The organism is Bacillus glycinifermentans (assembly GCF_001042475.2).
GTDB classification, from domain to species: Bacteria; Bacillota; Bacilli; order Bacillales; family Bacillaceae; genus Bacillus; species Bacillus glycinifermentans.
The window spans coordinates 1-45,134 of the sequence record NZ_LECW02000023.1; the positions used below are offsets into that span (position 1 = coordinate 1).

Genomic DNA, 45,134 nt, shown 5'->3' on the forward strand with positions numbered 1-45,134 from the left:
AAAATTAGGGGGTTAACCCGCATTAAAGGCGGCCGGGTTAAGTATAAACAGAGTCGGCACAAGAACAAAACCATATACAAAAGAAGAGTTGATAGAGATTTTATGTCAAAAAGCAAACGAGCTCGGTCGCTCTCCTAAATTCTATGAAGTTATACAAAGGCATACTGTAATAAAATACTTTGGCAGTTTTAATGAAGGATTAATAGCGGCTGGGTTATCACCAAATAAAAAAACGAAGAGGTTAAAAGGCTAGAACCTGATCAGAGAGAGGGAGGAGAACAAAACATGAGAAATTAAAAGATCACCCTAATTCAATCTCATATGTTGGAGCGGGTAAAGGATATTTGTTAGGGTATCCTTATGTTTTAGACCGTTTTATAGAAAAGGAATTTAAGGTATTGCTGGAGCGTGTTTCTTATGAATAAGCAAATTTTCTTGGATTTTCGAAAGAGAGAGCTCACCAAAGAGGAAGTGGAAACACTAAATGATGAATTAAGTGACTATTTTCAACAAAGAGAAAAGCGTATCTATGCTTCCAAGAGAAAGAAGCTTTTAGAACAAGCGTCAAAAATCAGCTTTGTTCCGGGACATGAACCTAATCTTGACCAGATGGATAACGAACGTCTTGAAAACCTTATTAAACTCACAGAAACAACAAGTAAATAAGATGAGAAGAGGCGTACAAGCCACTGTAAACACCTAAAATTAACGAGGAGGTAAAGAAGAATGTTGAAGGTAGAGTATTGGAAGTCTTAGATAAATGTATAGAAAGATCTGAACGTTATTACAAAGATGCTATACAAACCTATTATGGACAGAGAAGACAAATCCTAACTAGATGCAGAGACTTATTCGTTGTGGCTGAACATCTTTTACAGAGATATTCAGCCTTTTACAGATTTTCCGAATGAGAAAGCCCATGCAGGGCGTAGCCCGTCTTTAGACATGGGATGATAGTGAGGGCAAATGCAGTGTACAGATAAATACCGAAGGTATGTTCTGTACATCAAGCATTTGAATGAGAACGCTTAGTCATTCAAGAATCCCACTGGCGTTAGCCAGCTTGCCTATTTATGGGTGGGAGTGTCAATATCTCATGTCCTTATCCTCATACTCGCCGCTTCAAGAGCTTTATCTATTGAACCGAAGCGGTTTATAATCGTCTGCCATTGACTAAATTCACGTTTTTTTGGTGTTCGGCCATGTTCTTTAACAAATGTTTGAAGAAGATCCAAAAGTTCATCATCAGTATAACCCCTTTTATGTACAACCTCTATTCCTGCGGCCTTTAAAGCGTTATTGAAGTTACCAAATCGTTTTATGATGGTTCCGGTTTGCTTTATCTCATCTTGTTTAGGCGGCCTACCTAATTCTTTTGCTGAAGCTTGTAGTATCTCCAATAAATCATCATTCGAATACATCGTTTTTTTCGAACAGCCGTTAATACCAGCTAATTTAAGAGCACCCTTAAAACTGCCAAAGCGTTTAACAATTAATCGTGACTTGGGAACTTCATTTTTTTTCGGCGGTCTGCCTAGTTCTCGATACTTGTCTTTAATAAGATCCAGCAAATCATCATCGGCATATTTTTCAGTAACACCAGCCGCTTCAAGAGCTTTTTTATAACTGCCAAACCTATAAATGAGGGTAGGTGCCAATTTCATTTCTTTTGCAGTTGGTGGTCTGCCTAGCTTTTTTGCTTCCTCTTGGATTATTGATACCAATTCACTGTCTGTATATCTTTGTTTTTTGATATTCATCACTTCCTAACAAAAAAAGATTAGTTTCCCCCTGCAATTGTTTTATATAATCATTATAATCGTATATCCTTCAATCCTTAAATGGATTCAGATCACGGACTCAAAAATTGAAAAAAGTGATATTTCTCTCTATATAGCTAAATGGAACGGATTTTTAATAACTGCAAAGGTCGATAAAAATGATAACTTGATATTGCCATATGGCATTATGACTCCTCAATCTGGTAAATTGAACGAAATTTCTTTGGGGCAATATCAACAGTTGATAAAAGTTTTGAGCGGCATTGCAGACTCAAATCTTTCGGAAGATGAACGAGAACATTTAGTTTTAAATGATTTGAATTTCAATAATGCTATGATAAATGGTGGAGATAATTCAACATCAAAAAATGGACTAGAATATGTTTTAACTGGCGAAGGCGAACCACAGCTTATATCAACTTTTCTGGTGAAAGAAAAAAATAAATAAACCTTTTAGGAGTATTGAAATGAAGAAAATTTTAACTGTTGCGGCTATATCTTTTTGCTTCTTATCAGCTTGTCAAGGGCAGTCTACAGATACAATAAAGACAGAGTCAGATAAACAAGGTCTTGTACAGGTAATGACTGATGTTGAAAAGGACAAATTAAATAGCGTTCTTCAAGATTTACATCAGAAAGGTGCAAAAATCATTGATATTAAATTATCAGACGCAAAAGATACAACAGGTTATGTTCGAACAGTTTATACAGTGATTTATGAGAAAAGATCTTAGGGTGATTTGATTTGGGAAAAGTTAATAAAAAAAGCGTAGCAATTTGGAACCTAGAAACGTTGTCAATTGTTTTGATTTTTGAATTAGTGGCTTCTTTTTGTTTTTATTTTTTTAATGAGTATGATTTTATTAAAAAGCTCTGCCTCCTTGTTATCATTGGCGGCCTCTTATATTTTTTATGGGATTGTGTTCAGAACTCCCTTCTTTACCGTTGGTACAAGTACACTCTCAATGATGATTCTTTGTTCATTAGAAAAGGTGGATTTTCTGTAAGTGAAACAATGATCCCTTTGAAACGAATCCAACATGTTCATGTTGAACAGACTTTTTTTTCAAGGTTGTTTAACCTTTATCAAGTCGGGATTTTTACAGCCGGTGACTCTCACTCAATAGGTTTTTTAGATAAAAAAGAAGCTTCTGAATTAAAAGAGGCTTTATTAGATTATTTAGTAAGCATAGGTGTAGATATAGATGAATAAGCGGCGGGATAATTTAATTGAATTTCTTTATCACACATACACTACGGTGAAAAATTTCTTTCTTCCCTTATTAGCATTTGCTGTCTCGATGATTGGAGAAAGAAATCAATACACTCCGTATGTGAAGACGGGCTTTTACATTCTTGTTGGTTTCATTATCATATTTTCATTTTTAAAATGGTACAACAAAACCTACGAAATCAATCAAGATGTCATAAAAATCTCGGAAGGTGTGTTTTCAAAAAGGTTTAGGGACGTTCCACTTAACCGGGTTAAATCCATTACCACTTCTGACTCGTTGTTAAAAAGAATCTTCTATATATCCAATCTTTCGCTTGAGCTAATAGGTGGTGGAGAGATCCGTTTTGTTTTAACCGATAAAGACATTTCGAATATTAAGAGGAACATCTTCAAGGATATAAAAGTTTCAACAATGACCAAACCTGCAAGACAATTTGGACTAAAAGAATATTTCTTGATGTCTTTCACCAATAGAGGGGCTTTTTTAGGGGCTTGCTCATTAGCACTTACTTTTTTTAGCTTCGCATTTCATCAGTACGGAAAATTCACTGGAGAGGAAACAGAACAGAGTGGCCTTGAATCAATTAATAGCTTATCAAAGCTGATAAGCGATCCCTCTGTAATAGGAACGTTACTCTTAATTCAAATCCTGTTTGTACTAACGGTTGCAATCATCGCCTATATATTGATGTATCCGTTGTTGTTCTTGACATACGGAAATTTTCATCTGAGTAGCAACGATAAAGGCATTCATGTTGAATATGGATTGCTCAATAAAAAGAAATTTCATATTCCTAAACAACAGATCAGATCTTTAAGAATTATTGAACCGATTGTTTTAAAATGGTTTGGTTATGCTCAAATAAAAGTCGATAATATAGGATTTGGAGGAAATCGATCTGCGGCCATAATGGTCAGTCCTATCATTCGTAAAGATAGGGTAGATACTCTGTTGAAAGAACATTTGCAACAGTTCCAGATACAGCCCCTTTGCTACAAGCCTGTTAAATCATCAGCAATCAATTATATGCTTTCTCGGACTTTAAAATTAAAGTATATTCTTGTTGTCATAGTACTGTCTCTTTTGTCGATGTATGCATTATATCTTACAGCTCTAATGCCCGTTTTATTGTTTCTAGGCTTTCTACGGTGGAAATACTCTGCGCTCAATTTTAACTCTGATTATTTGACCGTAAGATACGTTAAGGGGTTGAGTGTAGTTACCCTAATAACACATAAGAAATATGTTGAAACCACAACAACAGTGCAAACTCTTTTTATGAAGGGAAAACAAATGTCCCATTATGAAGTTGCGTTGTATTCAGAGCACCTTCATGAAATTTATAGTGTTAGATATTTGTCCGATAAAAAGAAAAAGGCATTTTTAAATTATGTGTTGCAAAACACTTTAAACGGGAAAAGAAGGAGATAATCAAATTGACTCGCCGCTATCCAGATGAAGAGTTGTTACAAATACTAAGAGATAAAAGAGATGAATTAGGAAGGGCACCTCTAGCATCTGAAGTCTCTCAACGTGTTACAATTCGTAATCGGTTTGGGAGCTGGAGAGATGCACTTATAAGAGCGGGGATTGATCCAACCAAGCCACCCAAAACAATATATTCGGATGAGGTATTGCTTGAAATACTAAGAGAAGAGTTTAAAAAGCGTGGGAGACCACCTAAATACTATGAGGTTAAGCAAGCCACGACAATGCAATTTCGGTTTGGGAGTTGGAATAAAGCTTTGGAAGCGGCAGGGTTAAAGGTTCATTATAGAAATGCTCGAAGAAGATAACGATTAATAGCCTCATCACTATTTGGGGCTATTTTTAAGTGTGAGGGTGTTTGAAGCGTCAAGGAAGAGAAATAGGTTTGAAGTATTCAGAGGCTCTTACAATTGATTCTAACGTGTATTTAAGTGCTGGGAAATTCAAACGAAGATTGATTTTAATCTTATTTCTTACTCTGTCTCACTATCAAAAGTATACTTGTTATTCTGAGACAATAAAGAATGTAATATGTGCGCTACCGCAATGTTATTTCTCAAAATTCAACTTCCCATAATGTATTTTATGTAAACTAGAAGAGCCCAAGTTTAAGTTTTGGTTGTATTGAAAATTTGCTATTACTTGAACTGTTTCTTGTTTTATAACCATGTTCTTCAGTCCTCCATTAAAAGTTTGATTATGCAATTGAATGCTGTATCTTTCCGACAAAAAAAGACTTATGTCGATAAAATGACATGATCCCCTTCCAGCAGGAAAATGAACAAAGAAAAAAGGAGTGTTCAATACACCCCTTCTCTTATTTTCTGCTTTATAGTTTTAACAGGATATATAAATGATACCACATTTATGAAAATTTTCGATGTATTCTACTGAATATTAAGCTTTTTGTTTTCTTCCTCTTTTATTTGGAGATAATCCAGCCACTTCCAAAGCTTTTCCATAACGACCGAAGTATTTCACAATGGAACTTTTCTGCTTAATCTCTTCCATCTTTGGAGTTCGTCCTAATTCTTTTGCCTTTTGTTGAAGAATCTCAATAAGGTCTTCTTTGGTATATACCATTTTGGAACGCTCTTTGTTAGGGAGTAACCCAGCCATTTTTAATGCGTTATTAAAGCTTCCAAAGTGTTTTACTATCGTTCTATATTGTTCGACATCCTGCTGTCGAGGAGCCCGCCCTAATTCAGCGGCTTTCTGTTTCAATATCTTTATGAGTTGTCCTTTGGTATATCTCAAATGAGTAGGGTTTAATCCGGCGGCTATAAGGGCTTTATTGTAGCTTCCGAAATACTTTGACATGGTCGTAGTTTGGTTAATTTCACGACTCCGAGGTGGCCTCCCTAACTCTTGTGCTTTTTTTTGAAGAGTCTTAATCAGATATTCTTTTGTATATCCCTTAACCATTTTATTCTCACCTTCTGTTGCTTAGGCAACTTCATTTGAAGCACCTCTTGGCACCTACAAAAAACTTCAATTTAAAGCGCCCGCTTCGGAGCGGGGAAAAAAGGATGATTTATTATACCTCTACAGATACCAATGATTTTGCGGTTTGAACAAGGGTGCTTATCCCTATGCCATCTATAAATTTAAAAGGTTTATCGTATTTTTTCGCAAATTCTTTGGCTTTTTCAGCTTTTATGTGTGAACAGCTAGTGACAATAGAGATTAATAGATCACAATTCTTCACCATGCTTTCAAGGCGATTGATTGTTTCACTACCATCGGCATGTATAAGTTCTCCCCCATTTCTTTGTATTGCATTCTGCAATTCTGCCGTCCTGCCTACGATTCTTCCTTTATCACCTACAAGCAACACTTTTTTTCCTAGCAATTCATTTGTTTCCGTGGTATCCGATTTAGGATTTTTTATTTTATAGTGAGAAGATTTCAAAGGTGGCGTACGTGGCCCTTCTGTAGGGAGCTGGTGCTTCCATATCACTCTGAACACATCTACATTGTCTTTGTAATAAGCAATATCAACAATTGAACCTTCCTCAAGATCTTCCTTAATTCTTGTCTCATCGCTGATACGAAAAGTATATGGAGCATCGTTATATTTAATGGATTTGAGTTCCCCATCCTCTAAGTATTCAGAAGCAACTAGCATTGAATCTCGCTTAGACAAAACACAAAAATTTAATTGAATCCTATTCGTTGGCCTTCGTTCTTTTGCTTTCTCAACTAACTCATAATGATACATTTTGTTTCCTAAAGAGACTGCTGAAATTAAATCGCCATCTTCAAAACCTAGTTGTCTTATAATTTTTTCTGGAACAAACACATCAATCTCTCTTATATACCCTCCTTTCAAATGCCTTTCAAATTCATAAGAATTTTTACTTCTTGCTTTTACATCCTCTAATGGAGTATCTTTCGAAGATTCCTCCAAGTGAGGTTCGAAATCATCATTAGATGAAACTTTTAATGTAGTTAAAATATTCAACCAACGAAAATATTTCAATACTTCAGCTTCAATTTCGTCTACATTGTCCGAGTTTAGCCTTTGAATAAGTCTTACCATCTGATCAATCGCATCCTGAACAATAGCGTTTTTGTTCATAAAATTCTCCTTTCCCTGTATTTAATATACAGACAAGAATCCCACTGGCGTTAGCCAGCTTGCCTATTTATGGGTGGGAGTGTCAAACTCCAACAAAAAAGGGCATACTATAGAACCCGAAAAATAGTTTCAATTTTGCTCAACAGCCCCTGCATAAATTGAGGATAGGAGTCCCCGTGTTGTGTTACTTGTTTTTCATTGTTCTTTAAATCATCTTTATTTTCATTTTCTAGAGAAGTTAAAAGCTTATTCTCCTTTAAATTATCAGTGATAGACTGAGCCAATTCTAAAAAGCGTTTTCTTTTTGTTTTAGGTATTGGCTTTTAAATTATTGAGAATTTCTTTTACTATAATTTGCGCTCCTTCATGACTTAACTCGATGCCTCCAGAAAGAATCATATTATGATCAGATACCTCCCCTGTCACCATACAACCACTATGTTTAAATTTCCGCAAAATAATGTTTTCACCTTCAACGAATATCTCTATAGAATCTTTTTCATTAATATTCATTGTCCTCCTTAACTCTTTAGGTACAACAATTCTCCCAAGCTCATCTACTTTTCGAACAATTCCGGTACTTCTCATCAAACATCCTCCCTTCAAATGTATACCACTTTTTTTTCGATTTGAACCCGGCTATAGGTTTTTGGTATTGTTTCGTGAACCTGATTAAATGCACAAAATTGTTGTCACTGGCCCACTGCTTTGCATATTTGCTAAAAAACAACAGGGTAATCAACAATATAGCATTTATTATTGAGAGAACCACTCAATTTACCTATCAAGGACTTATAATCTCCCTCAATTAAAGGTTCTAACCTTTCAGATTTGTTTCTTTTTAAAACAATGGAGTAGGTCTCCGTTTCCGATTTGGACTTTCTTAAGTAGAGTGTTCCTTCTTCTATGTCACACCCTAGAATTACTCCCTTATTTAATGCGCTTATAGCTCTCTTTTCGTGTAACAAATCGTTTTTAGTTTTGGTCATAGCTTGTCCTCCCAAAATATCAATTAATCTTCTTTTAAAATCGGTATAACTGTTGTATTTGAGCAAATGCTGAACCCACTTTTTCGGAGTAACAACATGGTGCTAACGAATGCCACTTATGTTATGAATATCGACTAATGTCGATATCGTAAACTTCCAACTCAATAATATGAATGTTTGTTGAATTACTTTCAAAAGAGTAAGCGTTTTTACATTGAACCAACACTCCAATCATTTCATTTGGTTTCATAGAGTTGAGGATGTTCTGAGCTTCAGCGTTTATGATTGGATCTCCAAAAAACAGCTTTGGGATATATCGCCCTTCAATATTGTCATGGAATTTCAATGTGGCAAATTTAATTATTCCACCCTCGACATCATTACTTCGGTTGTTTATTTGCCCTTGAACAAAAAAGTATTCAGGGAGTGTATCGTTTATTTGATAAGAATACATAAACGGATATCCTTTTTGAGAATATGAGATCTTTTCCCGAGCAAACACCCGATAAAGTTCTGTGATCATCCCTTTTTCCTTCGCTTCCTTTATATGATAGAAATATTCATCAACAGTTCGGATATAGAAGTTCTCCCTTTTTTTTGAACTGTATTTCGATTTTAGGCGGCTGATTGTGTTTGAGTATTGTTTAGGTTTTTTAGTTTCAGGAGCGGATGATGACTTAGATAGAGAAGTCTTTATTTGTAACGGCACTACTTTTGGTGCTTCCAACAGAGAGTGTTTCCCTTGTCTTCTTTCATAATTAAAACTTTTGTATTCATATCCATAGGTGCAGTTTTTATCATGTTGTTTATTCTTAACCCTCCAGTATCCCCTCTTATCAACTGTAAGTTGAACTCTACATTCATGACAATAGAAATCATACAAAGCTTTACATTGCATAATTTTTTTCTGCATTTCTGCTCTACTCATTTTTTTGTTTTCGTTTTCATCTAAATAATCCTTTGAGGTTCCTTTTGGAAGATATAATGCAAGATCAACGATTCTCCCCAATGCTGATCACTCCTTTGATGAATCTTTAGAATACTTACTTCAAGGTTGTCAATTCCAATTCTTTTGTTTTTGCAAAAAAGATTGTATAATTATTTTAATGTCACTATACATTCATTATTACGTATTGATTACCAAATGGGGTGTTGGATTATGACGAATCAAGATGAAAATAGCACTGAGCTGACAGAAGATAAAGCTCGTAAAATATATGAGGAATTCTTAAGAATAATAAACGAGATTGATGTCACTATTGATGAAGAGGGTATGTTAAATGAGCCAATCATTATGTCTCTTCGTGGTGAAAAATTGAAAGAAGTTTATAAAGTACTATTTAGAGATAAGTTTTTTATTGTCTCTCAACATATTCAGGAATTCCCTCGAAAATTCAGAGCAGACCGTTTATTAAAAGTAAGCGTTCATAAAGAACGGGAAATAAACGTAGATTAATGCTCCACTGACAGGGTGGAAAGCCTTTTCATCCTGTCATATAAAATTTGTGAGTCCCACTATATCGAATGGCATAGGTATTCACTCGTACAGTTTTACTATTATTAGTAAATTTTATCCAAGTGAATACTTTTTGTCAAATTATTTCCTGAATTTTCTGCCTCTCTTCACCTTGCTATCCCCTCTTCTCTTTCGAATTGTTTTTAAAACGCAAAAGAAGCCCATTAGAGAGCTTCTTTTTTTAATTGCTATAAAGAACCTTAGTTAACATTTAAAACCCTCACAATAGACTTTATTTGTTCACCAACGTAGATTAAAGTATCGATCTCCTGTACGCTCAACATCATACTCAAGGGAAGCTTCATCGTAACGGTTCTGAATTTCTGTTTTAATAGGGAGAAGATTCAATTCATTTAATGCCGGAATAATCGGAACCCCTTCTTCGATAACATATTTTGATTTCGGTTCCCCTAAATGGTATTGAACAGCTAAAATATTTTTTGAATCCCCTAAATACTTCCGTTTGATTATTTCCATTTCTTCATTACATTCATCCGTCCACACTAACACATCGTCAGGCTGAACCATTAATACATCATCTTCGTTGTCGATGTATACCGCTTCCAAGTTATTTCGGACAAAGTCTTTTCGAACTTCAAGATCTTTTTGGCTTGAAAACACAAACACTTTCATTTTAAATGGCTTTCTCGTGTACTCAATAATTGGCCGATCTAGTGGCAACCCGTTTTCAGTCTTTGCTCTGAACCGCTCTTCTAAACGTCTTCTCTGTGTACGGCTAGTAACGGATGACTTCTTTTTGTTGAGTACACTTGGCTTAATTATCATTTCATCAGGAATATCCTTTAAATTAAAAGCATACTGGCCTTCCAAATCTGCATCTGTTTTCTCATCGGACACGGATACACTTTCTTTACGAGGTTCATTATGTCCTCTCCTTGGTTTTAAAGCATTTTTCACTTGTATTACTGGCTCTCCGGTTAAATCATCCACTATACGGTCAAAATTCGTCCGATAAACTTTATTGCCAACCATGAATGTTTCTTCTTCCTTAAGCAAAAACTTGCTATAAATAAAGGCCATTGGAAGCCCTTGCTCAGCAAACAATCGAAATCCTTTTTCCTCTGAAGGCAAATTCTTCGGGATTGAATTATAGATTTCTTCAAAATGTCTCCATTGTTCCTCTGTAAACTCATGTTTTTGTGCTTGATTATACCTTTTTAATAAGTTAGAGACATCGTTTTCCTCAGCAAATTCAGGTTGGTTATTAAATAATTCAGATACCCCGATAGAAGAACTTTGGCCGTTTTCCTCTGGTTGTTGCTTTTGCGTGTTATTAGTTGTTTTGGGCGATTCATCATTTTCTGGTTTTAACAAATCATATAGGCTTACCTTTCCCATATCAATTCACTCCTTTAGTTATCATCATCTATTACTTCTATTTCAGCTTCTTGTAGCCACGGTGTTTGACGGTTTTCAATGTAGTGCTCATATTGAGTGAGCTCAGGTCTCTTCTCGTAAAATTGCTTCCCGTTTAGAATAATATTGGCCAGTGATATTGCATTGGCATAATCGATTCTTGTTCTCTCGTTTTGAAATAACTTGGGCTGTTCAGCAATTTTATGAACTAATGTATGGCAGTTACGACATAATAGAATCAGGTTTTCCTCAATGTCTTCGCCTTCTTGCCAAACTGGAGTCATATGGTGTACTTCATACAGAAAAGCCAAGTACTCCTCAGCACCATAACCAAGCCCACATGCCTGACAACACTTTTCATCTCTATCTTCAATGATCCTTCGAAGAGTGAATGGTAAAGGCTCTCTTTCACTTGTTGATTGTTGATTTGGAGTTAGGTCATAATCAGAAATATCTTCCTTTCCCTCTTCGTCCTGCTCCCGTTCTTTTTGTCTCTTACGCTCCATCTTTTTCCACGCCGCAGGGATTGTCATTTTCCCTTCGTCTACATCAGAAAAGAAAGGATCAGTATTATAAGATTGAATATCTTTCATCTTCATATAATCGCCTTCATTTAATCCCATTAAGACATCAAAGGTTGTCGGATGAAAATAAATCGAGTTCTCTTCAATGCGCCGCCCAACAGTCATTAATTCACTCAAAAAGTAATTCAGCCTCATTTGATTTGCTGTTAATCTATAATAATTCAACAGATCAGGTATAAGCGTGTGATCCACATTAGCCGGAATGGTATCTATCCCTTTGTTCCTAAATACTTCAATTCTTCGTATTCCGTCTACTAGCTCATATTCACCATTATCATTAACCAATACAAGAATTGGTTTCAAAAGACCTTGCATCTCTATACTCTTTCCCAAGCGAGAGAGGTTCTTGTAAAGTGACTGGTCTCGAATACTGTTTCTTATTATGATATCGTCTAAAGCTAGAGGTATAGTCTCTATCTTTCCTTCTCTTCTTGTAAGCCTTGGTTTACCATCTTCATAAAAATAATTCTCCTCTAGCTTCGGATCTGTAACTTTGTTTTGAAGAGATTCTAAGTATTCATTTTCTTCTAAATCATCAATGTCATCCTCTTGTACTACTGGATCCTTAAATTGATTTAAGGGGTTTTCATTATCATTAACAAATATTTTATTAATCGATTCCTGGATCAGGTGATCTTTTTCTAAAGGGGTAAGATCATTATCCTCTTCAAGTAAAACTACTTCCTCCAGCTCTTCCTCTGGTATATCAGCATCAATCTGCGGATCTTCTTCTGACATCCCAGCTTGATTTTCTGTTTTCTTTAGGTTGGAAGAAGCCCTAGTAAGCGCCTCTTCCAAATCACTTATATCTGTTGATTCAGTATCCCTCGTATCATCAGAATTTTGCTGTGGGTTTTGTTTCAAAAGCCTTTCCCTTTTTTGAGCCAGTCTTTCTAAATTCACCTTAGTCAATGTATTCTATCCTCCCCTCTAGATTTTCGATTGCTTATTATTCTTAATCACTTTATGGATTACTTTACTGTATAAATCACTTGTTACAAGGATGATTTCAGCACCTTTCATACGTGCTCTTTTACAATACCTTGCCTCGATAGCATCTTGAATATCTTCTTGAATAAATGGATATTTTGTGTTTAGAATATCCTTTTTCATGTAAAAAACCGTTTCACCATTGAGTGATGCACGTTTACCAACTGATCCTATTAGCCGAACTACCTTTTCTAAACGATTAAAATTTGGATCAATCAGCATGGATCGTTCATAGCTAGGGAGATCTTCAATTGTAGGCTTTTGTTGGCTTTCCACACGGTTTATTTCCTCAAGAACGGCAACGTTATCTTCCTCTGATATAGACAGAGAATTGGTTTTATCTATTTTCCGTTTTTCTGAACTGTAATAAGCATTAACACCTGAGAAAAGTTCATCTAAATCATTTGATGAATTTTCTGTGCTACGGGGTTGTATATCCTGATCCAAAGCGGCTGATTTTTCTAAAGAAATCCCCTCTGATGAGTCGTTTGACAACTCTTCTTCATAAGATTTTTGATTGAATGCCGGAACGAAAACCTTATTTTCGTGTTGAATCGTATTATCTTTGTTGTTCTTTTTATCCAAAAATACCTTTAACTCTTCTTCAGGAGAGTTTCCTTCCTCTTCATTCATTTGCCGCTCTAGATTAGCTAAAAATTGTGCAATCTCTTCGTTATCAGGTGTTTCATTCTGGTGTATCTCCTTCATAGCCTCTAAAATCTCTCGCTCAGTTGGCTCTTCGTTTCCAGTTTGATTACGAATATAAAATACTGCATTCCGTTTTAGTGACAACGCAAAAGGTGGTGTAAACCACATATTCCTTGAATGTGATAAGAATATTTCTTTCCTTCTTTCGTAGCGTACATCAAACTCTTTGAGTTCAGGATATGGAATAAGGTCTTCTTCTGTAACGGAGTATTGCCATCTAAGAGCTAATGTTTCAAAAATCAAATTAAGTTCAAAATCGTTGGTTACACCATTGGTAACGGTTTTAATGAATTCATGAGATGTCCTACCTTCTGAAAAAAACAGCGCTTCTCCTTTTCCGGATGGATATGTGGTTGCATTGTCTACATCCATTTTTTCAAAGTCTTTAACTTGCATTTTCATTAGCACATTAAATTTAGTATTTGCTTTCCAATCGTGTGGGAAGTATTTATCAGTAGTCCTTTGAGCAATAAACATAAACCTTCCCCCACCACTCCGAACAAGCGAAGTGAGCTTACCTATCAAGTCCTTAGTATCATCTGTTGTAAACTTATCGTAACCAAGTTCTTGTTTTTCATCTTCCGACATTTTCTTTAAAAGCTCTGGAACTTGGCCGATTTGCGACAAAAAGTTCGGAACCTCATCAATGATTATTAATACAGGCGGAAATTGTCTTCTTTGCTTTGGATTATCTTTCTCGGCTTCTAAAAAGTCTTTAATGTTGTCTACTCCCAACATATTCCCCATAAATGTAAGTCTTCTTTCAAACATTCTTTTAATTGATTCAAACAATGCGTGAAGTCTTAAAGGATCACTAGCATCGTCATAGGCAATACAATGTGGAAGATAAGAAAGTAACCGCATTAATTTTGTTCTTTTTGGATCGATCACAATAATTTGAAGGTCTCCGGGCGATGATTGCAACATCATCTGTTCTAATAACGAGACAACTGTCCATGTCTTCCCGGATCCTGTTGTACCGGAGATTAATCCCCCTACATTTTCGAAAAGATCACACAAGACAGCATTATCGCTATTACCATATCCAATTGCCATAGGAAATATTTTATATGTTGGATCTTTAAAGAAATAATAGTAAGTTGTTTTTTCTGGTGGTGTATGAGATTTTTTATGGCTCATTACATCCGCTATGCTAACAAAAACATTTTTTTCTTGCCTGATAAAGCGATAAACCATTCTTCCGTTATCTTTTTCTCTAGGAACAATCGAAACAGGTTCAATTTTATTTGCGGTATAATCAATAAATTGCTGAGATATTGTATTAAGTACATCCGGTCTTGAGAGATCTTTGTAATTCGCTTTATCAAATACATAAAACTCAATCTCATAAGCAACTTTCGAAGCTCTAATTGAGTAAACTTCAAATTTGTCACTGTTACCTATTTTACTTCCCTTAAGAGCGGAGTTAACGAACCCTCTAAATGTATAAAAGGCTAGATTTTTAAACTCGTTTGAATCGGGAGAGAGTTCTTTCATGTCAGCAAAATCAGGAGTCATTTTAAACAACAATTCCTTATTGCTTTCTAAAATCCCTACCCTGTCAGGCGGAACTGCCGCTTTACCAGTAGGGCTGTTTCTTGCTTCTTTAGCAAATTTCTCGACAAAACGAATACAATGCTCCCTCATTTTTTCATAAGAACCGGGGTAGTATGGAAAATCATCAATGCCTTCAAGCAACCGAGAATTATCATGCATTGTAATTAAGGACTCTTCTGAATGAACTTCTTGATATTGAGGCTCGTTATTAAAAGAAAGATCATCTTCCGAATCAGGTTCTATTTCATTTTCAATGTCCTTAGAGTTGTTATTCACTTTAGGATAATCAAAAAGGAAGTCGCCTGTAGTCTTATCGATCAAAGCTCCGCCATCAATGTTGCCATCTTTAACAAAGGGGCGGAAAACAGGGTTTTTCAACTCGGCCATCTGCACTTTTGTCTTAGATGATTTCCTTTTATAAACCAGTTGATTGATGAGCTCCGGCTTAAATATTGCCGCCAAACCGCTTGCTGTTGTTAACGCAGTGCCTAAATACCAAGTCGAATACGGTAGTAATACAGACCATCCCATACTTTGAAGAAAAATCCCTCCAACTAAGAGCGAAGCGGATAACCCAGTCAAAGTGAAGCCATATCTTTTTATTTCCTTGATAAGCTCCTCATCAGTACATTGCACTTTTTTCAACCTAATAATTTCATTTGCACGTTTAAATATACTAATTGAGTCAATTATTCCGTGAGCTACAGTTCTGCTGTTCCCCGATAGAGATTCAGCGTGCACCTGTAATGTTTCTACAAGTCCGCCGCTCTTGGGAGGTTCAGTTGGTTGGTTCGTGAGCTGAATGATTCCCTGACCGCCTTCAGTACTATCAAACCCCTGATTATCAAAACTCTGATCGAACCCAAAACTATCGTTTGACATATTCTGTTGATCAGGTTCCTCGAACCCCATTTCCTGCTGTTGGCGTTCCGCTTCCTTGATTTCATTGATCTGTTTTTGTGTCATCAGCTTTGGGAGTTTATACCGAAGTTTCTTTCTGAAAAATATATCCCACTCCTCTTTCTCTACAGAATCTAAAACAGTGGAATAATAATCGGTTTTCAAGTCTTTGAACATATCCTATACAGAAAATCCGATAATGACTTTCTGTACATGTCACCTCCATTCAAAATGTTAATGTGAAGTTTATTGAAATTGCTAACATTGCTTGAATTATCATATTTTTATTTTATCATTTATAACACTTTCTTTCCATTATAGAAAAAAACTCATTTAATAAAAAATGAGTTTTCACATCCTCTTCTAGACACCTGCACATCATGGTCTGATTTTGAACCAAATCAGAATATATTCAAAAGCCCCTTACTTTCCCAATATATTCAACCTTTTCAAAGCACCATCTAAACCAATGTGTACTCTCAGAGTCCCATCCCCATAGATTAACAGGGCGAGAATGGCGAGTTTGCTGTTGGCCTTCTTTAGTTAAATGTATTGCATCAAAATCATCTGTCATTTTTTCGAAATCCAATGACTTAATAAAATCCGGAACACCAGCATTTTTTTGTTCATATTTTTCGTGTAACCAAAGTAGATCCGCTAAAGTACTAACTGTATAAACCCGAGCATCCATTGAAGGGATTAGTAACCAACCATCAAGCCCTTCTTCGGGAATCCCTTTAATAAGATCATAAACTTGTATCCAATCTGAACCGTTCTCTTTATGGTAAGTGCTTGTCCAAATACCGCCTTCTGCTTTGCTAATTTCAATTCTGTTTTTTATTGGTAGCATTAGCGACCTATGCGGCTCATTTTCTCCACAAAATAATTGAACAGGAACTGTCACTTTTGATCAAACCTTTTCTATTTTTGATTTTTGTTCACTTTACAATTTATAACGAATTTATTGCCACTATGTTTTTTAAAGGTCTCTCCACTTCGACAATTTCTCTCTGTCGATCCACTTATATTTTTCGTCATAAGTAATGCATGACAAATTACAAGAAAACCTTTCTTTTAGCTCACGTTTTATCTTCACAAAATCTTCCCACTCCATGTTTTTTAAATCAATAACATCCACACTGCTATCTAAATTTACGACTTTGAAGTCTGGAGTATATTGAAACGGAAACTCATACTCTCCCTCAGCCCACAATTGAAAACTTGGACGGACTTCAAAACTTTTTATAGAGCGATTTTGTAGGAGCCATTTCAATTGATCATAATATTTCACTTCAATTTGATTTTTAAATTTTAGATCGTTTCTTATTAGTGAGTTTTTATTTTCAACAACCAACAAACCACCTCTGCTCCTTTCGCATTTCTGCACTTATTCTGCTGTAAACATTGAAATGTCTGACTTGTTTGCTCTTGCCTCATTCCTTCATCGCCTCTTCTAGTTTTCTTAAATCACCCGAATCCATCGCGACGTTTTGGATACCACAGAAAGCGCAATAAATTTCAGATGGATATTCAGGTATTTCTAGGAACGTCCAATTGTCGCAATAGTATTTGAATAATTCTCCATTCACTTTTGTCATTCCGCCGCCTCCCTTTTGCGCCATTCCGTAATTAACTTTTTAGAGTCCTCAGATATTGAGTACAACACAGGCATTTGAATGAAAGATTCACCCGTTTCAAAAAAGTCCTGATCATGGCCGAAATGAGAAATGTGAATAGGGATATCTTCTTCGCCAGCGATTTCATAGGCTTCTTTTTTTGTATAAAGCCCCGCTCTTTGTAGAATTGCTGAATAGCCGCTACTATCCGGGCACCAAAACAAATGAACACCTCCGCCGAAAAGCATGTCTTTATGTCTTGTAGTCAAAATCAGATATTCTTTTCCGTTCAAGGCTTGTTCCTCCCGTCATTAATGTCAATATGATCTTTAACTCTTCAAACCAACCAAGTGAAGCGGATCTTCGAAGTCGTAATTTGTTCGTATTGCACAGCAAGTTTGGATATATCTCCACTTGTTCACCCCTAAAATATTTGTAAATTCAGCTTTTTCTTTCGTTCATTTAACACTTTTCCCCTTACTTCTTTTGTCGGAATTGGCTGGACAAGACGTCCCTCGAATCCTATAACAATATCAGTGAATTCGATACTGATATCAGTAAATCCAATCGATTGATACGGTTTCCCCTTCACCCAAAACACACGTCCGGGCTGTATCGTTTCGAGAACTGGTTCTTTTCCTGTTCTGATCCGCTTTTCAAAAGCAAACGTTTGGTTGGATCTGTTAAATTCAGGTGGGTAAACATATGACTCTTCTGCATTTTGAATTGTGTAAATAACCTTCACCTTATCAAAGTTAATCGAAATAGCTTCAATGCCTATGATGATCCATTGTTTTTGCTCAAACTCTATAAGATCACCTATATTATGTGGTTGCTTGTATAACCTGTAAGTTTTCTGTAACGACTTTATAATGTGCCTCATCCCATCACCTCTTAGAACGGCAATACTTCCCTTAAATTCATCCTCCATTCCCTTTGCGGCAGTATTATCATTATTCATCAATTATTTCACTTTAATTATATTTTAATATATACATTTTGTCAATTTAAATAAATAAAATCCCTTTATAATCAAAATAAAAAAGAGCATCGTTTGATTACGAAGCTCTTTTTATTTAAATGATTTTATTCTAATTTAAAACCTTTTCGTAACTGATTATGTCATCGTATGAAACCGTCACTTCTTTCACTCTATTACCATCAGGTACTCGGAGAGTTACTCGGTCATGATATATCCTTTCGACTTTACCTTTATAACTATATTCACCATCCTGTTCGTCAGTATTTGCATTAAATACTCTGACAAATAGCTGGTCTCCCTTTATCACTTCATCGATAAAGAAAAGTATCCCCTTTGCATTCATCCTGACACCTCTGACACTATTTATCCCCATTAGTTTCCTAAGCTACTTACGGATTTTACAACAAAGTGTATGACGTTTCCCACAATGAAAAAAGTTATAAGGATAGAGAAAAGCAGAAACTTCGAAATGGGTGTGAATCTTCTCCAATTATTGAATACAAAAGTAATAAAGTAAATCCCTCCAATGAGAAGCGCTGTGACAATCACAAACATTAAAATACTTATCACATTCACATAATTGCCTCCCAACTTGTCATTTGTCCTTTTTCGTTGAATTTGGCTTTATAGACAAATTCATTCATGTAAGAACCTGCTGACTCCACAGCATTATTACAAAGTTCTTCATTGGTTGAAAACTCTTTACAGTAGTTGTCCATGATTGGTTGCATCCGCTTATTATATTCTTCAATAGCTTCTTTTGATCCTGCATTTTGATTTGATCCGGATCCAATGACAAGAACTTCAAATCCATTATTTGTTTTACGAGAGATGACATCCTTAATATTAACTACATAAAGCGGATCATTTATTTGAAAATATCTCGATTTGACATCCTCTGATTTCAAATTGAATTGATCTTCCCATAGGTTATCTGTTATAGAGCCTCTTTTGCGCTCAAAAGCTTTTTGAAGCTCGCTATAAGTAGTAGTCCCTTCAATCGCAACAGCTATCTCTTTTGATACACCTTCTACCTCATGTTGTGTACCATCAAGGCTCCGTTCATAATTCTTGGTAGCAAAATAGACTCCTATATTACTTCCCACAAATAAAACAGCTATGGCAACAAAAAAAGAAATGATCTTCCAATTCTCTTTTATGTTCATTTTAAAACCTTGAGGTTTCATCTTTTTATCCGACATGCTATCACTCCATTTTCGGACACAGCTTCTCAAGCCGCTCCCCTGAATAGTTTTTAGACCCGTCACAACCCAATACATCTGCTGGGTCTAGGGTTTTAGACCACTGAGCTAGAACAGTCATAGCACTCTGCGGGCTCCCTGCTTCTTTGTTCGTTAACTTGTATGCTTCTAAATGCAAGTGAGCAGGAAACTGCTTGGTAAACCCTCTTCCCGTTCCTCCTGTGATTCCTAGAGGTGTCCCCTTTTTAACCTTTACGCCTTTTTGTCCCTTAAACTCGTCATTAACCTTACTTAAATGAGCGTAAAGGAAAAGATAATTTTTATCGGGTATCAATAATAATACAGCATGACCCCAGCCATCGGTAGGTGCTTCAAATGCAACTCCATCTCCTACTGCTACTACTGTTTCTAAGTTCTGATCTCCCGGCGGCGTGTTCCAATCTACCCCGGAGTGACCACCTTTAGCTAGATCTCCAGAAGTAAACCCCATTTTACTTGTTTCGCAGTTCTGTTTATCGGCCAATTTAGGGCCACAGTAACCTCTGGCCTGTACATGGCCTTGTATTCTATTTTTAAACGGGCTTATGAAGCCTGTATTGTTGAATTGCGATCTATCGCTTCTGCTATCATTTGAAGAACCGCTCGATTCTTCAACGGCTATTTTTTCTCCTTTGCTACCTGACCTGTCTTTTATGGCATAATATCCTCCTACTGCTACAACAATGATAAACATATACCATAGCAATAGAAGAATGATAAGGCCGCTTGCTAACTTGAATAAAAGTGACTTATTTTTCAAAGCAAACAAGGCGCCTCTCATGAAGGCAAACAAATACATACACTCCTCTCAGCTACTATATCGAGGGGAGCAACTCGTTCTTATTCAAAACGAGTTGCTAAGCTAAAAACTGCTTCATCCTCATCTGATAGTTTTATTGTTTCTTCATCACCCATATCTCTTCTTGTTCTGAACAGTGGTGATTCTATTAATTCTTCCGGCATGATGTGACGTGTAATTGTGCTAGTTTCGTTATAGATATTGAACATTAAGTGTTCATTTTCATTTTGTTTCATTTCTTGGTGCATTTTCTGATACTGGAAGAAGAATTCTTCTTTCCCGACAGACTTCAAAACATTTCTGGCCGTATCCAAATTGGACATGTACCCCAAAATATATCCCGAAATGTTATCTGTAAATGCTTTAATAGCGGCTGATCTTTTGTCACCAGCTCCAATATTGTCTCCAAATAGCTGATTAGGAGAGTTCGTGATAAAAAATGGGATGATCCCCCTCTTCCGTCCCCCTGTAAACACGTTATTTATTTGATTTAGAGCTTCTTCATCACTTGTTTGCCGCTGGCCCTCTTCGAAGAATTTAAACGTTCGTTGTCCATTTTTCTGTGTATAGGAGTGGTTAGCGAGTAACGAATCTAGATATCCTGCTATAAAGTTCTTGATTGATACTTCTTTCTCATCTACATCACTCGTAGCCTTTCCTCTATTTCCATATCGATATATGATCAAATTTGAGTTCTTCAATTTATCAATAGAAATGCTCTTTTTAAAGTAGTGATAGTAGCTTCCTTTTTCATCGAAATAAGGTTGTAAATTAGTTTTAAGCTCTTTAGCGTTTTCCACAAAGTCTTCCGAGAGTTTATCCTTGGTTTTTTCATCATCAGCATAAGAACAGATCTTTTTAAACACATCAAGGTATCTCAGCCCTTTAGATAAATGCCACGATCTTCGATTATCTTCCTTTACGCCTCTTTCTTCATACATATCATAAAGAGCTTTATCAAAAACATTTGTTTGGCCTCTAGTCATACCGCTCTTGCCTGGCATCAACATGTCAAACACTTGTTTTGTTGTTGATTTGGCATCATGGAACAAGTCCTTGTCGATATCCTCATCTCCTGTTAGGGTTCCAATTTCAACTGTGTCAAATGTTCCTCCATCTTTTCCGCCTAAATCAACAAATGTGGCGCCATATACTTTACCGAACGAATCGTATTCATCACCTTCATAGTCATTGATGATAACTCTAAAACCTTGTGATAAGGCCGAGATGCTTAAGCATCGTACTGTAAAAGATTTACCCTTACCACTCATAGCGATAATTATGAAACTAGCAAGCTTTGAACTTGTTTTTAGATTGATTAAATACGGAGTCAAGGTGTTGACGTTTACTCCGAAAATAACACCTGTGTCGTCTCCGGTCTCTCCCGCTTGAATCATCCCAAGTTTGGAAGCGGTAGAGACAGGCATCTTTCTCGATGGGAAGTTTTTTCTGATAAATTCATCCGCAAAGGTTCGGTTAGGAATCTGTTTATTAGCATAGAATTGATACGTCTGCAATACTGGCTCCCTGATAATAAAGCCATCATCCAATATATCCCTCAACTGATTAAAAGCAGAATCAACCTCTTCTTCTTTTTGTCCCTCCAGAGTGATTGTAAAAGAAAATTCTGTGACTTCCTCAATGCCTTTAAGTGCTTCAAATAACTGCAAGCTTAAATATCGTCTTTCTGCACTTGTATATTGTTTTTTAAGTGATGTTGTGTCCTTAATAAGGTTCTCTAATTCACCTTCTTGCGGCTTTTTCTTCCTACGGTCTCTTAGACCAGCCACAGCATCATTTTTTATTAATTTCATCTTCTGAGATTTCATGTTGATATACGAAGGAACATACTCATGAGTGAAAACGACCTTTACATTAGGGTGGTCTTTCATGATCTTGAACTTCACTTCAAACAAATCAGTAGGTGTCATGTACATAGGAAAATCATAAACAAAAGCTGTTCTTATCACCTTTTTATCAGTGAAAATTTTTCTGGTTCCATAGTGAATATAGCCATTTTTGACTTTTTTTCTGGGGGCATCGTTTTTCCCTTTATCTAAATACGCATGTATTATTCGTAAAATGGCTTCCAAGTTTCCTACCTTGTATCTGCTTGCATTTTGCTCTTTTTTCTTTAAAAACCACATCTATAAATTCACCCTTTGCAAGTAATTAATAATGTCATTAAAGTAATGGACGTATTTTGCGTCCCCAAATGACTTTGCCGTTTTATAACTGTAAGAAAGATCTATTATTGAGCCTTCTCCTTCAAACACACCGAAATTATTAATTTCTAAATCATGCCGCTCTTTTTCATTTTTGGTGACGAATATATTATGGATATTAGTGCCGACAAAAAGAACATCTCTTCGAAAGCTCTTATCCATATACACTACACAATCATAATCACCAAAAACCGAATACACATCGCTTGATGGCTTTTTAATGTATACATATTCGACCTGCTCCGTTGGATCAATATCTAAAATATTTTTAAAATATTTCTTTATATATTTGCTTCTGTATGCGTGTAACGGCTCTTCCAAAACAACCAATACCTTTTTCTCGAATGTCTCTTCTAGACACTTAATAAATGCATATATTGCTGTATTGAAGAATCTTGGCTCGCTGATCACCTTGAAGTAGAAAAGACTGGTTGCGGAAGGTACCTCTTTCTTTTCAATTTCTTTATTTAGCTCCTTTTCCTCTTTCTCTAAACGCCTTTTATAGAGCTCTTTTTCGGCCTTTTCTTCCTCATAGAGTTCTTTATATTGATGCAAAGAATCCCGTTCTTTAGTAATGACCTTGAGTCGATTTTTATAAGCGTTTAATTCCTTGTATGCACTATCCAAATCGTTAGCAACATCTTCCTGACGAACATATTCTGTTTCGAGCAAGTTTTTTAATTCAGACAATTCATATTGATATTTGTCCCGCTCTTTCACCAATATTGCAAACTGATCTTCATCTAATGCTTTCTTTAATTCTCTGTTCTCCGACTGTAGATCAACCAATTTTTTCTGCAATTCCTCTTTATCTTGCTCCAAAAACACTCTATCGGATAATTCCGGAACACTATTATCAACTACAGGATGTTCATCGTCTTCTTTTTGAAGACTAATCCCCGTCTCTGGTTCACCATCATCGAAGCTAGTCAAGTCGTCATCCAAGGAATCTGGAATGTTTGGAGATAAATGCAAAGAAAGAGTTCCGTCTTTTTGTCCTCGTGCTCCCCCTTTTCTACTTGAATTCTTCGCTTCACTAAAATTGAGTGCTATGTCATCAAAAGTGCTATCTTCTAACAAAACATTTTCAATACTTCGGTATTGTTCTTCGTCCTTAGAGAAAACTGCATACCGGAAATTCGGTTGACTAAATTCGGTTTTTTGTCCGTCTTTGAGAAAATGCTTTGGAAGCGGTTGTGAAAAAAAGACTTTAAACTCGTCTCCCGCTAGTTCTTCATATTGTTTGCTGTAATCATTACATATCTCAATGAAAGTATGTAACCTCTCCAAAGTCTCATCGGTTAAGTACTTCAAATCAAAGAGAAAAGTAGAAGAGCGGTAAAGCTTTGCAAAGTCAGAGGTATTTTTCAAATCCTCAATATAAACAGGAACGAATTCATCAGTAGTATATTTTTCAATTACTTTCTGTTCAGTTTCATCGAAAGCTATTACCCCAATCGGTTTTAGCTTCATTCCTCTCAAGGCATTTAACACGGTTTCTCGACTTAAGTTTAATTCCACTAACATTTCTAAAGGTATATGAGCTCTGACTGCATCTTTTACAACATCTACAGCTTTTTCATGCACTCTTCTGATAGCAAAAAACTTTTCTCTCAAAGGCTCTTCATATTCAACTGGACGTTTTCGTTTTACAGGGATTTTTTTGTTTGTATCTCCGTTATTAACACTCATTAATCAGACCCCCTTGCTTACTCAATACTCCCTAATATAATTTCAAAATCCATTTGAACCGTTGCATCCGAATAAATAGATGCTACTTTACTTTTTTGTTGGTTCTCTAAATAAGGATTAGGGTTAATGACTCCTAAGACCGTCAATCCCGGATAAACCCCTTCTGTTAACTCAATTACATAAGATAAATCAGCCGTTCTCCTATCAATATAATTTCGAGGATTATACTTATTAACGATCAAAGATTTGTCTTTGACGCTTGCTACTAAGTCGTGCATTTCGCTCATGAAAAATTCCATTGTTGTTTGAGTATTCTCGGTTATAAATAAGACATGATCTAAATGATGTACAGCTTCTGGGAATGCCTCAGCAATACTGAATGGAATATCGACCACAACAACATCATAAAGCTCTCTGAAATCGTTTATGAGCTGAATCAATACTTCTAATCTGACCTCTTCCGCTAACCCTTCATACTCATTTCTGAAAGGTATCTGGGATCCCACCCAATCATAAACGACATCTTCATAAATATTGACTACTAGCTCTTCACTCGTAGCTTGACGATTTATATACTCCGACATCGTTGCAGGGTTAACTTGGGCTATTTCATCTTCATAAAAGTAAGCAGAGCTCCCGAATATAAAATCAAAATCCAAGTAGAGAACCGTTTTATTAAATTGAACAAAGTATTCAGCAATATTAATAGCGCTTGTAGTTGCTCCGGATCCCTCTTGACCAATAACTCCTATTGCTCCCGTAAAAGTCACTGGACTACTTGTGTAACGATTAATTTCTAGTTCAGGTAAGTATCTCTTTTGAAAACTTTCAACCTGCTCTTGCTCCTCTTTCTTAAAAAGGCTCTTCACTTTTGAGAAGAACGGAATTGTATGCTTTTCTTTTTGAGGCGGCTCCTCGTTTCCTTGATCATCATGAAGCGGCTCTTCATACTCTATGTAATCATCCTCCGCTTCCTCCTCGTAATCAGGCTCTACAACATCATTTAGTTCTTGGTCAACGTTTTCTAATTTCCGTTTAGACTTACGTTTTAAAAGTTTACCGAACACGCCCTTTCTCGGTTCTTGTAGATCTTCATCCATCTCTTCATTAATATCTTCATCGGATTCCTGATCACTCGGAAGCTCTTCATTTCGAATGGTCTCTTCATCGATTTTTCTCTTAGTACGGAGCATATCAATGAATGTTTGTTTGTGATTGACTTCTTCCTGTTCTCCCTCTTCCTCATAATCGTCTTCCGATATGTCGTCATATGTGGCATCATTAAAAATCCCGTCTTGTTCTGCTTTTTCTAGATCGTCATACCCCTTCTCTTTAGCAAAAGACACATAGTCTTCATCAGTGAATCCCTCAAATCTTGAAGATCTGTCAACGATGTATTCAGGAATTACTTTTGTCCATGCAAAGGGATATTGATTCTTTTTAAAGTCCTCATATTCCAGCATATTTTCTGAGTAATAAAAATCATTATCTGAGTTAATCAATTCAAAAAGTATGGAGGAATCCATTTTTTGATCGATATATAAGAACTTAATGTCTTCTATCTGGTTATAAAAAAGTGGGTGTTGTTCCAGATATTCAACAAAAAAACCATCCTTCTCTGTTATTAAAACTGTTATAGGTTTAGTATTCATGTTAAATTCAGTGAGGATTGTGAATAAGTTCGCCATATCTTCTATCAAGCGGTTTTTCCGAGCTTCATTCCCACCTTCTAAATCTCCCCGCTTTGCTAAAAAAGCTGTGCTAAACAAAATGATACGATCATACATATACAAGGCAGATTCACGGTGTTTTTTCACATCTTTTATAAGGTCATTAACCGAATAATAGCTAAAATCAAGATCAATCGTAACTTGATCCTGTAACCTTCTTACTTGCTCTTGTATCGCTTTATTATTTTTCTCTCCCCCAGCAATAAAAAGGATCTGTTTTGTAGCCAACCACTTTCACCTCTTTTCTCTTGGTTAATATCCCTTACCGTTTTTCAGCCGTTGATATAGTTTGCTCTTCTGATAAATCGTCGTCTTCCTCTTCTTCATAAACCTCTAATTCAAGATCGATCTCATCCGGATTGTCATTATGTCTGGTTTGGTTTGCATATAACATTTTCTCATCTTTGGAATCCTCAATTTCTTCTAAAAGATCAACGAAAATTTCATTTCCGTCTTCATCTAAAACTTCCCGAACGGCTAAATAATCTTCAAGTCGAACACGTTTCATTCCAGAAGGCTGTACTCTGAGCACATCTACACCCAAGTGTTCTCCAATGACTTCCCGAACAGCATCTTCTCTTTTCAACACTGTTTTCTTGGAAAACATTTTATTGTTAAAGAAACCTTTAAGCATGTTATGGATGGATTCCGCAAACTCTCCCTCTTTATAAATCCCTTCTTTGTAAATGACATAAGTGATCATAGGGATACGGGAACCTTTTTCTGCGGCATCATTCATAGATCTAATCCAATATGCATAAATGTCCTGCTGTTCTTTTTCTTGAAATGTTGTTGTATGGCTGAATAAAGTATTGAATTTTTCTTTGTATCCTTCTTCCGCATCCCGTTCGATGCGAATAAACTCATATTTATTTTTCAAAAGCTCTTCATGCCATCTCGTCATTTCATCTACAAAGATCTTGTCGGCTTCGACTAAATCTCCATAGCCTCCTAGAGATCCGTATTTAATTTGAACAACCACGAACGACGTTACCCTTCCGCCGCTCTGCAATTCATTGACTGCCTCCGCTCCATATTCCGTTTCGGTTATATCTGCAATACGCCAGATTGCGTAAGGAGTCGAATCTTTATTTGTGAGCCATTCACTGAGTGGCTTTTTCCAATAGGACAATTTGAAAATGAAAAAATAACTGACAATACCGATTATCAATACAGCGATGCCTAAAAACTTAAACGCACCGGATACATCCCCATTAACCAATTTGAATATGAAGACAAGGATCACAAACAGCATCATCGCTATAACGGACACTAATCTTCCGGTTGAAAAGAAGTAATTCCCAAACTTCGCTTGAGAAAAAGAGTCTACATCAGACGGGACAAGGAACCGTCGAGTGTCTATAGATTTTTCGTTAAATCCCTCTCTATCTTCCATTTTATTTACACTTCCTTTATATTTGTTCTCAGTTTAATTATAATGGTTTTTTCTGATTTTAGAAAGATTTTATATGAAGAAAAAATGATTTAAAAAACATTTTTTGTATCATTTAGATCAAATAAAGACTTGACACCAAGACGAAAATGCTCTTTTGTTTTGACAGCCAGATCATATTAATTTATATACTTATGGTCAATTAAGAACACAAAAAAACCCGGCCTTTATAGCCGAGATAGCGAAACCAAAATGCGTTTTTAAAAATCATATAAGGTTAGTCTGCCGCCTTTTCTTTAGTATAGTCTTTTAATGATTGGATAAACCCTATACTAAACAAAGCAAATAAAATGAGCGCTACATAAACAATTTCTTTAAAGCTCTCAAACGGATAATATACAGATTTAATGTACATCCCGCTTGCAATGAAAATGAGAATCGCCCCTTTATAAAAAAACTTATGTACAAGAGAACAAACACCAGTTGCAAAAAAAGTTACTACCAAAACCGTCATTTCTATAATAGAGGGGCGGTAAAAAAACAACATCTGAAAAAAATACGCAAATACAACAACTAAACAAAATATTTGTATTCCTTTAAACATTCCTTCTCCTTAAGATCATATTTTATTACAAAAATATCGGGCCTTCTTTTAGTTATATTTCCGGCGCCTTTTCTTCACTTTCTCTAGCATTTCGGACAGTTCTTTAGCTTCCTCTTCCTTAATTAAGTTGCTCCCTAAAAGAAAATTATTTGTTTCTTCAAAAACATTTTCCATCATTTTTATGCACTCATCGGTTAGCTTCACCAATTCTTTAAACTCCGATTCTGTGATGGTTTTATCTAGCTGTTTAGACAATAATTCTTTTAATTTTTGTACGTGAGCATGAAAAATTAAGGACTTAACTGACACCGATTCGTTATTCATTGATCAATCCCCACTTTCTATTTGTGATCTAGCATCTGGCACTGAGCTTTCTCATATTCAGTTGAGCTAACTTCGTCACGGCATGGTCATAGTGCCGTAGCCCACGAACCTATATGGTCTGTCGTGGGAGTGGTGATGACACACCGCAAACTTGAAGGCTGTTCAAAACAGAAATGGACTGAGAACGCTTAGTCATTCAAGAATCCCACTGGCGTTAGCCAGCTTGCCCATTTTATGGGTGGGAGTGTCAACAATTAAAGATTCAATTAAAACAAGATGTGTGTATTTCTGTTTTTTCATAAATTCAATATTTATCCCCTCGCCCATCCATTTACGCCCATCATTTGTTTGAAAGGATATATCCTTTGAGTATTGGAATACAACCGGAGTTTTACCATTGATCTTAACCTGTTCTCGTTTTGGATCAGAGGATATATCCAGTGAGTCAAGCACTTCAAAGGAATATACGTGCTCCGGCTTATGATTTAAATGTTTAACTTCATTCAACAGCTCCACATCATTTAAAAACTTAACCTTCCCATCCTCCCCAACAAAAAACCCGACCTGTAAAGGCCTTTTGTCAATCTCAAAAAATTGTTTTATCACTTTCCCAACCTGTTTGATTTTCGGTTTGTTATTCATTAAATTTATTATTTGTTTTTTCATTTTGACCACAAGAGCAGTTAAAGCTCCATTTACCTCCCCTTTTATTTTTGATAAATTATACAATCATATATACTTTTTGTCAAATTGAATCCAAGAAAAAAACACTATTTAAAGTGTCTTTTTTCTTGCTATCGGATGGTTTTCAGGCTAACAACTCAGGCCATTGCTCTAAAGATACAAAATAATCCTCTTCTCCATTCTCTTTTAGATGGATATATTCTCCTCCATCTCTTTCTACAATTCCAACAACAAGACTTGGCCCATATATCGTACCAACAATTTTTTGTATATAGGACTTAACCTCTTTTTTGACACTTACATTGTTATTCATTTTCCATCTCCTAATTCATATTAACAATTTGTCGTTTGGAATAAATCGCAAGTTACTCACAATGAATAAGATAATATCCTTGCCGCCATTGGTAGCTCACTTAATAGCTTATTAGTCATTTCCTCATTAACCTTAATAGGTTGTGCTACTGGTTTCTTTTTAATATTCAATGTTGTCGGTGTCAGCACTTCATCTCTGTTTTTCCAGCCTTGTTCAGTTAGTACCCAAACTGTTGCCCTCCTTTAAAACCCTAACACAATTAATTTATTTTTGTTGCAACCTCCCCATGACGGGGAACGCTCACAGCCTAATGCCTCTTTATACTCGCTGTGACGAGTTTTACTCACAAGATCTCACCCATAAATCAATAATTCTTTTTCTTCATGTCTTCTAAAACACTCAATAAACCGCCAAATTGATAATCTTTTAATGCATTTTTATTTAAAGACAAATTTCTAAGTACAGTATCAAAATCTGATAGCATTTCATCAATTTTGTTTAATTCCTCATCATTTAACTCAACAGACGATAATTTAACTCGTTTTAATGCTAATTTATTTTGTAGCTGCCTAATCTCTCCTAGGTTGCCCATTGTGTTTTGATTCATTTTTAACATCTCCATTCTGTTTAAAATATGCAATTCATTCAATCGTTATTATAATTTTATTATATAGATCAAAATACTTTTTGTCAAATATTGCTCACAAAGTCTCAACCGTAATAAACAAAAAAGAGAGCGGCCGTTAAACCACTCTCTTTAAACCTTCTTAAATCCTATTTTCAGCCTTTCTCTACGCCGAAACGCCGTCTAATAGATTTTCAAATTCGTCTGCTAAGCTAGCATTAAAAAACCTGACCGCCTCGATAAAATAGCGAGCTCTATTTTCAAACTCTTTTATGCCCCCAAAATCACTTTTTTCTTTAGCTATGTTTATCCATTTTAATTCCTGATTAAATTCTTTTCTTATTTCATCATCGGATAGAATAATATCTCTCTCATAATCTCTAACGGGCTTTTTGGTTTCATCGTTTTTAACCCCAAACGCTTGCCTAATTATTCCGATTTGAATCATTACCCTCAAACTCTGCTCTCTTGTTCCTAAAAATTGAGTGTCTAAATCAATTACTTTTTCCATTTGTCCTATTCATCCATAATTCATCAAAATAATAAAAGCCATTGAGAAAACCGCAGAAAATATACAAGAAAATATACAGAGCTTGCCTAGAGTTTTCTTTTTTGATTTATCTTTTGAATTAATAGACATCAAGAATAACAAAAAGCTCAAACTAAAAAGAAACGAACATGCAAATTTTAAAGAAAGTAACTGTAAATCCATAACCCTACACTTTCCTTTTATTTAGAATATTATTATTCATAATACACCCAGTGAATCATCAATACCTATTCTTTTTATATTCTTCTTCGCATTTAATGTATAAATCAAGTGGCACTTCGTATCCGACCTCACTATCATCCCATGTCTAAAGACGGGCTACGCCCTGCATGGGCTTTCTCGTTCGGAAAATCTGTAATATCGATAATTTTCATAATATCAGTTTCCTAATGCAATTTTTCAATCAACTCTAAATTTTAATTTAATTATATGTTTATATATACATTTTGTCAAGATCGATCCAGAAAGTCATAACCGAATAAACAAAAAGAGAGCGGCTATTAAACCGCTCTCTTCTAAACCTTCTTAAACCCTAATTTTAGCTCTCCTCGGCTCCGAAACGCCGTCTGACTGACTCAGCTCTTCTCGCTCTGTTTTGACGTCGCTGTTCGGCTCTCTGAGTTTGATTCGTGCGATTAGGATTATTCTCGTCAATTTCGAAGTCATAAGTTGTGAATTGACTTTCTACTAGCTCTCTTCCGCTGTCAGGAACAGAAGTAGGCTCTTGAGTTGAAAAGTCTTTTTTCAGTTCGCTTAATGCTCTGTTGAGTCGAGCATAGCTGTCACTATCCTCTGCTACAACATATGAGAATGCACTATCTCGTCCAATGATCTTATAGCCACCTCTTGCGACTAATCTGTCAGCAATATGATGGTGAAGTTTTAGATAGTCCATATTGTTACGATCTGAAATGGCAATGCCATTTTGTTTTGATTCTTCTACAAATGCTTGCCAGTCGTTTTCGGTCATATGCTTAAACAGATAACCGTCTTTAAACGGCGTTGCTTGAGTATTCAAGTTGTGACGTAGGGCGAAATCTCTGAATGCACTTGCATTAGCGTTGGATACGAATAGACCGCCTCTGTTACCGAAGGTTCTACCGTCTCCCCATTTGCCTTTTTTATTGCTATAGCGGATGGTTCTTTCAACAAAATCACGTTCAACACGGCTTCTGACGTAATTTGTCAACTGACGGCCATCTTCTGATTCAGCGATACTCCGAGGCATCCGGATATACTTCTTACCTGTATTCGGATCTTCGACAAGCTGAATATTGTCTAATCCAAGCTGTTGAAGTATGCTGTAGGCTTTCTCAGTCTCCGCATTACTTGCCATGCTCCATAAGTCAGTGGCATTATACCCTGTACTCATAACTTCTTTTGCTTCTCTATTCACTCTTGAAGCAAGCGCCTTTCCTTCTTCGTCATTCAATCCATCTCTCTCAAGACGATTCAAGCGGAATCTAACAAGTCCGCTGTTCAATGCTGTTTGCAGAGCGGATTTTCCTTTATCGGATAACTTAGAAGCTCCAGCCGCCGCTGTTCCTATCCCGGCCGCACCGATCAAGGTATTGATGACCGAATTTCGAAGCTTTTCTCTTGCTCTTTGTGCTTTGCCTTTCAGTTCACCTACGTTGAGGTGGTTACTGAGGAATTCCTGCGTTCTCTGTTGCATGTTGCGAATTTTACGAGCAAAGAAATTGTCAGAAGTGATTTTATTGGCATAACGGCTTAAGCGTTGTCTCATAGATACATCACCTGAGACAGTTAAAGGTGCATCCTTAATCATCAGTAATGTTGGAATGAGGATCAAATTCACCAAGAAATATAGAACCCCAACCAGAATGATTGAGTTGGTGACGGTCTTTCCGGCTCCAAACAGCGGGCTACCACCGTAAGTCACTTTTAGATCTGACAATACCTGTGTTGTATGCCATACGAAGTGGAACACAATATTAACGACAAAGAAGGTTCCAAGCAACATGGTTACGCCTTTCAGCAATTGTAACGCCCATACTCCATCATCTTCACCTTTAGTTCCTCGATCTGAGCCTCCATTTGGATCCCCTAATCTGAGGGACGAAAGGAGCGGCCTTAAGAAGTAATGCCATATTAACCCGATGACCGTTAAGCCAGGAATCAGTATCAGGAATATCAAGCTCTTGATCATCCCGAACGACACTAAATAAATCAAAGACAGGAAGAACGATAGAAGCGTAACTAAGCTGAAATTGTACGAGATAAAGCTTGGTAATGTCAGCTCTTGGTTCGACACCGCTTCCGTACTGTTTGAATCAGTCGTGCTTGCTGGAGCTTCTTGTGCTTGCTCTTGCAACATGTTAAGCGGAACTAAATACGCCCTCAAGAAGTTGTCTACTGATACCGCATCTAATTGGAGACCTGTAGGATACCCATGTACTCCAGACTCTTTCATGAAGTTAAGGAATAACAATAAAGTCAAAGCCTTATCGCTGTATTTCCCATTTGAGTTGTCCTTTTGATAGTTCCTCATTTCCGGTATCTTGTCTAAGATATAGAAATGAACCAAGTACTCCTTAGATGTTTCGTAAACTATGTTACTGCTGATCTCGTCAAGCTTTCGTTTGACTTGAGGTTGGTTCGCTTCATCCTCTGTCAGATTGAAAAGTGCCGGCATGATGTTTCTAAACATCAAAATATCCGACTCTTGCAACGCCGGGATATCTTTCTCTAGCTTTTTCACGCTATATTCACCAAGGCCGTCATATTCCCGTTCACTTGCGTTGGCTCCCGGAGCGGCAATTCTTTGTAAGAAGCCGTTAAATTGCGTTGAGTTAAATGTAGAAGTTGTCGATGTGATTTTCTTCGACCCTTGACCTACTTCTAACCCGCCTCCTCCTGTACCGGAGCTTTCTAAGCCCTTAGCGAACGTTTCATCAAATGCTTTGATCAATTGATGAGACGGAGATTCATTCTGCTTATTGCCAGAAAGCTGAGAATAGATTTTCAGGAAGATCTCAGATGCTGTGAGTGCCTTTTCTTTAAAGACGCTGTCTTCGCCTGCATCTACCCCTTTAAACCATTCTTTGGTGTATTGATACTCGCTGTATTTGGACAATTGAGCATATTCATCAGGATAGCGTTTCGGCTTTTTCGGATTGTTGCTTTCTCCCCTGCTTTCGTATCTGCCATCGTTGCCATCAGTTCCGGCTTGAGAAGCCAGCCAATCAAAGAAACTTGCATCGGTTTTCTTAGCATTTCCTTGACCTAAACGAGCATTTGACCAGTCAATCAGATCTTCTACCGTTACCTTAACCTTGATCATTTCATTTGGGTTATAGTTTTCCGTAGTAATCGATTGGTTTTTCCCGGCCATTGTTTCAATGTCCCTCGTCTGAGAGAAAATACTGCCGTTGGTCTTCGGTGTAGTCGTAGTCAATTCAACTTGGTAATCAAATTTCCTCGGGATATAGCGATCTACAGTTTTGTTTCTGAATAGATCGTTAAAACTGTTTTCCGCCTTATCAACGATCCATGACTCGACTGTCAGATTCCGATACATCGTATCTTGGTGAATGGTCTGAACAGGTACGTTAAACAGAATCGGCATCAGCCTCGGATACACAAGGAATATACACAGTGTAATAATAATGAATGACCCGATTTTTGCGGCTTCTTCTCTTAATGTCCGAATGCCTCGAACATACAAGAAGGCTCCAATCCCTATAAGAATGGTCGTTCCAAGGACTAAGATGTACGGGAACGCTTGGAGTGCATAATCCCAAAAGGCTCCAAGTGATTCAAGACCTTTTGTATCAAAGATGTTAGACATGTTGAAATTGATAAAGTTTTCTGTGTAGAACGATTCGGTGATATCATGCACAATCCGTTTGATGTAAAGACCCGGATTGGTCAGAATTTCTTTGATGATATCTTCTGTTGACATATCATTTGAAGCGGCCAATTGCTCTTTTACTTGGTCGCTGATATTGACACAGCCGATACGTTCATAGCAAACTCCGGTAGATTTACCATCTTCAACTTTGGCCTTCTCACTTGTGATGAATGCTGTATTGAACAGGCGCACTCTATCTTTGTAGAGGTTAACCGCAAGCTCTTTTGTTTCCTCTGGACTTCCCGCCTCCAGCTTGTGCGTCTTGATGACATCATATATGCTGTCTGACTCTCTCCAGCGCTTTTGGTTTCCGTCTACATCGCCTTTCTTATCAGTATCAAGATATTCCCCGATGTTTAGGGTTCCTCCAGAAATGTTAGAATTGGCGATAGACAACGCAGGAAGCGCATTGTTGTCTCTCAGGTTTTTGAATTTCGTTTCATCATCCCTTTGGATGTAGTAACCGAGACCGGGGTAATCAGGATAGTTTGCTTTTTCCTTCTCCCAGTTCCACCAGTGTTTGCTGTTTTGATCGTCTAAGTCTTTTTTGAATGCATCATAATCATTGCCTTTGACGTCTGTATAGCCCCATTTAGAAAGCTGAACATCGTTTATCGATACCAAACTTTCTTGTTTGCTAGGTGTCTTTTTGTTCAATGCCTCATAGTACGAGTACATCAAATCCAAATACCCCGGCAAACCATTTCTCGGGGCCGCTCTTCTTGCGGCTAAAAGGGACTTCAAGCTATCGATGTCAGAATCGCTCATCATCTTCTTGTGAGCGGGCTTCTTTGTGTCCTCAATCGATTTCACATAGGCGCTCACTTTGGTGATTTCTGCGTTAGCGGCATCCTTGATCATATTTTTCATTCTCTTATCGAGGAGAATGTATCCCTTTTGGTTGCTACTTTCGTTGCTCGCTGTTTCTAATTCGTCTAAGGTCTTTTTGACGTCATCGTTTTTCCCTTGATTGTTCTTAACAATTTCCAAACCAATATTGGAACTGTCGTCTTTGCCATTCTTGAAGTTCATACCAATCAAAGGGTTACGATAAAACGGAACAAGTATCTGAGCGGTACCAGTCGTGATATTCCCATATGCATCAACATACAATTTGGTCGCAAACCCTAACATGTCGTTCTTTTTCGCAAACCTGAAATAATCTACTTGGTTGATATAGTTGAAGTCATTCAGGATCGTTGTCTGGTTGTATACGCCCGCTTTGAAATCTTGAGTGACATTCCCAAACCCCAAAAACGATCCATACGATTGTGTAACATATGCATCATCGAATTGAGGCTGTACGCCTACAAGAGCATCTTTGACGAACTCATGCGGGATCTTGATGGAGTAGCCTGCAAAATTGACATATAAGTCTTTTTTGTAGTTTTTGTACTCATCATTAACCCCTTTTCCCGTTAGATAAATATCGTTAAGGGAAGCGGCCTCATTGCTGTCTGGTGAAAGAGACAACGGTATACGTGGAATCATGACCTCATCAGGTTCGTATCCAAACTCTTTTTTAAGATCGCTGTTGTTGTCAGCATCATTAGAGTTATCCTTGATCGTCCCGCTGAAATTAGAACCCGTCAAATCGCTGAGACTAGAAACAATTTTTGTGACCCCGTCCGCTTCTACAATAGAAGCCTGAGCCATGGCTGAAAAGTTTTCGTCTTTGAAGACACTCGAATCAAGTGCTTTTATCTTTTCTGCCTTGTTTTTGTCAGTCGTCTCAATATAGCTTGACTTTTCAGGTTCGCTTGTCTTTTCCTCATCTTCTGCGGCATAGGCTGTTCCCCCGCTTAGCAATCCTCCAAAATTGGAGAAAAACATGATAAGAAGACAGGCAAATATGATGAAAATCCTCAAGGCTTTGCGTCTATACACCATTCCTCGATTCAACTCCTATTAAGTTTTCAAAGATCATTTTTGGACTAAATTAAATATAACATTTTGAGAATCAACTAACAATATTTTTTCTTGAAAATCTGATTTTTAATTTTAATAAAATGCGAATAAATACATCATAAATACCGTCATATCAGGAACATAGAAAAAATCAATTCATTATAAGGAATTAAAAATTCTAAATTACAAAACATAATACAATTGACTAAAAGTATATAAAATAACAAAAAACCACCCGATTATAGGTGGTTATTTGAAAACATAATATTTGATAGAATATTTAAATACAACGAGTAACGCTCCGTCTTTCTTCTTTAAGTGATAAGGATACGGCATACCGTCTACGTCTATTTCTTTGTCAAAATACCCTTCGGGATCAGTATCTAACACTTCCTTTATGACCCAATCAGGCATTAGATCTTTATCTTTCTCGGCTATCCTGTTCATCGCCTTTCTAATACTATCCTTATCTGACTCAGTCGAAAGCCAAATTACTAAACCTTCTTTGTCATTCGGAATATTTTCTTTACGAATTTGCTCGTCAAATGTGTTGGGATCATTTTTGAACGAACTGATAATAGCTTTATTTGAAACTGTTGGATAAAAAGAATAAAAGCCTTTTTCTTCTTTCAGATCATATTCCTTGAACTTTTTCGCTTCTGAATCAGCGTCTAATCGCCCGCATCCAGCAATAAGAAATAACGCCATCGTGATGATGATCATTAGTTTTCTCTTCATCGTATTTCTCCTTCAATGCCCGTATCGTAATTATACAATATTCCAGTATCTCCTGAAAATGTACGGAGATCCAAATTGAAGCTGAATGTTACAGGGGAAACCTTGAGCTCCCCTGTTACTTCGTAGCAATAAAGAGCGGGGCCCTCAAGCGTGAATGAGGTCACACTTTTTATGCCTTACTTCAGCGCTCCATAGCAATACAGAACAGTAGCCGCTTCTACACAGCCCCCTGTATTGAATTAATTAATGCTTGACCTCCCCTGTGATTAGATGCAAGGAACAAACCGGGCGTTATACAACAAAAAGAGCAGGAATCACTCCTGCTCTCGCTTCTTTATATACCTTTTCCAAATCACCTCAAGCATCAAACAAACTGCTATAAACACGACTAAAATAATTGTGGCCGTAGTCAAGGAAGTATGTTCTCTAATCTCGTACATTATCAATCCAACACAACCAGAAGCTACAAAAATTATGACATTTTTCTTGATCGTTAATTCAATCCGCTGTACTTGTTTCAGTTTCTTATGTTTGATCTTAACAATCCCCATAAACACTATGTATACAGCCGCAATAATAACATTTAAAATCTCAATTTTCATAACAAAATTATTCAAAATCATTAATAGGAACATTAATAATGTCGTATACCACCATATAGACTCGTATTTTTTGTCACTCACACTTGGTACCCCCCCTCTTTTCTCTACATTTTTCTGCCGCTCTATATCAAATCAAAACAGCTCTGTGAATTTTAGATTTTGAACCGGCATTCTCTAATTTTTTTGATCATTGTGTGTCTTCTATACTACGACACGAGCAAATCTGGGTAATCTGTGCTATAATGTGAATGTATCAAAGCCTTAACACTTCATTCAGCAAAAAACCTCTTGCAGACCAACCATCTGCTTAAAGAGGTTTTTTGTTTGTTTCAGTTAAGCTTTCATCCTTCAATCGGCCTTTTTATTTTTTCATGCGTTTTTTCAGAATAGAATCCTTCTGACTCTAGTCTAGCCTATTCTATACATCTATCCATTTCACTCAAATAAGGTTGACCTCTTTCGAGATGATACGATTCGCTTGATCAAGAGTTTGGTTGAAATTAATTGGCCTGTCATAATAATTGTATTGGGCTTTCTTTTCCCCTGTTCTATTGTAGAAAATCCTAAACCAATAATATATCGGATATGCTCTCTGAAAAACAAATTGTCCAGATGGCGTCTCAATATTTGTGAATTTCCAAGCAGACTCTTGCAAATCTTCAACATTTGGCGTTATCTTTGCATGTTGCCTTGAATCCGGAATATGCTCACATACCTCAAACGAAGAACTTTCATCCGTCGAAGTGTGTGCTGTCCCAAAGGATCTGCAAACAATCGGTCGAGAATCATACACTTTGCAGGAGTTTGTATCCGTATCTAACAAAGGACAAGGAAATTTATTTCTTTGAACTAATCTGTGAGCTTCAAGTTGTTTTTTGAATGCCCCGGTATCGGTACCCCCAATATTTTTTTCAAGGTTCCTCCAATCATAAGGCCTCTCTTTTTTCATCTTCTCACACTGGTCTAGAGCCAGATTGTATACTCTCTCTACATCTTTTCCGTCCCAAGATTTCAACTCTCTCATGATTAACTCAAACTCGATTTCTGTTATTGAAAAGTCTTCAAAGCAACAGTTGGCGCAACCGCTATGACATGGAGGTACATAACCAGTGCTTTCTTGATATCCCTTGATTCTATCGTCAATCGCTCGATTCAATTTAAGCAACAAGGCGGCTCTTGACTTTGGATTAATATCACTATGACACTTTTTATATTTTTTGCCGCTCCCGCAAAAACAAGGATCATTCCTTGAAATAGTATCACTCATCTCCCCGGTCATCCCCTTTTCTTTTTTGTCTCTCCTGTCTTTCTTAGAACACAATAACCTTGAAAAACATTTCTGCTCATATATTCCTTCAAGTATTAATATATAAGACGAGACGTGAAGAATTCAATATAGACTATGGCAACCATTCACAGGAAACACCCCCCAGCCAACCAAATCAAGAATCCAGTCGCCAATATTAATACAGAACGGCGTTTCCGGCCGGAGACGTAAATTTTCGATTTTGAGTATGAGGAGCGATGCAACGGGAGCGGAAAGCACGTCAACTTTAAGTTTAGATGAAAAAACTATTGACTTTTTCGTTATTCGGAAATAAAATTATATAGAACGTATGTTCTGACAGTAATTGACCCCCTATTTATTTTTCTTGGCCATATTTTTTATGGCCCTTTTTTGTTTTTCAACAGAGCGGAGCGGATAAGCTCCTAAAAACCCTTTGACTTTTTTTGCTAAGCTAATGTAGAATTTGATTAAGAAATATGTTATTTGCAATTAACAAAGATAAAAAAGACCGCAGGTGCTGGAACACCGTACGGTCAAAGATGTATCAAATTTTCTATATCTTTTTTTGATCTTACTGATTATTTTGTCAGGGAAAAAGCCCATCCCATGGAGGATGGGCTTTTTCTTTGTTGCCTTTGTAGCTTACTGAAAGCTACAAAATTCAATTAAACATGATATATTAACACTGAAGTCGCACCTATTTGAAAAGGAGGTATACACCCAATTGAATAATGCCAGTAATGTATTGAGACTAAAAAGAGCAGAAAAAAAGTATACATTAGATACCGTTGCGAAATTTGCTGGAGTTTCAACGAACTATATTGCTAAGCTCGAGAAAGGTGCAAGCTCTAACCCAGCCGACGAAGTCATTGTTAAATTGGCAAGAACTCTAGGTCTAGACGAAGATTGGCTTTTCTATGCCTTTGATAAGATTCCATTATCGACTAGAAAAGTGCTCAAGGCTAATCCAACCTTGGCTAAAGCGATTTCGGAAATATCGGGTGATGAGAATCTGACAGATCTTGAAAAAGAAGAGTTTCTCACACGAACAATCGACTGTTTTTAAACAGTTTTCAGAAACAAAACAAGGGAAGATTATGATGACAATTGAAAATGACAGAAATGAGAACAAAAGAGTTCAAGATGCTAATGGATCGTTAGATTTCAAAAGATACGTTGATGTTAATGCGTTTCCTGAACACTACCGTCAATGATCTAATTTCAGGATAATGTCCTGCACCCCTAATTTCTAAATATTCACTACTACTAGTTGCCATTCCAGCATGTCCAACAATCCCCTTTGAAAAGGCATCACTCGTAACTAAAATATCACCGGCTTTAGCCTTAGTACCATTCGGATAATTAAAAGCTGATGCTTCAACAGTAAAAACAGATAACATCAAAACAAAAAACAAAACCAAAGAACAAATTTTTTTGATCACAATTAACCCCCTTTCTAAATCCAATAAATAATAATATAGTTATTATAATGCAATTTAAATAGAATAGGTGGTATTTATGAAAAAAATATGCAAAATTGTAATTTTTATAATAATGCTAGGTCTATCTCTTAAAGGTTTATATAGCTTTTACCAAGATTTTTTTTACGGAAACCCTGAAAAAATTAAACAATCAGAAGAAATAATGAGAGACTATTTATACAAAGAGAAAGGCTACGACAGAGAAGATATTGAAAACATATATGGCTTTTATAATTACACACAAGCCAAAGGTAAAAAATACGCCGGAACTGTAATTATGAATGATAAAAAACACACCATGTATGATTATGAAGTACATAATGGTAAAATTTTTGAATTAGATGATATACCAAAAAAAAGAGACTAAGTACCATCGTTTTTTAAAGAGAGAAGAAAAGCAGATTCCCTTATAGAATCTGCTTTTTATTTGACTATTTGAGACTCCCACGACTGAAGTCGCAAGCCCTACACCTTATGGTGTGACGGGTGGGATTCTTGAATGACTAAACGTTCGCAGTCCATTTCTGTTTTGAACAGCCTTCAAGATAAGGGTATCTCATTACCCCTCCTAAGACAGTGCATATAGCATCTTAGGCTGGCTGACTGTTACCATCAACCACAGGTGCATATTGAATATTCATAGCACCGACTAAATCACGATGTTTTTCGAATCCGCACTTACACTTGTATTTTCTATCTTGTGCTTTATTCTTTTCATGGCACTTAGGACACGTTTGACTTGTGTATGCAGGATTCACATACTCAACTTTAATACCTTCTAAATTCGCTTTATATTCAATGAATTGAGTCAGGCGATAGAATGACCAGCTATGCAAGTTTTTTTCGTTTTTACGGCTTGTTCTTGCCGTCTGTCTAATATTCGCTAATTGTTCTAAGCGAATGACAGATATGTTGTTTTCTTTAGCAAAGTTGACAATTGCACGACTAACCTTATGGTCTTGGTCTTTCATCCAGCGTTGCTCTTTATCTTTCGATCTGCGAATAGCATTTAACTTTTTCTTTTTGCCTAACACTTTGCGCTCAGAGCGAAATTTACGCTTTACGTATTTGTTTTGTCTGCCGTTGCCAAAGAAACGCACCTTTTCATCATCTGTTACAGCAACAGCAGGAACTTTAAGCCCTAAATCTACTCCCATTCTTTTTGTTCCTGTTTTTTCGCTTGTAGGAATAGTGACTGAAATTTGAGCAATCCATTTACCTGACTTTTGCGTGATACGAAGTGCGCCTAGCTTGTGCTTGAGCAAATCAAAGTTACGATTGTCTTTGTCAACCAACCTCACTATCATCCCATGTCTAAGACGGGCTACGCCCTGCATGGGCTTTCTCGGAAAATCTGTAAATCACCATCCAAAATAGCAAAACCCCTCGTTATCTTCCGACGAAGGGTTAACTTTTGTTCTATTCACTTTTAGGCGGTCTGTTTTGATCCTTTGACTTTGTGAATTTTGTTGAATATCCAGCGGCCAACAAAAAGACAATAGCAAGGATATATCCTAAGATGCCTTGGTTGAAAACGAATATTGAAATCAAATTAGATGCTATGGCTAAAATGATAAAGATTATTGTGTATATGTTTAAACGCATGTAGGGAAACCTCCCTTATATAGATTTCTTGAACATTGTATCATTTGAGAATCCAAAAAGAAAAGAAGCCAATATTACAAAACATAATACAATTGACTAAAAGTATATAAAATAACAAAAAACCACCCGATTATAGGTGGTTTTTTGAAACATCCTTTTCTTCATACTCAATATTCTGTTCATCAAACCATTCTTTTTGTTTCTGACAATAGAAACATTTCTCGTCGGAATATAAGAATACCAACATTCTCTCACCTTCCCTATAATAGTCGTTAATTTCAAACGGTTTCCCATACCGCCAAAGAGACTTTCATACATTTAAAGAGCAAAATTAATCTCAAAAAACAACCGCTTGCCTCACCCTTTTCTACGATGATTGAAATTCACCAAAGCTTAAGTCTCTTTTTAATCTCCTTATCTTTTCTAAAAAATAAAACAAATCATTTTAATTATTCAAAATAACACTCTCCCCTTAACCAGTTAACGAATCTTTACCGTGTTGATCTCACAAGTTGTTCTCCTGTCCGAAAAGAGGTTTTCCATAACATTCTATAACCCACTTATAATGCTTTATAGCAGATCCATAACGCTTCACATCACCAAATCAATCCATAGCGGCACCCTTGATATGGTTGCTACGATCTCTTCGTAATCAATCGAACTTAATTGACAAATAATATAATGTTTTTTATAATAATTATAAAAATAAACTCTGAAGGGATGTTTTGTGTGAAAGACTTAAAAAGTTTAAAAGACGAAATAATTGAAGAAGGTTATAGTTTTACTGAGAATCCAAGGGAAGCCCTCTATATTCTTAGTGATGGAACAATGATTAGTGGTGATTTCGACTGCGGAATCCGAGGAACTGACCACAGAATGATCGAATCGTTTGTAGAAGGTGCTGACCGAGATGACGAGTCTATATTCTGGAATATCGTACACTATGAGCTCAAGCTGGTAAGAACAGTACCTGAGACTATGGTTGCATTAATTGGAACAAAACAAACCCCGACAGCAGAACAGAAGCGGATCTTAAGTGATGCTGGATACAAAATTGAAAAATACTAAACTTATGTTAAACATACCGCCTTTTTTGGCGGCTTTTTATTTCACAACGTAAAAAGTCATCCCAATGATCGGGATGACTTTTCCTTTTGCCATGTTTTTTCACATGGTAAGTTAAGTTTTTATGTGGCCGCATCATAAGCATCATTGCTTAAAGGGCATTATTTATTTTGGTTCTTATAAAGCACTGATATGCTAATCTTTACGCTAATTATATAGCGTATTCGCTTAAAAATCAAGGAGAAACTTCACTTTTCTCAGTATTCTGTTGGGTTATCTTAATTTTTGTAAACATTTTTACGATTTTTTCGTCGATTAAATCCATCTGATCATCAGTCAATTTAAAAGCTTGATGATTTGCTTTTTTAGGTTTAAAGATTCTCAGTTTGCTTATCGGTCTCATTTGATTCATTTTTGCAAAAGATTTCTTATCGTTTAGACCAGAAATGTTGCCTAAATACACAGTTTCGGGATGCAAATCATCCGGAGTTTGTCCTTCCTTTAAAGACGAGAGAGGAATTACGTTTAACATCGGGTTACTTTTGGAATCATTTTTAACAACCACGGCATAGTGCAATCCACCAAACTCAGCTCCTACATTAAACCCAAAATGAGCTAGAACTATATCTCCCCGTTTGTATCTCTTTAATCTTTTCGGATCAAAGTTTGTTTCCCAAACAAGATATTGGTTTTGTTGTTGGATCCAATCTAAGAATATAGTACCTCGTTTTACATCCATGTTTTCAACAATAAACATCAAATCGTTGAGCAACGATTGATTTCTTTTCATTTGAATTGTATCTTGGCCTATTATTTCAGGCTCGATAACCGGATTAGTCTCATTTTTACTCATAATTTTCCCCCTATCGACTCCATTTTACAACTTTGTTTGTTGTCAGGGGAATATGTTTTTTTATGCACAACTACAAATACTGATACCCGAGATCATCTTCTTTGCCCTTCCGGTTTTAGAGACTTTCAGAATCGAGAAACGGCAATACAATTTCTCATTCACTTGGGAACAGGTTTGTTTTGATAGAAAAAAACAAAAAGACAACATCACCCATAGAAGTGATATTGTCTTTTTAATGTTGTGAAGAAATGATAATGATACTCCTGCATTATACAAAAGTCTCTTCTTCGCTGTCTATATATTTCTAAATTCCGTACCAGATAACTACGATTCCCCAATACAAATCAAACGGACAGAATAAAACACGTTACTATGAATAAGACTAATCCTGCTATTACCCCTCCAGCAAGCAACATTCCCAAAAATTCATTTAAAAAATTTGGTTTTTCTTGAGTTTCTTGATAAAATTTCATTACTCGAAACCTCCGTATGTTATTTAGGAGGGGGGCAACCCTCCTAGATGGCTTAAAGAGCGTTTTGGGTGTCGTACAGTGCATATGAGTGAGGTAATCCTAGCTATCTCCTCATATGCTCGTTTCTTGTAAAACGAATCCTAAGTGTATTTAAGCAATCTTTACTAACTAATCTCGATACGCTCATATCCTCGTTCTAAAATCCTTTCCATTTTGATAGGATCAACAAAATTCAAAGGTTCAATTCTCGAAATATAAGCTCGAAATCTATAGGCCTCAGCATGTATTTCGAGAATTTTTTGTTTATCTCCCTTCATTTCACTCAGCCATAAATCTAGAGCTTCTGCCACCTCTGGAGTGACAAATTCCTTTTCAGCCAACACACTCATCCTCCTCGATTATGAAAATTGACTCCTCCATAAAAATCAACAGCTTTTTCTGTCTCATCCTCTATATTTAAGCGGTATCCTTTTTCTTTTTTTATATTGAATGTAGGTAGTGAAGCTTTCGAAACCGAATTCCTTCGCAACTTCTTCCTCTGATAATCCTTTCTCCATTCTCGATAGCCACTCTTTAAATGAAAATTCAACATAATTCGAATTGTAATCATCAATACCATTTTCCTTTTTCCATTTCGATAGAGTGCTTGGCGATATGTGGAGTTCACGATCAGCAATTTCCCTGTCTGTCATCCGAGAACTAAGTTCATAATATAGCTCACCCGTAAAACCTATATAGTCGAGAACTATTTAGCCCCCTAATG

General features: G+C 36.5%; 48 protein-coding genes and 1 pseudogene. 11 read left to right on the plus strand and 38 right to left on the minus strand.

What is annotated here, in order from left to right:
* The first annotated feature begins 43 nt into the window (after window positions 1-43).
* Both AB447_RS27530 and AB447_RS14940 read left to right on the plus strand, forming a co-directional pair.
* Window positions 44-253, plus strand: coding sequence for a homing endonuclease associated repeat-containing protein (locus AB447_RS27530; protein ID WP_411801476.1), 210 nt, complete (start codon window positions 44-46; stop codon window positions 251-253).
* A 164-nt stretch (window positions 254-417) separates the two neighbouring features.
* Window positions 418-666, plus strand: coding sequence for a hypothetical protein (locus tag AB447_RS14940; protein WP_048353721.1), 249 nt, complete (start codon window positions 418-420; stop codon window positions 664-666).
* A gap of 428 nt (window positions 667-1,094) precedes the next feature.
* Here the strand turns inward: AB447_RS14940 and AB447_RS14945 are convergent, their stop codons facing one another.
* Window positions 1,095-1,760, minus strand: coding sequence for a homing endonuclease associated repeat-containing protein (locus AB447_RS14945; protein ID WP_053075375.1), 666 nt, complete (start codon window positions 1,758-1,760; stop codon window positions 1,095-1,097).
* Between the two features lie 193 nt (window positions 1,761-1,953).
* Here AB447_RS14945 and AB447_RS25880 point away from each other — a divergent pair, with 193 nt between their 5' ends.
* Genes AB447_RS25880 through AB447_RS14970 form a run of 5 tightly spaced genes read left to right on the plus strand, consistent with a single transcriptional unit; the run spans window position 1,954 to window position 4,812 of the window.
* Complete coding sequence (locus tag AB447_RS25880; protein WP_156415987.1) at window positions 1,954-2,229, plus strand: hypothetical protein; 276 nt, start codon at window positions 1,954-1,956, stop codon at window positions 2,227-2,229.
* A 19-nt stretch (window positions 2,230-2,248) separates the two neighbouring features.
* Window positions 2,249-2,515, plus strand: a complete 267-nt coding sequence (locus AB447_RS14955; RefSeq protein ID WP_048353723.1) for a hypothetical protein — start codon at window positions 2,249-2,251, stop codon at window positions 2,513-2,515.
* An 11-nt stretch (window positions 2,516-2,526) separates the two neighbouring features.
* Window positions 2,527-2,994 carry a PH domain-containing protein gene (locus tag AB447_RS14960; protein ID WP_048353724.1) on the plus strand — a complete coding sequence of 156 codons (468 nt, stop codon included), beginning with the start codon at window positions 2,527-2,529 and terminating at the stop codon, window positions 2,992-2,994.
* Window positions 2,987-4,447 (plus strand): PH domain-containing protein, encoded by a 1,461-nt coding sequence (locus AB447_RS14965; RefSeq protein ID WP_048353725.1) that lies wholly within the window; start codon window positions 2,987-2,989, stop codon window positions 4,445-4,447. The genes AB447_RS14960 and AB447_RS14965 overlap by 8 nt, the downstream gene beginning before the upstream one ends.
* A gap of 5 nt (window positions 4,448-4,452) precedes the next feature.
* A complete protein-coding gene (locus AB447_RS14970) occupies window positions 4,453-4,812 on the plus strand; it encodes a homing endonuclease associated repeat-containing protein (protein ID WP_048353726.1) in 360 nt (119 codons plus the stop codon).
* A gap of 589 nt (window positions 4,813-5,401) precedes the next feature.
* Here AB447_RS14970 and AB447_RS14975 read toward each other — a convergent pair.
* The 5 genes from AB447_RS14975 to AB447_RS14995 form a co-directional block, all read right to left on the minus strand.
* Window positions 5,402-5,929, minus strand: coding sequence for a homing endonuclease associated repeat-containing protein (locus AB447_RS14975; protein WP_048353728.1), 528 nt, complete (start codon window positions 5,927-5,929; stop codon window positions 5,402-5,404).
* Window positions 5,930-6,041: 112 nt separating this feature from the next.
* A complete protein-coding gene (locus AB447_RS14980; protein ID WP_057957626.1) occupies window positions 6,042-7,085 on the minus strand; it encodes a DUF2325 domain-containing protein in 1,044 nt (347 codons plus the stop codon).
* 309 nt (window positions 7,086-7,394) lie between these two features.
* The gene (locus AB447_RS14985; protein ID WP_048353730.1) at window positions 7,395-7,673 is read right to left on the minus strand and encodes an AbrB/MazE/SpoVT family DNA-binding domain-containing protein; all 279 of its coding nucleotides are present in this window, start codon (window positions 7,671-7,673) and stop codon (window positions 7,395-7,397) included.
* 131 nt (window positions 7,674-7,804) lie between these two features.
* Window positions 7,805-8,074 (minus strand): hypothetical protein, encoded by a 270-nt coding sequence (locus AB447_RS14990; RefSeq protein WP_048353731.1) that lies wholly within the window; start codon window positions 8,072-8,074, stop codon window positions 7,805-7,807.
* Window positions 8,075-8,195: 121 nt separating this feature from the next.
* Window positions 8,196-9,083 (minus strand): hypothetical protein, encoded by an 888-nt coding sequence (locus tag AB447_RS14995; protein WP_057957627.1) that lies wholly within the window; start codon window positions 9,081-9,083, stop codon window positions 8,196-8,198.
* 150 nt (window positions 9,084-9,233) lie between these two features.
* Here AB447_RS14995 and AB447_RS15000 point away from each other — a divergent pair, with 150 nt between their 5' ends.
* Window positions 9,234-9,530, plus strand: a complete 297-nt coding sequence (locus tag AB447_RS15000) for a hypothetical protein (protein WP_048353733.1) — start codon at window positions 9,234-9,236, stop codon at window positions 9,528-9,530.
* A 300-nt stretch (window positions 9,531-9,830) separates the two neighbouring features.
* On the opposite strand, the gene AB447_RS15005 is transcribed toward AB447_RS15000, so the two are convergent.
* The 25 genes from AB447_RS15005 to AB447_RS15125 all read right to left on the minus strand — a co-directional run bounded on the left by AB447_RS15005 (window position 9,831) and on the right by AB447_RS15125 (window position 38,873).
* Window positions 9,831-10,949 (minus strand): hypothetical protein, encoded by a 1,119-nt coding sequence (locus AB447_RS15005; protein ID WP_048353734.1) that lies wholly within the window; start codon window positions 10,947-10,949, stop codon window positions 9,831-9,833.
* 14 nt (window positions 10,950-10,963) lie between these two features.
* Window positions 10,964-12,454 carry an HNH endonuclease gene (locus AB447_RS15010; RefSeq protein WP_224254564.1) on the minus strand — a complete coding sequence of 497 codons (1,491 nt, stop codon included), beginning with the start codon at window positions 12,452-12,454 and terminating at the stop codon, window positions 10,964-10,966.
* Between the two features lie 27 nt (window positions 12,455-12,481).
* Entirely contained in the window at window positions 12,482-15,871 is a 3,390-nt protein-coding gene (locus tag AB447_RS15015) for an FtsK/SpoIIIE domain-containing protein (protein WP_057957628.1), read from the minus strand.
* A 247-nt stretch (window positions 15,872-16,118) separates the two neighbouring features.
* Window positions 16,119-16,610 carry a hypothetical protein gene (locus AB447_RS15020; RefSeq protein ID WP_156415988.1) on the minus strand — a complete coding sequence of 164 codons (492 nt, stop codon included), beginning with the start codon at window positions 16,608-16,610 and terminating at the stop codon, window positions 16,119-16,121.
* 75 nt (window positions 16,611-16,685) lie between these two features.
* Complete coding sequence (locus tag AB447_RS15025; RefSeq protein WP_053075377.1) at window positions 16,686-17,063, minus strand: DUF1064 domain-containing protein; 378 nt, start codon at window positions 17,061-17,063, stop codon at window positions 16,686-16,688.
* Window positions 17,064-17,139: 76 nt separating this feature from the next.
* Complete coding sequence (locus AB447_RS26330) at window positions 17,140-17,304, minus strand: hypothetical protein (protein WP_172796357.1); 165 nt, start codon at window positions 17,302-17,304, stop codon at window positions 17,140-17,142.
* Complete coding sequence (locus AB447_RS15030; protein ID WP_048353738.1) at window positions 17,301-17,615, minus strand: hypothetical protein; 315 nt, start codon at window positions 17,613-17,615, stop codon at window positions 17,301-17,303. The genes AB447_RS26330 and AB447_RS15030 overlap by 4 nt, the downstream gene beginning before the upstream one ends.
* Window positions 17,616-17,746: 131 nt before the next feature.
* Window positions 17,747-18,283, minus strand: a complete 537-nt coding sequence (locus tag AB447_RS15035) for a hypothetical protein (protein WP_048353739.1) — start codon at window positions 18,281-18,283, stop codon at window positions 17,747-17,749.
* 130 nt (window positions 18,284-18,413) lie between these two features.
* Window positions 18,414-18,647, minus strand: a complete 234-nt coding sequence (locus tag AB447_RS15040; RefSeq protein WP_048353740.1) for a hypothetical protein — start codon at window positions 18,645-18,647, stop codon at window positions 18,414-18,416.
* 229 nt (window positions 18,648-18,876) lie between these two features.
* On the minus strand, window positions 18,877-19,506 hold the full coding sequence (locus tag AB447_RS15050) for a hypothetical protein (RefSeq protein ID WP_048353742.1): 630 nt from the start codon (window positions 19,504-19,506) through the stop codon (window positions 18,877-18,879).
* A 4-nt stretch (window positions 19,507-19,510) separates the two neighbouring features.
* Window positions 19,511-20,338 (minus strand): M23 family metallopeptidase, encoded by an 828-nt coding sequence (locus AB447_RS15055; RefSeq protein WP_053075378.1) that lies wholly within the window; start codon window positions 20,336-20,338, stop codon window positions 19,511-19,513.
* A gap of 47 nt (window positions 20,339-20,385) precedes the next feature.
* Window positions 20,386-22,491 (minus strand): helicase HerA domain-containing protein, encoded by a 2,106-nt coding sequence (locus AB447_RS15060; protein WP_048353743.1) that lies wholly within the window; start codon window positions 22,489-22,491, stop codon window positions 20,386-20,388.
* The gene (locus tag AB447_RS15065) at window positions 22,492-24,261 is read right to left on the minus strand and encodes a hypothetical protein (RefSeq protein ID WP_048353744.1); all 1,770 of its coding nucleotides are present in this window, start codon (window positions 24,259-24,261) and stop codon (window positions 22,492-22,494) included.
* 17 nt (window positions 24,262-24,278) lie between these two features.
* A complete protein-coding gene (locus tag AB447_RS15070) occupies window positions 24,279-26,219 on the minus strand; it encodes an AAA family ATPase (protein ID WP_048353745.1) in 1,941 nt (646 codons plus the stop codon).
* Between the two features lie 34 nt (window positions 26,220-26,253).
* Window positions 26,254-27,387, minus strand: a complete 1,134-nt coding sequence (locus tag AB447_RS15075) for a hypothetical protein (protein ID WP_156415989.1) — start codon at window positions 27,385-27,387, stop codon at window positions 26,254-26,256.
* A 274-nt stretch (window positions 27,388-27,661) separates the two neighbouring features.
* Window positions 27,662-27,988, minus strand: coding sequence for a hypothetical protein (locus AB447_RS15080; RefSeq protein WP_048353747.1), 327 nt, complete (start codon window positions 27,986-27,988; stop codon window positions 27,662-27,664).
* Window positions 27,989-28,036: 48 nt separating this feature from the next.
* A complete protein-coding gene (locus AB447_RS15085) occupies window positions 28,037-28,312 on the minus strand; it encodes a 2-hydroxyacyl-CoA dehydratase (RefSeq protein WP_048353748.1) in 276 nt (91 codons plus the stop codon).
* A gap of 192 nt (window positions 28,313-28,504) precedes the next feature.
* Entirely contained in the window at window positions 28,505-29,041 is a 537-nt protein-coding gene (locus tag AB447_RS15090) for a hypothetical protein (RefSeq protein WP_156415990.1), read from the minus strand.
* Between the two features lie 79 nt (window positions 29,042-29,120).
* On the minus strand, window positions 29,121-29,309 hold the full coding sequence (locus AB447_RS15095; RefSeq protein WP_048353750.1) for a hypothetical protein: 189 nt from the start codon (window positions 29,307-29,309) through the stop codon (window positions 29,121-29,123).
* A 364-nt stretch (window positions 29,310-29,673) separates the two neighbouring features.
* Window positions 29,674-29,916: a hypothetical protein gene (locus AB447_RS15100; RefSeq protein WP_048353751.1), complete on the minus strand. Its 243-nt coding sequence runs from the start codon at window positions 29,914-29,916 to the stop codon at window positions 29,674-29,676.
* Between the two features lie 184 nt (window positions 29,917-30,100).
* A complete protein-coding gene (locus tag AB447_RS15105; RefSeq protein WP_048353752.1) occupies window positions 30,101-30,445 on the minus strand; it encodes a hypothetical protein in 345 nt (114 codons plus the stop codon).
* Between the two features lie 577 nt (window positions 30,446-31,022).
* Complete coding sequence (locus AB447_RS15110; protein ID WP_057957630.1) at window positions 31,023-36,248, minus strand: hypothetical protein; 5,226 nt, start codon at window positions 36,246-36,248, stop codon at window positions 31,023-31,025.
* Between the two features lie 267 nt (window positions 36,249-36,515).
* On the minus strand, window positions 36,516-37,004 hold the full coding sequence (locus AB447_RS15115) for a hypothetical protein (RefSeq protein WP_048353754.1): 489 nt from the start codon (window positions 37,002-37,004) through the stop codon (window positions 36,516-36,518).
* A gap of 314 nt (window positions 37,005-37,318) precedes the next feature.
* A complete protein-coding gene (locus AB447_RS15120; RefSeq protein ID WP_053075379.1) occupies window positions 37,319-37,687 on the minus strand; it encodes a hypothetical protein in 369 nt (122 codons plus the stop codon).
* A gap of 358 nt (window positions 37,688-38,045) precedes the next feature.
* Complete coding sequence (locus AB447_RS15125) at window positions 38,046-38,873, minus strand: YkgJ family cysteine cluster protein (protein ID WP_172796358.1); 828 nt, start codon at window positions 38,871-38,873, stop codon at window positions 38,046-38,048.
* A gap of 745 nt (window positions 38,874-39,618) precedes the next feature.
* Between AB447_RS15125 and AB447_RS15130 the strand changes: the two genes are divergently transcribed.
* Window positions 39,619-39,960, plus strand: coding sequence for a helix-turn-helix domain-containing protein (locus AB447_RS15130; RefSeq protein ID WP_048353756.1), 342 nt, complete (start codon window positions 39,619-39,621; stop codon window positions 39,958-39,960).
* 91 nt (window positions 39,961-40,051) lie between these two features.
* Here AB447_RS15130 and AB447_RS15135 read toward each other — a convergent pair whose 3' ends face one another.
* The gene (locus tag AB447_RS15135; RefSeq protein WP_048353757.1) at window positions 40,052-40,336 is read right to left on the minus strand and encodes a hypothetical protein; all 285 of its coding nucleotides are present in this window, start codon (window positions 40,334-40,336) and stop codon (window positions 40,052-40,054) included.
* Between the two features lie 76 nt (window positions 40,337-40,412).
* Here AB447_RS15135 and AB447_RS15140 point away from each other — a divergent pair, with 76 nt between their 5' ends.
* A complete protein-coding gene (locus tag AB447_RS15140; protein ID WP_048353758.1) occupies window positions 40,413-40,742 on the plus strand; it encodes a hypothetical protein in 330 nt (109 codons plus the stop codon).
* A gap of 223 nt (window positions 40,743-40,965) precedes the next feature.
* Here the strand turns inward: AB447_RS15140 and AB447_RS15145 are convergent.
* A pseudogene (locus AB447_RS15145) lies at window positions 40,966-41,670 on the minus strand (RNA-guided endonuclease TnpB family protein); the annotation flags it as partial.
* 440 nt (window positions 41,671-42,110) lie between these two features.
* On the minus strand, window positions 42,111-42,227 hold the full coding sequence (locus AB447_RS27535) for a glutaredoxin domain-containing protein (protein WP_082634664.1): 117 nt from the start codon (window positions 42,225-42,227) through the stop codon (window positions 42,111-42,113).
* A 482-nt stretch (window positions 42,228-42,709) separates the two neighbouring features.
* On the opposite strand from AB447_RS27535, the gene AB447_RS15155 reads away from it, so the two are divergent.
* Window positions 42,710-43,048 (plus strand): hypothetical protein, encoded by a 339-nt coding sequence (locus tag AB447_RS15155; RefSeq protein WP_048353760.1) that lies wholly within the window; start codon window positions 42,710-42,712, stop codon window positions 43,046-43,048.
* 232 nt (window positions 43,049-43,280) lie between these two features.
* Here AB447_RS15155 and AB447_RS15160 read toward each other — a convergent pair whose 3' ends face one another.
* The 4 genes from AB447_RS15160 to AB447_RS15175 all read right to left on the minus strand — a co-directional run bounded on the left by AB447_RS15160 (window position 43,281) and on the right by AB447_RS15175 (window position 44,981).
* The gene (locus tag AB447_RS15160) at window positions 43,281-43,898 is read right to left on the minus strand and encodes a type II toxin-antitoxin system PemK/MazF family toxin (protein WP_048353761.1); all 618 of its coding nucleotides are present in this window, start codon (window positions 43,896-43,898) and stop codon (window positions 43,281-43,283) included.
* A gap of 344 nt (window positions 43,899-44,242) precedes the next feature.
* The gene (locus AB447_RS27285) at window positions 44,243-44,371 is read right to left on the minus strand and encodes a hypothetical protein (RefSeq protein ID WP_263441289.1); all 129 of its coding nucleotides are present in this window, start codon (window positions 44,369-44,371) and stop codon (window positions 44,243-44,245) included.
* A gap of 164 nt (window positions 44,372-44,535) precedes the next feature.
* A complete protein-coding gene (locus AB447_RS15170) occupies window positions 44,536-44,751 on the minus strand; it encodes a hypothetical protein (protein WP_048353763.1) in 216 nt (71 codons plus the stop codon).
* Window positions 44,752-44,756: 5 nt separating this feature from the next.
* Window positions 44,757-44,981 (minus strand): hypothetical protein, encoded by a 225-nt coding sequence (locus tag AB447_RS15175; RefSeq protein WP_057957632.1) that lies wholly within the window; start codon window positions 44,979-44,981, stop codon window positions 44,757-44,759.
* Window positions 44,982-45,134 lie beyond the last annotated feature (153 nt).

What these genes read in the sequence shown, in the direction of transcription:
- AB447_RS14940 (WP_048353721.1), top strand. Translation starts at nt 418, where the DNA reads ATGAATAAGCAAATTTTCTTGGATTTTCGAAAGAGAGAGCTCACCAAA.
- AB447_RS14945 (WP_053075375.1), bottom strand. Translation starts at nt 1,760, where the DNA reads ATGAATATCAAAAAACAAAGATATACAGACAGTGAATTGGTATCAATA.
- AB447_RS14955 (WP_048353723.1), top strand. Translation starts at nt 2,249, where the DNA reads ATGAAGAAAATTTTAACTGTTGCGGCTATATCTTTTTGCTTCTTATCA.
- AB447_RS14965 (WP_048353725.1), top strand. Translation starts at nt 2,987, where the DNA reads ATGAATAAGCGGCGGGATAATTTAATTGAATTTCTTTATCACACATAC.
- AB447_RS14975 (WP_048353728.1), bottom strand. Translation starts at nt 5,929, where the DNA reads ATGGTTAAGGGATATACAAAAGAATATCTGATTAAGACTCTTCAAAAA.
- AB447_RS14980 (WP_057957626.1), bottom strand. Translation starts at nt 7,085, where the DNA reads ATGAACAAAAACGCTATTGTTCAGGATGCGATTGATCAGATGGTAAGA.
- AB447_RS14985 (WP_048353730.1), bottom strand. Translation starts at nt 7,673, where the DNA reads ATGAGAAGTACCGGAATTGTTCGAAAAGTAGATGAGCTTGGGAGAATT.
- AB447_RS14990 (WP_048353731.1), bottom strand. Translation starts at nt 8,074, where the DNA reads ATGACCAAAACTAAAAACGATTTGTTACACGAAAAGAGAGCTATAAGC.
- AB447_RS15000 (WP_048353733.1), top strand. Translation starts at nt 9,234, where the DNA reads ATGACGAATCAAGATGAAAATAGCACTGAGCTGACAGAAGATAAAGCT.
- AB447_RS15005 (WP_048353734.1), bottom strand. Translation starts at nt 10,949, where the DNA reads ATGGGAAAGGTAAGCCTATATGATTTGTTAAAACCAGAAAATGATGAA.
- AB447_RS26330 (WP_172796357.1), bottom strand. Translation starts at nt 17,304, where the DNA reads ATGACAAAAGTGAATGGAGAATTATTCAAATACTATTGCGACAATTGG.
- AB447_RS15035 (WP_048353739.1), bottom strand. Translation starts at nt 18,283, where the DNA reads ATGAATAATGATAATACTGCCGCAAAGGGAATGGAGGATGAATTTAAG.
- AB447_RS15040 (WP_048353740.1), bottom strand. Translation starts at nt 18,647, where the DNA reads ATGAATGCAAAGGGGATACTTTTCTTTATCGATGAAGTGATAAAGGGA.
- AB447_RS15050 (WP_048353742.1), bottom strand. Translation starts at nt 19,506, where the DNA reads ATGTCGGATAAAAAGATGAAACCTCAAGGTTTTAAAATGAACATAAAA.
- AB447_RS15060 (WP_048353743.1), bottom strand. Translation starts at nt 22,491, where the DNA reads ATGTGGTTTTTAAAGAAAAAAGAGCAAAATGCAAGCAGATACAAGGTA.
- AB447_RS15065 (WP_048353744.1), bottom strand. Translation starts at nt 24,261, where the DNA reads ATGAGTGTTAATAACGGAGATACAAACAAAAAAATCCCTGTAAAACGA.
- AB447_RS15075 (WP_156415989.1), bottom strand. Translation starts at nt 27,387, where the DNA reads ATGGAAGATAGAGAGGGATTTAACGAAAAATCTATAGACACTCGACGG.
- AB447_RS15080 (WP_048353747.1), bottom strand. Translation starts at nt 27,988, where the DNA reads ATGTTTAAAGGAATACAAATATTTTGTTTAGTTGTTGTATTTGCGTAT.
- AB447_RS15085 (WP_048353748.1), bottom strand. Translation starts at nt 28,312, where the DNA reads ATGAATAACGAATCGGTGTCAGTTAAGTCCTTAATTTTTCATGCTCAC.
- AB447_RS15095 (WP_048353750.1), bottom strand. Translation starts at nt 29,309, where the DNA reads ATGAATAACAATGTAAGTGTCAAAAAAGAGGTTAAGTCCTATATACAA.
- AB447_RS15100 (WP_048353751.1), bottom strand. Translation starts at nt 29,916, where the DNA reads ATGAATCAAAACACAATGGGCAACCTAGGAGAGATTAGGCAGCTACAA.
- AB447_RS15105 (WP_048353752.1), bottom strand. Translation starts at nt 30,445, where the DNA reads ATGGAAAAAGTAATTGATTTAGACACTCAATTTTTAGGAACAAGAGAG.
- AB447_RS15110 (WP_057957630.1), bottom strand. Translation starts at nt 36,248, where the DNA reads ATGGTGTATAGACGCAAAGCCTTGAGGATTTTCATCATATTTGCCTGT.
- AB447_RS15115 (WP_048353754.1), bottom strand. Translation starts at nt 37,004, where the DNA reads ATGAAGAGAAAACTAATGATCATCATCACGATGGCGTTATTTCTTATT.
- AB447_RS15125 (WP_172796358.1), bottom strand. Translation starts at nt 38,873, where the DNA reads ATGAGTGATACTATTTCAAGGAATGATCCTTGTTTTTGCGGGAGCGGC.
- AB447_RS15140 (WP_048353758.1), top strand. Translation starts at nt 40,413, where the DNA reads ATGAAAAAAATATGCAAAATTGTAATTTTTATAATAATGCTAGGTCTA.
- AB447_RS27535 (WP_082634664.1), bottom strand. Translation starts at nt 42,227, where the DNA reads ATGTTGGTATTCTTATATTCCGACGAGAAATGTTTCTATTGTCAGAAA.
- AB447_RS15160 (WP_048353761.1), bottom strand. Translation starts at nt 43,898, where the DNA reads ATGAGTAAAAATGAGACTAATCCGGTTATCGAGCCTGAAATAATAGGC.
- AB447_RS27285 (WP_263441289.1), bottom strand. Translation starts at nt 44,371, where the DNA reads ATGAAATTTTATCAAGAAACTCAAGAAAAACCAAATTTTTTAAATGAA.
- AB447_RS15175 (WP_057957632.1), bottom strand. Translation starts at nt 44,981, where the DNA reads ATGATTACAATTCGAATTATGTTGAATTTTCATTTAAAGAGTGGCTAT.